This is a genomic window from Terrabacter sp. NPDC080008, assembly GCF_040702505.1.
GTDB lineage: Bacteria > Actinomycetota > Actinomycetes > Actinomycetales > Dermatophilaceae > Terrabacter.
Map to the genome: position 1 here is coordinate 850557 of NZ_JBFBLC010000001.1, position 56270 is coordinate 906826.

55 protein-coding genes and 1 riboswitch (1 of these 56 only partly in view) are annotated in these 56270 nt (G+C 73.0%); of the genes, 32 read left to right on the forward strand and 23 right to left on the reverse strand.

Features of this window, described 5'->3' with window-relative positions; translation table 11 throughout:
- Window positions 1-13: 13 nt before the first annotated feature.
- Both AB0316_RS03945 and AB0316_RS03950 read right to left on the reverse strand, forming a co-directional pair.
- Window positions 14-391, reverse strand: coding sequence for a DUF2256 and DUF3253 domain-containing protein (locus tag AB0316_RS03945; RefSeq protein WP_366270633.1), 378 nt, complete (start codon window positions 389-391; stop codon window positions 14-16).
- Between the two features lie 154 nt (window positions 392-545).
- A complete protein-coding gene (locus AB0316_RS03950) occupies window positions 546-1034 on the reverse strand; it encodes a YbaK/EbsC family protein (RefSeq protein WP_366270634.1) in 489 nt (162 codons plus the stop codon).
- Between the two features lie 56 nt (window positions 1035-1090).
- On the opposite strand from AB0316_RS03950, the gene AB0316_RS03955 reads away from it, so the two are divergent.
- From AB0316_RS03955 to hutI, 3 genes are read left to right on the forward strand one after another with little or no spacing between them, the layout of a single operon-like run.
- The gene (locus AB0316_RS03955; protein WP_366270635.1) at window positions 1091-2353 is read left to right on the forward strand and encodes an allantoate amidohydrolase; all 1263 of its coding nucleotides are present in this window, start codon (window positions 1091-1093) and stop codon (window positions 2351-2353) included.
- A complete protein-coding gene (locus AB0316_RS03960; RefSeq protein ID WP_366270637.1) occupies window positions 2350-3684 on the forward strand; it encodes a formimidoylglutamate deiminase in 1335 nt (444 codons plus the stop codon). Before AB0316_RS03955 ends, AB0316_RS03960 begins: the two co-directional genes overlap by 4 nt.
- Window positions 3681-4886 carry an imidazolonepropionase gene (hutI, locus tag AB0316_RS03965; protein ID WP_366270638.1) on the forward strand — a complete coding sequence of 402 codons (1206 nt, stop codon included), beginning with the start codon at window positions 3681-3683 and terminating at the stop codon, window positions 4884-4886. Before AB0316_RS03960 ends, hutI begins: the two co-directional genes overlap by 4 nt.
- 22 nt (window positions 4887-4908) lie before the next feature.
- Here the strand turns inward: hutI and AB0316_RS03970 are convergent, their stop codons facing one another.
- The 3 genes from AB0316_RS03970 to AB0316_RS03980 form a co-directional block, all read right to left on the reverse strand.
- Window positions 4909-5115: a DUF1918 domain-containing protein gene (locus AB0316_RS03970; RefSeq protein ID WP_366270640.1), complete on the reverse strand. Its 207-nt coding sequence runs from the start codon at window positions 5113-5115 to the stop codon at window positions 4909-4911.
- Window positions 5116-5189: 74 nt separating this feature from the next.
- The gene (locus AB0316_RS03975) at window positions 5190-6569 is read right to left on the reverse strand and encodes an MBL fold metallo-hydrolase (protein ID WP_366270641.1); all 1380 of its coding nucleotides are present in this window, start codon (window positions 6567-6569) and stop codon (window positions 5190-5192) included.
- Entirely contained in the window at window positions 6569-7105 is a 537-nt protein-coding gene (locus tag AB0316_RS03980) for a DUF1918 domain-containing protein (protein ID WP_366270643.1), read from the reverse strand. Before AB0316_RS03980 ends, AB0316_RS03975 begins: the two co-directional genes overlap by 1 nt.
- Before the next feature lie 158 nt (window positions 7106-7263).
- On the opposite strand from AB0316_RS03980, the gene AB0316_RS03985 reads away from it, so the two are divergent.
- Window positions 7264-8283 carry a zinc-dependent alcohol dehydrogenase family protein gene (locus AB0316_RS03985; protein WP_366270645.1) on the forward strand — a complete coding sequence of 340 codons (1020 nt, stop codon included), beginning with the start codon at window positions 7264-7266 and terminating at the stop codon, window positions 8281-8283.
- A gap of 223 nt (window positions 8284-8506) precedes the next feature.
- Here AB0316_RS03985 and ppdK read toward each other — a convergent pair whose 3' ends face one another.
- Both ppdK and AB0316_RS03995 read right to left on the reverse strand, forming a co-directional pair.
- Entirely contained in the window at window positions 8507-11221 is a 2715-nt protein-coding gene (gene ppdK, locus AB0316_RS03990) for a pyruvate, phosphate dikinase (RefSeq protein WP_366270647.1), read from the reverse strand.
- Between the two features lie 161 nt (window positions 11222-11382).
- Complete coding sequence (locus AB0316_RS03995; RefSeq protein WP_366270649.1) at window positions 11383-11859, reverse strand: DUF4235 domain-containing protein; 477 nt, start codon at window positions 11857-11859, stop codon at window positions 11383-11385.
- A 73-nt stretch (window positions 11860-11932) separates the two neighbouring features.
- A riboswitch (TPP riboswitch) is annotated at window positions 11933-12049 on the forward strand.
- Window positions 12050-12137: 88 nt separating this feature from the next.
- On the opposite strand from AB0316_RS03995, the gene AB0316_RS04000 reads away from it, so the two are divergent.
- The 7 genes from AB0316_RS04000 to AB0316_RS04030 all read left to right on the forward strand — a co-directional run bounded on the left by AB0316_RS04000 (window position 12138) and on the right by AB0316_RS04030 (window position 19960).
- Window positions 12138-12752: an ECF transporter S component gene (locus AB0316_RS04000; RefSeq protein ID WP_366270651.1), complete on the forward strand. Its 615-nt coding sequence runs from the start codon at window positions 12138-12140 to the stop codon at window positions 12750-12752.
- The gene (locus tag AB0316_RS04005) at window positions 12733-15072 is read left to right on the forward strand and encodes an ATP-binding cassette domain-containing protein (RefSeq protein ID WP_366270652.1); all 2340 of its coding nucleotides are present in this window, start codon (window positions 12733-12735) and stop codon (window positions 15070-15072) included. The genes AB0316_RS04000 and AB0316_RS04005 overlap by 20 nt, the downstream gene beginning before the upstream one ends.
- A gap of 56 nt (window positions 15073-15128) precedes the next feature.
- A complete protein-coding gene (locus AB0316_RS04010) occupies window positions 15129-15668 on the forward strand; it encodes a hypothetical protein (RefSeq protein ID WP_366270654.1) in 540 nt (179 codons plus the stop codon).
- Between the two features lies 1 nt (window position 15669).
- Window positions 15670-16266 (forward strand): histidine phosphatase family protein, encoded by a 597-nt coding sequence (locus tag AB0316_RS04015; RefSeq protein WP_366270656.1) that lies wholly within the window; start codon window positions 15670-15672, stop codon window positions 16264-16266.
- Entirely contained in the window at window positions 16259-17881 is a 1623-nt protein-coding gene (mptB, locus tag AB0316_RS04020; RefSeq protein WP_366270657.1) for a polyprenol phosphomannose-dependent alpha 1,6 mannosyltransferase MptB, read from the forward strand. Before AB0316_RS04015 ends, mptB begins: the two co-directional genes overlap by 8 nt.
- 132 nt (window positions 17882-18013) lie before the next feature.
- Window positions 18014-18631 carry a hypothetical protein gene (locus AB0316_RS04025; RefSeq protein ID WP_366270658.1) on the forward strand — a complete coding sequence of 206 codons (618 nt, stop codon included), beginning with the start codon at window positions 18014-18016 and terminating at the stop codon, window positions 18629-18631.
- Between the two features lie 114 nt (window positions 18632-18745).
- On the forward strand, window positions 18746-19960 hold the full coding sequence (locus AB0316_RS04030; protein ID WP_366271291.1) for a pyridoxal phosphate-dependent aminotransferase: 1215 nt from the start codon (window positions 18746-18748) through the stop codon (window positions 19958-19960).
- A gap of 111 nt (window positions 19961-20071) precedes the next feature.
- On the opposite strand, the gene AB0316_RS04035 is transcribed toward AB0316_RS04030, so the two are convergent.
- Window positions 20072-21163, reverse strand: coding sequence for a PP2C family protein-serine/threonine phosphatase (locus tag AB0316_RS04035; protein WP_366270660.1), 1092 nt, complete (start codon window positions 21161-21163; stop codon window positions 20072-20074).
- Window positions 21164-21300: 137 nt separating this feature from the next.
- A complete protein-coding gene (locus AB0316_RS04040) occupies window positions 21301-21582 on the reverse strand; it encodes a hypothetical protein (RefSeq protein WP_366270661.1) in 282 nt (93 codons plus the stop codon).
- A gap of 15 nt (window positions 21583-21597) precedes the next feature.
- Between AB0316_RS04040 and AB0316_RS04045 the strand changes: the two genes are divergently transcribed.
- Window positions 21598-22056, forward strand: coding sequence for a hypothetical protein (locus tag AB0316_RS04045; RefSeq protein WP_366270662.1), 459 nt, complete (start codon window positions 21598-21600; stop codon window positions 22054-22056).
- A 228-nt stretch (window positions 22057-22284) separates the two neighbouring features.
- A complete protein-coding gene (locus AB0316_RS04050) occupies window positions 22285-22737 on the forward strand; it encodes a hypothetical protein (RefSeq protein ID WP_366270664.1) in 453 nt (150 codons plus the stop codon).
- Window positions 22738-22750: 13 nt separating this feature from the next.
- Here the strand turns inward: AB0316_RS04050 and AB0316_RS04055 are convergent, their stop codons facing one another.
- Window positions 22751-22969, reverse strand: coding sequence for a hypothetical protein (locus tag AB0316_RS04055; protein ID WP_366270666.1), 219 nt, complete (start codon window positions 22967-22969; stop codon window positions 22751-22753).
- A gap of 111 nt (window positions 22970-23080) precedes the next feature.
- Between AB0316_RS04055 and AB0316_RS04060 the strand changes: the two genes are divergently transcribed.
- The gene (locus AB0316_RS04060) at window positions 23081-24094 is read left to right on the forward strand and encodes an LLM class flavin-dependent oxidoreductase (protein WP_366270667.1); all 1014 of its coding nucleotides are present in this window, start codon (window positions 23081-23083) and stop codon (window positions 24092-24094) included.
- Between the two features lie 31 nt (window positions 24095-24125).
- On the forward strand, window positions 24126-24554 hold the full coding sequence (locus AB0316_RS04065; protein ID WP_366270669.1) for an OsmC family protein: 429 nt from the start codon (window positions 24126-24128) through the stop codon (window positions 24552-24554).
- Window positions 24555-24615: 61 nt separating this feature from the next.
- On the opposite strand, the gene AB0316_RS04070 is transcribed toward AB0316_RS04065, so the two are convergent.
- The 5 genes from AB0316_RS04070 to AB0316_RS04090 all read right to left on the reverse strand — a co-directional run bounded on the left by AB0316_RS04070 (window position 24616) and on the right by AB0316_RS04090 (window position 30246).
- Window positions 24616-25986, reverse strand: coding sequence for a peptidoglycan-binding protein (locus AB0316_RS04070; protein ID WP_366270671.1), 1371 nt, complete (start codon window positions 25984-25986; stop codon window positions 24616-24618).
- Window positions 25987-26193: 207 nt separating this feature from the next.
- Window positions 26194-27018, reverse strand: a complete 825-nt coding sequence (locus AB0316_RS04075; RefSeq protein WP_366270672.1) for a thioesterase family protein — start codon at window positions 27016-27018, stop codon at window positions 26194-26196.
- Window positions 27019-27068: 50 nt separating this feature from the next.
- Window positions 27069-27788, reverse strand: coding sequence for a TetR/AcrR family transcriptional regulator (locus AB0316_RS04080; RefSeq protein ID WP_366270674.1), 720 nt, complete (start codon window positions 27786-27788; stop codon window positions 27069-27071).
- A gap of 43 nt (window positions 27789-27831) precedes the next feature.
- Window positions 27832-28815, reverse strand: coding sequence for an L-lactate dehydrogenase (locus tag AB0316_RS04085; protein WP_366270675.1), 984 nt, complete (start codon window positions 28813-28815; stop codon window positions 27832-27834).
- Window positions 28816-28881: 66 nt separating this feature from the next.
- On the reverse strand, window positions 28882-30246 hold the full coding sequence (locus AB0316_RS04090; RefSeq protein ID WP_366270677.1) for an aspartate aminotransferase family protein: 1365 nt from the start codon (window positions 30244-30246) through the stop codon (window positions 28882-28884).
- A gap of 149 nt (window positions 30247-30395) precedes the next feature.
- Between AB0316_RS04090 and AB0316_RS04095 the strand changes: the two genes are divergently transcribed.
- Window positions 30396-31778, forward strand: a complete 1383-nt coding sequence (locus AB0316_RS04095; RefSeq protein WP_366270678.1) for an FAD-dependent oxidoreductase — start codon at window positions 30396-30398, stop codon at window positions 31776-31778.
- A gap of 55 nt (window positions 31779-31833) precedes the next feature.
- Here AB0316_RS04095 and AB0316_RS04100 read toward each other — a convergent pair whose 3' ends face one another.
- Complete coding sequence (locus tag AB0316_RS04100) at window positions 31834-32646, reverse strand: 2-phosphosulfolactate phosphatase (RefSeq protein ID WP_366270679.1); 813 nt, start codon at window positions 32644-32646, stop codon at window positions 31834-31836.
- A 9-nt stretch (window positions 32647-32655) separates the two neighbouring features.
- Window positions 32656-32847: a hypothetical protein gene (locus AB0316_RS04105; RefSeq protein ID WP_366270680.1), complete on the reverse strand. Its 192-nt coding sequence runs from the start codon at window positions 32845-32847 to the stop codon at window positions 32656-32658.
- 131 nt (window positions 32848-32978) lie between these two features.
- Between AB0316_RS04105 and AB0316_RS04110 the strand changes: the two genes are divergently transcribed.
- On the forward strand, window positions 32979-33824 hold the full coding sequence (locus tag AB0316_RS04110; RefSeq protein ID WP_366270681.1) for a phosphotransferase: 846 nt from the start codon (window positions 32979-32981) through the stop codon (window positions 33822-33824).
- Between the two features lie 84 nt (window positions 33825-33908).
- On the opposite strand, the gene AB0316_RS04115 is transcribed toward AB0316_RS04110, so the two are convergent.
- The 3 genes from AB0316_RS04115 to AB0316_RS04125 form a co-directional block, all read right to left on the reverse strand.
- Window positions 33909-34340 carry an MmcQ/YjbR family DNA-binding protein gene (locus AB0316_RS04115; protein WP_366270682.1) on the reverse strand — a complete coding sequence of 144 codons (432 nt, stop codon included), beginning with the start codon at window positions 34338-34340 and terminating at the stop codon, window positions 33909-33911.
- A gap of 39 nt (window positions 34341-34379) precedes the next feature.
- Window positions 34380-35099 (reverse strand): DsbA family oxidoreductase, encoded by a 720-nt coding sequence (locus AB0316_RS04120; RefSeq protein WP_366270684.1) that lies wholly within the window; start codon window positions 35097-35099, stop codon window positions 34380-34382.
- Window positions 35100-35183: 84 nt separating this feature from the next.
- A complete protein-coding gene (locus tag AB0316_RS04125; protein ID WP_366270685.1) occupies window positions 35184-36023 on the reverse strand; it encodes an alpha/beta fold hydrolase in 840 nt (279 codons plus the stop codon).
- A 73-nt stretch (window positions 36024-36096) separates the two neighbouring features.
- On the opposite strand from AB0316_RS04125, the gene AB0316_RS04130 reads away from it, so the two are divergent.
- Window positions 36097-37812: an alpha/beta-hydrolase family protein gene (locus tag AB0316_RS04130; RefSeq protein WP_366270686.1), complete on the forward strand. Its 1716-nt coding sequence runs from the start codon at window positions 36097-36099 to the stop codon at window positions 37810-37812.
- Here the strand turns inward: AB0316_RS04130 and AB0316_RS04135 are convergent.
- Window positions 37796-39331 (reverse strand): nuclear transport factor 2 family protein, encoded by a 1536-nt coding sequence (locus AB0316_RS04135; RefSeq protein WP_366270687.1) that lies wholly within the window; start codon window positions 39329-39331, stop codon window positions 37796-37798. The two genes, AB0316_RS04130 and AB0316_RS04135, sit on opposite strands and share 17 nt — an antisense overlap.
- A 95-nt stretch (window positions 39332-39426) precedes the next feature.
- Here AB0316_RS04135 and AB0316_RS04140 point away from each other — a divergent pair, with 95 nt between their 5' ends.
- Window positions 39427-40083 (forward strand): hypothetical protein, encoded by a 657-nt coding sequence (locus tag AB0316_RS04140; protein ID WP_366270688.1) that lies wholly within the window; start codon window positions 39427-39429, stop codon window positions 40081-40083.
- On the opposite strand, the gene AB0316_RS04145 is transcribed toward AB0316_RS04140, so the two are convergent.
- Window positions 40050-40898, reverse strand: coding sequence for a DUF3626 domain-containing protein (locus AB0316_RS04145; protein ID WP_366270689.1), 849 nt, complete (start codon window positions 40896-40898; stop codon window positions 40050-40052). The genes AB0316_RS04140 and AB0316_RS04145 overlap by 34 nt on opposite strands.
- Window positions 40899-40965: 67 nt before the next feature.
- Between AB0316_RS04145 and AB0316_RS04150 the strand changes: the two genes are divergently transcribed.
- From AB0316_RS04150 to AB0316_RS04165, 4 genes are all read left to right on the forward strand, one after another.
- Window positions 40966-41718, forward strand: coding sequence for a dienelactone hydrolase family protein (locus AB0316_RS04150; protein WP_366270690.1), 753 nt, complete (start codon window positions 40966-40968; stop codon window positions 41716-41718).
- A 9-nt stretch (window positions 41719-41727) separates the two neighbouring features.
- Window positions 41728-43443 (forward strand): alkaline phosphatase D family protein, encoded by a 1716-nt coding sequence (locus tag AB0316_RS04155; RefSeq protein WP_366270691.1) that lies wholly within the window; start codon window positions 41728-41730, stop codon window positions 43441-43443.
- A gap of 21 nt (window positions 43444-43464) precedes the next feature.
- On the forward strand, window positions 43465-43797 hold the full coding sequence (locus AB0316_RS04160) for a hypothetical protein (protein ID WP_366270693.1): 333 nt from the start codon (window positions 43465-43467) through the stop codon (window positions 43795-43797).
- A gap of 141 nt (window positions 43798-43938) precedes the next feature.
- On the forward strand, window positions 43939-45585 hold the full coding sequence (locus AB0316_RS04165) for a sulfatase-like hydrolase/transferase (protein ID WP_366270694.1): 1647 nt from the start codon (window positions 43939-43941) through the stop codon (window positions 45583-45585).
- Here the strand turns inward: AB0316_RS04165 and AB0316_RS04170 are convergent.
- Window positions 45582-46673 (reverse strand): LacI family DNA-binding transcriptional regulator, encoded by a 1092-nt coding sequence (locus AB0316_RS04170; RefSeq protein ID WP_366270695.1) that lies wholly within the window; start codon window positions 46671-46673, stop codon window positions 45582-45584. The two genes, AB0316_RS04165 and AB0316_RS04170, sit on opposite strands and share 4 nt — an antisense overlap.
- A 140-nt stretch (window positions 46674-46813) precedes the next feature.
- On the opposite strand from AB0316_RS04170, the gene AB0316_RS04175 reads away from it, so the two are divergent.
- From AB0316_RS04175 to AB0316_RS04215, 9 genes are all read left to right on the forward strand, one after another.
- Entirely contained in the window at window positions 46814-47683 is an 870-nt protein-coding gene (locus AB0316_RS04175) for an ABC transporter permease (protein WP_366270696.1), read from the forward strand.
- A gap of 165 nt (window positions 47684-47848) precedes the next feature.
- On the forward strand, window positions 47849-48883 hold the full coding sequence (locus AB0316_RS04180; RefSeq protein WP_366270697.1) for an ABC transporter substrate-binding protein: 1035 nt from the start codon (window positions 47849-47851) through the stop codon (window positions 48881-48883).
- Window positions 48884-48885: 2 nt separating this feature from the next.
- A complete protein-coding gene (locus tag AB0316_RS04185; protein ID WP_366270698.1) occupies window positions 48886-49707 on the forward strand; it encodes an ABC transporter ATP-binding protein in 822 nt (273 codons plus the stop codon).
- Between the two features lie 99 nt (window positions 49708-49806).
- Window positions 49807-50964, forward strand: coding sequence for a Gfo/Idh/MocA family oxidoreductase (locus AB0316_RS04190; RefSeq protein ID WP_366270699.1), 1158 nt, complete (start codon window positions 49807-49809; stop codon window positions 50962-50964).
- Window positions 50961-52142 (forward strand): dihydrodipicolinate synthase family protein, encoded by a 1182-nt coding sequence (locus tag AB0316_RS04195; protein WP_366270701.1) that lies wholly within the window; start codon window positions 50961-50963, stop codon window positions 52140-52142. Before AB0316_RS04190 ends, AB0316_RS04195 begins: the two co-directional genes overlap by 4 nt.
- A gap of 68 nt (window positions 52143-52210) precedes the next feature.
- Window positions 52211-53017 carry a sugar phosphate isomerase/epimerase family protein gene (locus tag AB0316_RS04200; protein ID WP_366271293.1) on the forward strand — a complete coding sequence of 269 codons (807 nt, stop codon included), beginning with the start codon at window positions 52211-52213 and terminating at the stop codon, window positions 53015-53017.
- 25 nt (window positions 53018-53042) lie between these two features.
- Window positions 53043-54152: a glycerate kinase gene (locus tag AB0316_RS04205; protein ID WP_366270703.1), complete on the forward strand. Its 1110-nt coding sequence runs from the start codon at window positions 53043-53045 to the stop codon at window positions 54150-54152.
- A 149-nt stretch (window positions 54153-54301) separates the two neighbouring features.
- The gene (dnaK, locus tag AB0316_RS04210) at window positions 54302-56209 is read left to right on the forward strand and encodes a molecular chaperone DnaK (RefSeq protein WP_366270704.1); all 1908 of its coding nucleotides are present in this window, start codon (window positions 54302-54304) and stop codon (window positions 56207-56209) included.
- On the forward strand, window positions 56206-56270 hold the 5' end (the start) of the coding sequence (locus tag AB0316_RS04215) for a nucleotide exchange factor GrpE (RefSeq protein WP_366270706.1). 652 nt of this gene lie beyond the right edge of the window; 65 of the gene's 717 nt are visible here — the first part of the coding sequence; its start codon is at window positions 56206-56208; its stop codon lies beyond the right edge, outside the window. The genes dnaK and AB0316_RS04215 overlap by 4 nt, the downstream gene beginning before the upstream one ends.

Genomic DNA, 56270 nt, shown 5'->3' on the forward strand with positions numbered 1-56270 from the left:
CTGGTCACCAGGGTCAGCGGGGGCGGCGCACCCTGATCGGTCCCTTGGCGTGGTCCGGGTCGACGACCTGCCCGCCCTGGGTGATCTCGGCGCGCCCCGCGGCCACGAGCCGCCGCGCGGCGGAGCGGGCCGGCTCCATGAGCTCGCGCCAGTCATCGCCGCCGACCGCACGCGCGGCCTCGCTGGGGCACGCCGACGCGTCCCGGGCGCGGGCGTCGAGGAGCGCCTCGAGGGAGTCCTGGAGCTGGAGGTCGACGGGCCGCAGGCCGTGCTTGCGGCAGCTGTCGGAGCACCAGCGCACCGAGTCCCAGTCGCGCGCCCACGCCTTGCGCCAGGTGATGGTGCGGCCGCAGCGGGCGCAGGGCTTGGTGGGCAGCGGGGTGCGGGACATGGCACCCAGTCTGGGCCACCGTGGCCTCTGGACCGTCGACGGAGGGCCACACGTGGCCTCTCGACGGTCGCAGGGGGGCCAGACGTGGCCTCTCGACGGTTGGAGAGGGGCCACACGTGGCCTTTCGACGGTTGAGGGGAGTGGGGCGGCGGGACTAGGGCTTGCGGGTCTCCTCGTCGGAGATGTCGGCGACCGTCGCGTCGAAGACGCGGATGACGTCGTCGCCCTCGAGCGTCAGCCCGACACCGTGCGCGCCCCCGCCGAGGGAGATGCGGCGACCGACGAGGTGGCTGTCGGCGATGACCGGCAGCCGGGTGCGCGACCCGAAGGGCGTGATCGTGCCGCGCTCGTAGCCGGTCACCGCCAGGGCCGTGTCGGCGTCGGGCATGGAGATCCGGTTGGTGCCGAGCAGCGCCCGCACCTTGGCCCAGGAGAACGTGCGGTCGCCGGGCACGAGGACGAACACGTGGTCGCCCTCGGCGCGCCGCACGACGAGCGTCTTGATGAGGTCGCGCGGTTCGATGCCGCGGGCGGCGGCGGCCTCCGCGAGGCTGCCGACGCGTCCGTGACGGGTGGCCGTGAACGGGATCCCGGCGGCGCGTGCCGCCTCGACCGCCGGGGTGCTGATCTCGTCGGAGGACATGGGCGACAGCCTAGTTTCGGAACAGGCCCCCGGGCCCGGCAGAGCGAGGAGCGGACGTGACGACGACCTTCGAGAGCTTCGACCGCATGTGGGCCGAGCTCGAACCCGTCGGCAGAAACGGCGGGACCGGTGGCTACCGCCGTTTTGCCTGGACCCGCACCGACCACGACCTGCGCGAGTGGTTCGCCGGGCAGTGCGCCGCTCGCGGCCTCGACCTCGTGGAGGACCGCGCCGGCAACCAGTGGGGCTGGTGGGGCGACCCCGACACGACTCCCGGCGTCGTCATCGGCTCGCACCTCGACTCCGTGCCCGACGGCGGAGCCTTCGACGGCCCCCTCGGCGTCGTCAGTGCCCTCGCGACCGTCGACGCCCTGCGTGCCGCCGGCACCGACCCCGCCGTTCCGCTCGGCGTCGTCAACTTCGTCGACGAGGAGGGGGCCCGCTTCGGCGTCGCCTGCGCCGGCTCCCGCATCATCACCGGTGCCCTCGACGCCGACCGTGCCCGCGGCCTCACCGACGCCGACGGCGTCTCCCTGGCCGAGGCCTGGCGCCGCGCCGGGCGCGACCCCGACTCTCTCGGCCGAGACGACGAGGCCCTGGGCCGCGTCGCCGCCTTCGTCGAGCTGCACGTCGAGCAGGGCAAGGCCCTCGCCGTCGCCCCCGACGGTGGCGACGACCTCACCGACCCGTCCCGTGCCGTCGCGGTCGGCACCGACATCTGGCCGCACGGCCGCTGGCGCATCGACCTGCCGGGCGAGGCCAACCACGCCGGCACCACCCGCATGGAGGACCGCCGCGACGCGATGCTCGGGCTCGCCACCGTCGTGCAGTCCGCGAGGTCGTATGCCGTCGCGCTCGGCTGCGTGGCCACCGTCGGGAAGGTGCACGTCGTCCCAGGCGGCGTCAACGCCATCCCCAGCCACGTGACGGCCTGGCTCGACGCGCGCGGGCAGCGCGAGGAAGCCGTGCGCGCCGCCGTCGAGGCGGTCACCAAGGAGGCCGCCGGCTTCGGCGCGACGACTAGGGAGGAGTCGTGGACCCCGACGACGGCCTTCGACGACGGCCTCGTGGAGCGGCTGCACGGCATACTCCCCGACGCACCACTGCTCGGCACGGGCGCCGGCCACGACGCAGGGGTCCTCGCCACCCACGGGGTTCCGAGCGCCATGCTCTTCGTGCGCAACCCCACCGGCGTTTCGCACTCACCCAGCGAGTTCGCGAGCCCCGAGGACTGCCACCATGGGGTCATGGCTCTCACCGCTGTCGTGACCGAACTGAGCGCGGAGCGGGCCGCCGACTCGACAGGGGACACCGCATGACGACCTTCTGGTGCGAAAGTGCCTGGCTTACAGGAGGATTCGCCAACCGTGTTCGGCTCGTGACGCAGGACGGGATCTTCAAGGACGTCCTCGTCGACGCTGACCCCGAGCCCGGCGACGTCCGGCTCGCCGGCGTCACGCTCCCGGGCATGGCCAACGCGCACAGCCACGCCTTCCACCGCGCCCTGCGCGGGCGCGCCAACGGCGGCGGCGGGAACTTCTGGAGCTGGCGTGAGCAGATGTATGCCGCCGCGGAGCAGCTCAACCCCGACACCTACCTTGCGCTCGCGCGGGCCGTCTTCGCCGAGATGGTGCTCGCCGGGATCACCGTGGTGGGGGAGTTCCACTACGTCCACCACCGCCCCGGGGGCCACCCCTACGGCGACCCGAACGCGATGGGGCTCGCGGTCCGCCAGGCCGCCGACGAGGCCGGCATCCGGCTGACCCTGCTCGACACCTGCTACCTCGAGGGCGGCCTCAACGGCGGCGGTCACGTCGAGCTGCACCCCGGCCAGCGCCGGTTCAGCGACGGCACCGTCGAGGCGTGGGCCGCGCGGATGTCGGCACGCCGCCCGGCGACCGAGCGGGTGCGCCTCGGCGCCGCCATCCACTCGGTGCGGGCCGTCCGGCGCGAGGACCTGCCGAGGGTCGTCGAGGCGGCCGGAGACCTGCCGCTGCACGTGCACCTGTCGGAGCAGCACGGCGAGAACCTCGCGTGCCAGATGTACTACGGCGCGACCCCGACCCAGCTGCTCGACGAGGCCGGCGCCCTCGGCGCGCACTCGACCGCCGTGCACGCCACGCACCTCGAGGACCACGACATCGAACTGCTCGGCGGGACGGGCACCGGCGCGTGCTTCTGCCCGACGACCGAGCGCGACCTCGCCGACGGCATCGGCCCGGCACGGGCCCTGCACGACGCCGGCAGCCCGCTCTCGCTGGGCTCCGACCAGCACGTCGTCATCGACCCGTTCGAGGAGCTGCGCGGCATGGAGATGCACGAGCGGCTCGTGACCAACGAGCGCGACCGCTTCTCGGCCAACGACCTGCTCCTCGCGGCCTCCTTCAACGGCTACCGCTCACTGGGCTGGTCCGACGGCGGCCACCTGAGCAAGGGGGCGCTGGCCGACTTCGTCACCGTGCGCACCGACACCGTCAACACCGCCGGTGCCGCGCGCGACCAGATCATCTACGCCTGTGTCGCCTCCGACGTCTCCACCGTGGTCGTCGGGGGAGACGTCGTCGTCAGCGACGGCCAGCACCGGATGGGCGACGTCGGCCGGATGCTCGTCGGGGCCATCGAGCGGCTCACGGTGGGTGCCCTCACGTGAGCCTGCTCCTCAGCGGCATCGCGGAGCTGACCACCAACGACCCCGTCCACGCGCACAATCACGCCGACCCCGGGGACGCGCTGCTCGGCGTCGTCCGTGACGCCGCGCTCGTCATCTCGGACGACGGCCTCGTCGAGTGGGTGGGCCCGGCCGACAGGGCCCCCGACGCCGACGAGCGGCGCGACCTCGGCGGCCGCGCCGTCATCCCCGGCTTCGTCGACTCCCACTCGCACCTCGTCTTCGCCGGCGACCGCTCCGCGGAGTTCGCGGCGCGCATGACCGGCACGCCCTACGACGGCGGTGGCATCGCCGTCTCCGTCGCGGCCACCCGCGCGGCGAGCGACGACGAGCTGCGTGCCCTCGTCGCCGCCCGGGTCGCCGAGATGCGCGCCCAGGGCACGACGACCGTCGAGATCAAGAGCGGCTACGGCCTGACGCTCGAGGACGAGCTGCGCAGCCTCCGCATCGCCCGCGAGCTCACCCCGCACACGACCTTCCTCGGGGCGCACGTCGTGCCACGGGAGTACGCCTCGGACCGGGCGGCCTACGTCGACCTCGTCACCGGTCCGATGCTGGCCGCGGTCGTCGCCGACGGCCCCACGGCGCTCGCCGAGAGCATCGACGTCTTCTGCGAGCCGCACTCGGCCCACGCCTTCGACGGCGACGAGGCGCGCACGGTCCTGGAGGCCGGGCGCGCAGCCGGTCTCGCGCTGCGGGTCCACGGCAACCAGCTCGGCCACGGTCCCGGCGTCCAGCTCGCCTGCGAGCTCGGCGCCCGCAGCGTCGACCACTGCACCTACCTGAGCGACGCCGACGTCGAGGCCCTCGCCGCAGCCCGCGGCACGACCGTCGCGACCCTGCTGCCCGGCGTCGAGTTCTCGACCCGCTCGCCCTATCCGGACGCGCGGCGGCTGATCGACGCCGGGGTCGACGTCGCGCTCGCCAGCGACTGCAACCCCGGCACCTGCTACTCGTCGTCGATCCCGTTCGCGATCGCGCTCGCGGTGCGCGAGATGGGACTGACCCCCGCCGAGGCGCTGCACGCCGCCACGGCCGTCTCGGGCCGCTCGCTCGGCCTCGACCGCCGCGTGGCGCCGGGTCAGCCGGCCGAGCTGGCCGTGATCGACGCGCCGACCCACCTGCACCTCGCGTACCGCGCCGGGGTGCCGATCGTCCGCGCCCTCGACCTGCCGCGGGCGTGACCCACCGCGGGTGCCCGGTGGGCTACGAGCCCGCCGTCTCCGCCGCGCGCTCGCACCGCAGCACCGACCCGGGCCCGGGATGGATGATCCCCGTGTGCCCGTCGGCCCATTCGACGACGTAGGGCGGGCCGCCGTCCGCGCCCTTGACCTCGCGGATGGTGCCCTCGCGGGTCCGCTGGCCCACGTGCTCGGCCGCCATCGTGATGCGGTCACCGACCCGTGCCTCCATGGCACACCTCCTCGCGCCGGGGTCTCCTCCTAGGACACCACCTCGGCGGCGCCCTGACGAGGGTTTGCCGGCCTTCAGTCGAGCAGCACCCGCTCGCCGTGGCGCGGCACCGAGACGGCACAGTCCAACCGCGTGCGTATGCCGTCCGCCAGCGCCCGCGCGGCCGCCGGCTCCCCGTGGACGACGTGGACGCTCTCCGGTGGGCGTGGCAGCTCGTCGAGCCAGGCGAGCAGCTCGCCGGCGTCGGCGTGGACCGAGAACTCGTCGAGCGTGACGACCTCGGCGCGCACCGGCACGTAGCGCCCGGCCATCTTCAGCTCGCGCGCGCCCTCCTGCAGGTCCCGGCCGCGCGTGCCGACCGCCTGGTAGCCGGTCAGCAGCACCGTGTTGCGCGCCTGCGGCAGCAGGTGGCGCAGATGGTGCACGACCCGGCCGCCGGTCGCCATGCCCGAGGCCGACACGATGATGCACGGGGTGCCGGGCGTGTTGAGCCGGATCGACTCCTCGGCGGTGTGGGCGGTCCGCAGCCCGGGGAGGCGGCGGATCCGGTCCAGGGCCTCGGGGCGCACCTCGGCGGCGTGGGCGGGATCCCGGTAGATGTCGAGCGCGGCGAGCGCCATCGGGCTGTCCACCCACACCGGCACGTCCGGCACGGCACCGCTCTCGACGAGGTCGGCGATCGCGAGCAGGACCACCTCGGTGCGGTCGACGGCGAAGGCGGGGACGACGACGCTGCCCCCGCGCCGGATCGTGCGCCTGATCGCGTCCGCCATGACCCGGTGCTCGGGGTCGACGCCGGCGTGGGCCCGGTCGCCGTAGGTCGACTCGATGACGACGGTGCGGGCCGCCGGTGGACGCGCCCGCGGCAGCAGCACCGGGTGGTCCGGGCGGCCGAGGTCGCCCGAGAAGAGCACGGAGGAGCCACCCGTCTCGACGAGGACGCTCGAGGCGCCGAGGATGTGGCCGGCGGGCACGAACGTCACGGTGGCCCCGGGAGCGCCGTTGACGCATACGGCAGGGTCGTCGCCCAGCGGTCGCAGCGCTGCGATCGCTTTCTCGGCGTCGGCGACGGTGTAGAGCGGCAGGGGCGGGTCGTGCTTGGACCAGCCGCCGCGCCGGGCGCCCTCGGCCTCCTCCTCCTGCAGGTGGGCGCTGTCGCGCAGGACCACGGCCGCGAGCGCGGCGGTGCCGGAGGTCGCGTGCACCGGTCCGGCGAAGCCGCCCCGGACGAGGGCCGGCAGGTAGCCGCAGTGGTCGAGGTGGGCGTGGGTCAGGGCGATGCCGTCGACGGTCGCCGGGTCCACCGGGGGCGGCTCCCAGTTGAGGGAGCGCCAGCGCCGCTCGCCCTGATAGAGGCCGCAGTCCACGAGGAGCCGGGTCTGACCGCTCTCGACGAGGAACTTGCTGCCCGTGACGGTGCCGGCTGCCCCGAGGAACGTCAGCGCCGGTCTCATCACGTCACCCGGACGTGCGCCTCCTCGCCCGTGCGCCTCTCGATGGTGTGCTCGGCGTGCTCGATGAGCTCGTCGGCGAGGTGGCGCAGTGCCCGGGCCACCGCGACCTCGTCACCGATCCCGTGCTCGGCCGTGTCGTCGGCGGAGCGGTGGCTCGCGCCGCGGGCGCGCAGGCGGTCGGGGGAGTCCGCGACGAGGACCACCGTGGCGGTGGTGTCGTCCCCGGCCTCCACGAGCGAGACGCGGATCTGCCACTCGCGGAAGTGGACCGGCTCGGCCTGCTTCGGCTCGTCGGCGTGCTGGGCCTCACCGGGCGGTGAGGACGGCACCGTCACCAGCTCCTCCTGCCCCGGTGCGCCGACGCGCAGCACCGATCCCGGCCCCGGATAGATCAACCCGGTGTGGCCGTCTCCCCACCTGACGACGTAGGGCGGCCCGCCGTCGGTCCCACGGACCTCGAGCACCTCGCCGTCGCGGGTGGGCTCGTCGATGTGCTCTGCCGCCAGGATGATGCGGTCTCCCACGTGCGCTCTCACGGTGGCCTCCTCGGACCGGTCGGGTGGCTGTGTCACCAGCACAGCACCGGGCGGCCCGCGTGCGAAGGGCCGGAGGTCGGGCCGCCGGAGGACCTTGGACCCTTGCCGGGAACGGGACGGAGCGGGTCCAATCGGGGCAGTGCGCGAGGAGGCGAGCCATGAGGTCGATGCAGGCGTGGGTGGTCGAGGAGCCCGGTCCGCTGCGGCGGCACCCGCTCGTGCGGGCCGAGCTGCCCGTGCCCGAGCCCGGCCCCGGCGAGGTGCTCGTCCGCGTCCGGGCGTGCGGGGTGTGCCGCACCGACCTGCACGTCGTCACCGGGGACCTGCCTCGGCACCGGCACCGGGTCGTGCCCGGGCACGAGGTCGTGGGGGAGGTGGCCGTCCTCGGTGAGGGCGCGCACCGTTTCACCCCCGGCGACCGGGTCGGGGTCGCCTGGCTGCGCACGACGTGCGGCGCCTGCCGCTGGTGCCGCTCGGGCCGGGAGAACCTGTGCCCGTCCTCGCGCTACACCGGCTGGGACGCCGACGGCGGCTACGCCCCGTGGACCGTCGTCCCGGAGGCGTACGCCTACCGCGTCCCCGCGTCGTTCTCCGACGCCGACGCGGCGCCCCTGCTGTGTGCCGGGATCATCGGCTACCGCTCGCTGCGCCGGGCCGAGCTGCCACCGGGCGGTCGGCTCGGCATCTACGGCTTCGGCGCGAGCGCCCACCTCACCGCGCAGGTCGCGATCGCCCAGGGTGCCGAGGTGCACGTGCTGACCCGCGGCGCCGCGGCGCGGGCGCTGGCCGAGGACCTCGGCGCGGCCTCCGTCGGGGAGGCGCACGACGCCCCGCCGGTCCCACTGGATGCCGCCATCCTCTTCGCGCCCGCCGGCGAGCTCGTCCCGACCGCGTTGGAGGCGCTCGGGCCGGGCGGCACATTGGCCCTGGCCGGGATCCACCTCAGCGACGTGCCGGTGCTCGACTACCAGCGCCATCTCTTCCGCGAGCGGAGCCTGCGCAGTGTCACGAGCAACACCCGGCAGGACGGCGAGGAGTTCCTGCTGCTCGCCGAGCGCCTGCACCTGCAGGTGACGACGACGCCGATGCCACTCGACCGGGCCGACCGGGCGCTCGAGGACCTCGAGACCGGCCGGATCCACGGCGCGGCGGTCCTCCTGCCCGACCACACCGCCTGACCCACCCCCGTCGAGAGCGCGTGTCGTCCCACTCGAGAGCGCGCTCGGTCACAGTCAAGAGCGCGTGTCGTCCCGTCTGTCACACGAACGCGTGGGACGGGTGGGGCTGAGTGCGCTCTCGAGTTGTAGGAGATGGCGTATGCCGCCCTCTTGAGTCACGAGAGCGCGCTCGGTCACCGTCGAGAGCGCGCTCGGTCACGGTCGAGAGCGCGCTGAGTCCCAGTCAGCGGGTGTCGGACGTGCCGCGCGACGCGCCCGACAGCAGCACGGCCTGGCGCCCGGCCTCGAGACGCACGACGGGGATCCGCGGCGGCGAGCACGACAGGTAGTCGACGCCGACGCGGGCGAAGAAGGCGATCGAGGCCGGGTCGCCGGCGTGCTCGCCACACGCCCCGAGCCCCAGACCGGGACAGGCGCGACGGCCGTCCCGCGCGGCGAGCTCCACGAGCGCTCCCACTCCGGACTCGTCGATGGTCTTGAACGGGTCGGTCGCAAGGATGTTGGCGTCGCGGTAGGCCGCGAGGAAGTTGGCCTCGGCGTCGTCGCGGGAGATGCCCCACGTGGTCTGGGTGAGGTCGTTCGTGCCGAAGGAGAAGCCGGCGTGCTGGGCCAGCTCGGCCGCCGTGAGGGCCGCGCGCGGCAGCTCGACCATCACCCCGATCGGCAGGTGCAGCGCGGCGCCGTGCGTGCGGGCGACGTCGGCGACGATGCCCTCCATCCGGGTCCGGGCCGCCACCAGCTCGGCGACGTCCGCGACGAGCGGCACCATGAGCTCGGGCCGCACGTCGTGACCCCGGTCGCGCAGCTCGACGGTGGCCTCGGCGAGCGCCCGCACCTGCGCGTCGATGATCTGCGGCAGGACCGTCAGCAGCCGCACCCCGCGCAGGCCCAGCATGGGGTTGGACTCGTGCCACCGGCGGGTCGTCGCGAGCCGCCGCTCCAGGTCCGGGGCCACGCCGCCACGCTCCTCCGCCCGTGCGACCTCGACCGAGAGCTCCACCAGGTCGGGGAGGAACTCGTGCAGCGGCGGGTCGAGGAGGCGTACGACGACCGGCAGGCCCTCCATCGTCTCGAGCAGGGCGCTGAACTCGGCGTGCGCGAGCGCCTCGATCTCGGCGAGGGCGCCTTCGCGGTCCTCGTCGGTGACGAGGCGCTCGACGAGGATCCGGCGCTCGCCGAGGAGCATGTGCTCGGTGCGGCACAGGCCGATCCCCTCGGCGCCGAAGCGCCGTGCCGCGACCGCCTCGTCCGGCGTCTCGGCGTTGGCCATGACTCCGAGCCGACGCCGCCCGTCGGCGTGGGCGAGCAGCGCCAGCACGGCGCGTACGGTCGGGTCGTCGCTGTGCGTCTCACCCCGCTCGATCGCCGTGGCGACGGGGCTGGGCTCGATCTCGCGCTGCCCGGCATAGATCTCGCCGGCAGTCCCGTCGACCGAGACGACCGTGCCCTCGGGAAGGGTGACCCCGCCGGGCAGCGACGCGACCCGTTCGACGGGGTCGACGACCAGGCCCTCGACGCCCGTGACGCAGGTGCGCCCGAGGCCCCGGGCCACCACGGCCGCGTGCGAGGTGAGCCCGCCCCGCGAGGTGATGACGGCGCGAGCCGCCAGCAGCCCGCCGAAGTCGTCTGGGCTCGTCTCGGGGCGGGCGAGCACGACCTGCCGGCCCAGTGCCGTCCACGCCATGGCCGTCGCCGAGTCGAAGACGAGCTGGCCGTATGCCGCCCCGGGGCTCGCCGGCAGGCCGGTGGCCAGCGGGGTCAGGTCCTCGCGGACGGCGAAGGTCGGGTGCAGCAGGGTCTGCAGCTGCGTGCCGTCGACCCGGGTCAGGGCCTCGTCGAGGTCGATGACGCCCTCGTCGGCGAGCTCGACGGCGATCCGGTAGGCCGCGGCGGGGCTGCGCTTGCCCAGGCGGGTCTGCAGGATCCACAGCCGTCCCCGCTCCACGGTGAACTCGACGTCGCACAGGTCGCGGTAGTGCTTCTCGAGGGTGCGCAGGTGCTCGCTCAGCTCCCGGAGCAGCTGCGGCTCGCGGCGGCCGAGCTCGGAGAGGTCCATCGGGCTGCGGCTGCCGCTCACGACGTCCTCGCCCTGGGCGTCGGGCAGGTAGTCGCCGAAGGCGCCGGGCGCCCCGCTCACCGGGTCACGGGTGAAGCAGACGCCACTGCCCGAGCGCTCGCCGCGGTTGCCGAACACCATCTGCACGATGTTGACGGCCGTGCCCAGGTCGTCCGGGATGCCCTCGTGCGCCCGGTAGAGCCGGGCCCGCTCACCGTTCCACGACGCGAAGACGGCCACGACGGCGTGGCGCAGCTGCTCGCGCGGCTCCTGCGGCACGTCAGCCCCGGCGTGCTCGACGACGATCCCGCGGAACTCTCCGGTCAGGCGCTCGAGCGCCGCCGCGTCCAGGTCGGCGTCAGTCGCCGCCCCGAGCTCGGCGCGCAGGTCCATCAGCCGGGCGTCGAACAGGCCGCCGTCGATCCCGAGCACCGTCCGGCCGTACATCTGCACGAGCCGGCGGTAGCTGTCCCAGGCGAAGCGGGCCTCGCCACGGGCGACGAGCGCGGCCGCGACGGCGTCGGTCATCCCGACGTCGAGGACCGTCTCCATCATCCCCGGCATCGAGAAGCGGGCGCCCGAGCGCACCGACACGAGCAGCGGCGCGCCCGGGTCGCCGAACCGCAGCCGCGACCGGCGCTCGAGGTCGCCCAGGGCCGACTCGACCTGGTCCCAGAGGCCGTCCGGCTCCCCGCCGCCCGAGAGCCAGGCCCGGCAGGCCTCGGTCGTGATGATGAAGCCGGGAGGCACCGGCAGCCCCAGCCGCGACATCTCGGCGAGTCCGGCCCCCTTGCCACCCAGCAGGGCCGCCATCGTCCGGTCGCCCTCGTGCAGCTCGAGCACGAGAGGCCCTCGTGCGGTTCGCTCGGATGTCGTCGTCATCGCCCCTCCAGTGCTCGCGACCAGCCGACGACAGGGCTGCGGGTTGGGGCACCGCAACCCTGTCGACGAGTCGAGCGTGCTGCGGGGCGCCCCGTACAGGACAGGGGCTTTGGTCCCGACGGGAGGGCGGGCCGGCTGACCGGCCCGGGCCGGCAGACGGGCTAGCGGCGGCCGGTGGCCTTGTCGATGGCCTTCTGCAGCTTGTGCTCAGACTTGGCCGTGGCCTTCGCCTTCGCCTTGGCCATCTTGCGCGCGGCCTTCTCGTCCTTCGGCGACACCTTGTCCTCCTCGAGCGCCTTGGGCAGGTGGCCGGTCGAACGGCGGTAGTACGTCGCGGCCCCGCGCTCGGCGGCGACCCGGGCCGCGGCGACCGCCATCGAGGACAGCGCCGTGAAGAGGATGACGTCGCGGGTGCGCTCGCGCTCGAAGTCGCCCTTGACCGGCACGTTGCGGCCGGTGGCGAGCTTCCACCCCTTCTGCGCGGCGTCGGTCGCGAGCTTCGTCGCGATGATGGTGGTGCCCACGCTCAGGAGCTTCCAGACGGGACCGCCGACCGGCGTGTGCTGCGTGGCCTCGGCCTTGGCAGCAGCCTTGTCGGACGCCTTCGAGAGCGCCTTCTTCGTGTCCTTGGAAGCCATGCGCTGACTGTACCCACGCCGCGCCCAGCCCTCACGGGTAGAGTGCGCTGCACAACTGAAGAGCACCACCCACCCATCACGACAGGGGAGCGCGAGACGCGCTGAGAGTGCGGCAGCCCGACGGGCCGAGCCGCAGACCCTCGAACCTGCTCCGGTTAGCACCGGCGAAGGAAGTCGGTATTTCTCAGGCCACCGCACGGCATACGTCATCGACGTGTCCGGGCGGGCGGCTTCCCCCAGGTATCCACTCGTCATCACTGGAACCCGGGAGACACACCATGCCCACCACCATCACCGCGAGCGGGCCGCTGACCCGCTGGCGCACCATCGACCTGCTCACCTGCGCCTTCCTCGGGGTCGCCTTCGGCGTCGCCTACTGGGCCTGGGGGCTCGTCTACGCCGCCCCGTCCGGCGCCGTCTCGGCCGGCTTCCCGCCGCTCGGGGCGCTCTTCAACTGGCCCTGGCTCGTGGCCGGCATCGTCGGGATCCTCATCATCCGGCGCCCCGGCGCGGCCGTCTTCACCGAGCTGATCGCGGCCATCGTGTCCGCGCTCATCGGCACCCAGTGGGGCCTGACCACGCTCGTCTCGGGCCTCGTGCAGGGGCTCGGCGTCGAGCTCGGCTTCGCCGCCTTCGGGTATGCCGTCTACCGCTGGGCGCCGCTGCTGCTCGGCGGCTTCCTCGGCGGCGCGTTCGAGGCCGTCTACGAGTGGTACTCGTACTGGACCGACTGGGGCTGGGGCTACAAGATCGCCTACCTCTTCCTGCTCGGCGGCTGCGTCGCGGTCTTCGGCTCGCTGCTCGCGGTGGGCCTGACGCGCCTGCTCGCCACGGCCGGCGCCCTGGGCCCCTTCCCGCCGGGACAGGAGGTCCGTGAGCAGCGCGCCGTCTGAGCACGCTGAGCTGGGCCACCCGCGGGACTCCCGGGCGGTGGGCGTCGACATACGCGTGCAGGGCCTGACGTGCCGGCCGTTCGGTCGCTCACGTCCGGTCCTCGACGCCCTCGACCTCGTCATCGAGCCGGGCCAGCGGGTGCTGCTCGCCGGACCCAGCGGCTCGGGCAAGTCCACCCTGCTGCGTGCCGTCGCCGGGCTGCTCCTGACGGCGGACTCCGGTGACCTGTCGGGCAGCGTCACTGTGGGCGGCCGTGCGCCGCAACAGGTTCCGGGCGCGGTGGGGCTCGTGCTCCAGGACCCGGGTGCCGGCGTCGTGGCCTCGAGCATCGGCCGGGACGTGGCCTTCGGGCTGGAGAACGTGTCGCTGCCCCGGGAGCAGATGCAGGGCCGCGTCGACGCGGCGCTGCGCGAGGTGGGGCTGACCATGCCGCCCGACAGCCCGCCCACGACGCTGAGCGGCGGCGAGTCGCAGCGCCTCGCCCTCGCCGGTGCGCTCGTCATGGAGCCCTCGGTCCTGCTGCTCGACGAGCCGACGGCGATGCTCGATGCCGCCACGGCGACAGAAGTCCGCACCCTCGTGGCCGACGTCGTCGGGCGTCGCGGGCTCACCCTCGTCGTCGTCGAGCACCGGCTGGAGGGCTGGCTCGACCTCGTCGACCGACTCGTCGTGCTCGACGCGGCCGGCGCGGTCGTGGCCGACGGCGAGCCGCGCACGGTCCTCGCCGAGCGGGGGAGCGCCCTTGCGGCGCAGGGCATCTGGGTCCCGGGAGTGCCCGACCCCGAGCCGCTCACCGTCGCGCTCGAAGGTATGCCGGGTGCCGCGGCGGGCACGGTCACGCCGGGCCGTGTCGTGGCCGGCGCCACCGACGTCCGGGTCGAGCACCGCAGCCGACGACTCGGCGAACGCTCTCGCACCACGCTCGCCGCCGAGGGGGCCGACCTCGACGCGCGCGCCGGCCAGTCGGTGGCCCTCGTGGGGCCGAGCGGCGCCGGCAAGTCCTCACTCATGGCGGCGCTCGGCGGCCTGCTCGCGCCCGCCGGCGGTGCGGTCGACGTCGCGCCGGTACTGACACCGCCCGGGACGGTCGACGACCGTCGCGGCTCCCAGCCCCCCACGCCACTGCACGAGTGGCCCTCGCGCGACCTGGCGCGCGTCGTGGCGTGGGTGCCGCAGCGGGCCGCGACCGCTCTCGTGGGCCGCACCGTCCGTGACGACGTGCTGACGACGCCGCGGGCTCTCGGCCAGGACCCGGAGGTGGCCGGGCGCCGGGCCGACGCCCTGCTCGAGGCGCTCGGTCTCGCCCACCTCGCCGACGCAGACCCGCGCCAGCTCTCGGGCGGGGAGCAGCGTCGCCTGGCCATGGCCTCGGCGGTGTCCCACGCCCCGGCCCTCGTGCTCGCCGACGAGCCGACCGTCGGGCAGGACCGCCTCACCTGGGCGGCCGTCTCGGGAGTGCTGGCGGCGGCGCGCGAGGAGGGGGCCGCCGTCGTGGTCACCACCCACGACCCCGGCGTGGTGGACGACGCCGACCGGGTCGTCCGCGTCACGGCCCCCACCCAGCCCCCACCCGACCCGGAGCCCGAGCGGCGACCGCTGCTCGCCCGCGTCGGCCCGCTCGCCCTGCTCGCCGCCGCATTGTGCGTGCTGCCCCTGCCGGCCCTGCTCGACTCCTGGCGCCAGGGACTGGTCGTGCTCGCCGCCGAGATCGTCCTGGGACTCCTCGGCCTGCTCGCACCAGGGGTCGGGCGCGCGCCGGAGGGGCGCCTGCGCGGGGTGCTCGCCCGCCTCGCCCCGGCAGCTCTCGCCGTCGCCGGGGTGGCGTGGTCGGCATGGCTGCTCGGCGGCCGGGACCTGGAGGTGGCCTCCGGCGCTGCGCTGCGGGTGCTGTGCCTGCTCGTGCCCTCGGCCGTCGTCGTCGGCTACCTCGAGCCGGAGGGCCTCGGCGACCACCTGGCGCAGCGGCTGCGGCTCCCGGCCCGTCCCGTGGTGGCGGCCACGGCCGCGCTCCAGCGGCTCCAGGTCTTCGACGCGCTGTGGGCCGAGCTGATGGCCACCCGGCGGGTGCGGGGCATCCACGCCGACCACGGCCCGGCCGGCCGGGCCCGCGAGGCGGTCGTCGTCACCGGCGGCCTGCTCATCGGCGCGCTCGGCCAGGCCTCGGCCCTCGCCCTGGCCATGGACGCCCGGGGCTTCGCCGAGGCGCGGCGGCGCACCTGGGCCGGCCCCGCCCCGTGGCGTCTGCCCGACTCGCTCGCGCTCGGCGCGGGACTGCTCGTCGTCGCCGTGGCCGTCGCGGCCCGGCTGCTGCTGCCCTGAGCACCGCGCGAGGCACAATGGGCGGCGCACACCTCGCGACAGGAAGGGGCCCGCACGTGCCCAAGCCAGGCCGACTGCCGGAGCGACCCACACGCCGCCCTCGCCCACGGGCGTATGCCGTGCCGTCGCTCGCCCTCGGCGGCTCCGTCGCGCTCGTGCTGGCGCTGTCCGCGTGCGGGCAGCCGGCGCCCGCACAGTCCCCGGACGACACCATGCTCCCCACGGTCAGCGTGCCGGTGCAGCCGACCATCACGCTCGACACCCCGGGCGCCGACGTGCCCGACCCGACCGACTCCACGGCGGCGAGCGACGGCGGCCTCTTCGACGCGTCCTCGAGCCTGAGCGACGCGAAGTGCGTGCCCACCGGGAACTCGTGGAGCTTCACCGGCACCCTGAAGAACTCCGACACGCAGGAGCACACGTTCACCGTCGCCGTCTTCCTCGTCAAGGCCTCCGACAGCTCGAATGTCGCCAGCAAGGAGGTCGACGTGAAGCTCGCGGCCGGAGCCACCGCCCCGGTCTCGATCCCCGACTTCCACACCGGCCCCAAGACCGGCCTCGAGTGCCTGAGCGGCGTCACCGTGAAGGGTCTGTGACGTGCGGCTCTTCCTCGTGCGCCACGGGCAGACCCACGCCAACGTCGCGCGCCAGCTCGACACGGCGGTGCCCGGGCTCGACCTGACCGACGAGGGGCAGGCCCAGGCGCAAGCGCTCGCCGAGCGTCTCGGCGGCGAGGACCTCGGCGCCATCTACACCTCCGACCTGGTGCGCACGCAGCAGACCGCGCGGCCGCTGGCGCAGCTGCTGGGCCTCGAGATGGTGGTGCTCCCGGGTCTGCGCGAGATCCAGGCCGGCGACTACGAGATGTCCACCGACTGGCAGCCCTACATCGACGCGGTCGCCCGCTGGCGCGACGACCCCACCCACGCCATCCCCGGCGGCGACACCGGCGCCGGCTTCCTGCTGCGCTACGAGGAGGCGATCGCCCGGATCGCTTCCGACGGGCACGAGTCCGCGGTCGCCGTCAGCCACGGTGCAGCCATGCGGGTGTGGTGCTCGGTCGCGCTCGGCCTGCCGCCGGAGTGGTTCGACACCCGCCGTCTCGACAACACGCACGTCGTGACGATGGAGGGCGACCCCGAGGAGGGGTGGCGCCTGCTCGCGTGGGGGGACGAGCCGGTCACCCATGGCTGAGCCCGCCGACGCGACCGGCGCAGAAGCCGCGGCTCGGCGCCGGCCCACCGGCCCCGGCACGTGGCGCTGGGTGGGCTGCGCCGGCGGGGTGGCGCTCGCGGCTGCCTCCTGGGGCGCCGGGGCGCTCCCGCGACCCAACCGGCACGTGCTCTGGCCGGGCCTCGCCTGGTGGTCGCCCAGCGGCGGCTCGCCGCTGCTCGCCACCGCCTCGGTGGTCGCGATGGCCCTGCTCGTGCTCGCCTGGTGGAGGCTGCGCGACGCGGACGTCTCGGTGCCGTGGTGGTGGCGCACGGTCGCGTTGTGGTTCGCCCCGCTCGTCGTGGCGCTGCCGCTCTACAGCCGCGACGTCTACTCGTATGCCGCGCAGGGCCTGCTCTGGGACCAGGGCCTCAGCCCCTACGACCACGTGGTCCGCGAGCTCGACTCCCCGTGGCGCGCCGCGACCGCACCGACCTGGCTCGACAGCGCCACGCCGTACGGACCGGTGTGGCTGCTGCTCGCCCGCGGCATCGCCTCGGTCTCGGGGGAGCTGTGGGTGGCGCTCCTGCTGCTGCGGCTGCTCGCCGTCGTCGGCGTCGTCGTCCTGGCGTGGGCGGTGCCCGACGTCGCGGGACGCCTGGGCTGGTCCCCGGTGCGGGCGACCTGGCTGGGCGTCGCCGTGCCGCTCGTCGGGGCGCACTTCGTCGGCGGAGCGCACAACGACGCCGTCATGGTCGGAGTGGTCCTCGCGGGACTGGCCCTGGCGCTGCGAGGCCGGTTCGTGCCCGCCTGCGTGCTCATCGCGGTAGCGGCCATGGTGAAGGTCACCGCCGTCATCGCCCTGCCCTTCGTGGCGCTGCTCTGGGCTCGCCACGCCCGGACCGCGCGCGAAGGCGACACGGGCGGGCCGGCATACGTCCGCTGGGCTGCGGTGCTGCGGACCGGCGTGCTGACCGCCGTGTGCGCCGGCGTGCCGATGGCGCTCGGTGGGCTGGTGACCGGCCTGGGGTTCTCGTGGCTCAACCCGACCGGGACGCCCGGCAAGAACGAGCAGTGGACCTCGCTGCCCACCGCGATCGGCATCGCCGTCGGCGCGGTCGGGCACGTCCTCGGACACGACGCCTGGCGCGAGCAGGGCATCGCCACCGCGCGGGCCGTCGCCCTCGTCGTGCTCGCGGTGCTCCTCCTCCTCGTGTGGCTTGCGGCGGCCAAGCCGGCCGACCTGCCCGACGCGGGACTGGACGACGACGTGGCAGCCGAGGAGGCGCGGCTGCGGCCGGTGCGCGGCATCGCGTGGGCCCTGCTCGCCGTGGTGGTGCTCGCCCCCGTCTTCCTCGGCTGGTACTACCTGTGGGTGCTGCCGCTCTTCGCCGTGTCGCTGGGGCGGCTGTGGCAGGGCCGGCTCGAGCGGCCCCTCGCCGTGGTGGCCTCGGTGGTGTGCTTCGCGACGCTCCCGGAGGGCTACAGCCTCGGGCTCACCACGACCGCGGTCGGGGTGCCGGTCGCCCTCGTCGCGCTCGTGCTGCTGCTGCGGCGGGGGTGGTGCACTGCGCGCCGCGTCGACTGGCGGCACCTGCTCGACCTCGAGCGTCCCCTCGTGCGCGCCGCCGAGCGCAGGGTTGCGCGGTCGGCGTAGAGGTGCACCATGCATCGCGCACCCGTGCGTCCCCGCCGCACCTCTGGTGCCACGGCGCACCTCTGGTCACGGATCGGAGACAGTTGCCGGTGTCGCTCGCGGCGGCGGCGGAGGGTGTCCCACACTGACCCGGTGAGCGACTCCGGCTTCGTCGACGAGCCCCCCGACGGCCAGGAGCCGTCGTCACGGGCCGCCCGGGACCGTATGCCGTCCGCCCCGCCCGCGCGCCGGCCCGGCGGCGCCCCTGCCGGAGACCCGGACGTCCAATCGAGCGCAGGCTCGGACGCGGCCCCGACTCGCGCCTCCCACCGGCGTCCGACGGTGGCCGGCGCGGTCTTCGCCCTCGTCGTGCTGGCGCTCGCCGGTTTCGGTCTGTTCGCCTGGTCCTCGCGTGTGCACGCCGACGACGAGGCGGCGTACTCCGAGCTCGTCCGGCAGGTCGAGGTCATGGACCGCACCCTGACGCCACAGGGCCACGGCGAGATGCCGCCGTGCCGGGAGGCGGGCGACGGGGTCGTCACGCGGACGTACCCGCAGTCCACCGGGCCGCAGGCCGCCGAGCTGGTCGGCTTCCTCACCGGCAACGGGTGGACGCGCCAGACCTCGGGGTCGCCGGCCCTCGCCCACCTGGTGCGCACCGTCGGGGACCACACCCTGACGATCGACGTCGAGGCACCGAGCGAGAACGCGCTGGTCGAGTCGCTGACGGCGCACAGCCCCGCCAGCTCCTTCGGCTGCCTGCTGCGCTGACCCTGTCCCCTGGTGGCACCGAGGCTGCTCGGTGGGTGGGACGAGACCCACGACACGGGCCACATCGTGGGAATGGCTCTGCCCACGGCATACGTGGGTGGGACGCTGGGCGGCATGCGCGCGGTCACCCAGAGCCAGAAGCTGCAGAACGTCTGCTACGAGATCCGGGGTCCCGTGCTCGCCGAGGCCAAGCGGCTCGAGGACGAGGGGCACCGCATCCTCAAGCTCAACATCGGCAACCCGGCCCCGTTCGGGTTCGAGGCTCCCGAGGACATCCTCGTCGACGTCATCCAGGAGCTGCCGACCGCGCAGGGCTACAGCGACAGCAAGGGCATCCTCTCGGCCCGGCGCGCCGTCAAGCAGCACTACGAGGTGCGCGACTTCCCGCCGCTCGGCGTCGAGGACATCTACCTCGGCAACGGCGTCAGCGAGCTCATCGTCATGGCGATGCAGGGGCTGCTCGACAACGGCGACGAGGTGCTGATCCCGGCCCCCGACTACCCGCTGTGGACCGCGGCCGCGAGCCTGGCCGGCGGCACCGCCGTGCACTACGTCTGTGACGAGCAGGCCGGCTGGGCGCCCGACTTGGGCGACATCCGCAGCAAGATCACCGACCGCACCCGCGCCATCGTCGTCATCAACCCGAACAACCCGACCGGCGCCGTCTACCCGCGGGAGGTCCTCGAGGAGATCGCCCAGCTCGCCCGGGAGCACGAGCTGATCGTCATGTCCGACGAGATCTACGACAAGATCCTCTACGACGGCGCGTCGCACACGTCGATCGCCTCGCTCGCGCCCGACCTGCTGTGCCTGACGTTCAACGGGCTCTCCAAGGCGTACCGGGTCGCCGGCTTCCGCTCCGGCTGGCTCGTCATCACCGGCCCCAAGGAGCACGCCCGCAGCTACCTCGAGGGCCTCGACATCCTCGCCAACATGCGCCTGTGCGCCAACGTGCCGGCGCAGCACGCGATCCAGGTGGCCCTCGGCGGCTACCAGTCGATCAACGAGCTGATCCTGCCCGGGGGCCGGCTGCTCGAGCAGCGCAACGTCGCCTGGGAGATGCTCAACGCGATCCCCGGGGTGTCGGTGACCAGGCCCGAGGGGGCGCTCTACCTCTTCCCGCGTCTCGACCCCAAGGTCCACGACATCCGCGACGACGAGCGCTTCGCCTTCGACCTGCTGCGCGAGCAGAAGCTGCTCGTGGTGCACGGCACCGGCTTCAACTGGGCGACGCCGGACCACTTCCGGCTCGTCTTCCTCCCGCGGGTCGAGGACCTCGAGGACGCCGTCGGCCGCCTCGAGAAGTTCCTCTCGACGTACTCGCAGTAGGCACCGGACCCATGGACGCGTAGGTGGTGCGAGGCGTCAGGAGCGCAAGCGGGAGCCGCCCTCGGCGCTCGGGACCTGCCGGACGTCGCGCGGTGGCGGTGCACCGGCCTGTTACAGCGCGGCGCCCGAGGTGTCCGGGAGCTGGGCGCCGGAGGTGCTTGCGGCGTTCGTCAGCAGGAGCAGCGCGAGGTCGTCACTGAACCGTCCGGCGTGTGCCTGCACTCGGTTCAGGAGCTCGTCCAGGCAGGCGTTCGGGTCCTCGTGGCGCAGAGCTGCCTCGATGGAGCCACGGGGCAGGAAGGCGCCCGACGCGTTGCGGGCCTCGATGAGTCCGTCGGTGTAGGCCAGGAGCCGGTCGCCGGGCTCCCACCCATGCAGCGTCACCCGGTCCGCCGGCCCGAGCCCCAAGGGCAGGCAGTGGCGAACGGCGAGCTCCCGGACGCCCGTGGCCGACACGTGCAGTGGGGCCGGATGACCGGCCGCGACGACCGCCACGCCCTCGGTTCCGGTGATCTCGACGAAGAGCGCCGTGGCGTACCGCTCCGCGTCCCAGAAGTTCGTGACGTACTCATGGACGCGGCGTGCCACGGCGACCAGGTCGTCTTCGCTCGCCCCGTACTGGCGGAAGGCGCGGATCACGCGCGCCGCCTCGGTGACCGCGCCGACACCCTTGCCGCTGACATCACCCAGGATGAGGCGGAGCCGTCCACCGTCCGCGACGAAGTCGAAGAAGTCGCCCCCGACCTGCGCGGTGCGCGTGGCCGAGTGGTAGCGGGTCGCGATCCCGACGGCTCCCACTTGCTCGGGCAGCACGGGAAGCAGCGCCTCCTGCGCGGCCCCGGCGATGTGGCGCGAGTCGCGCAGATCGGCCTCGCGGCGTGCCCTCACCGCAGCCACCAACACGGACAACGCGCCGACGAGCGCGACGTCGACGACGTGCACCGCGTACTGGACGCCGAAGGTGTTCCAGAGCCCTGACGCGGCCGCGAGCACGACCGCCGCCACGGCGATCCACGCGGTCGAGCGCGGCGTCAGAGCGGACGCCGCCAGCAGCGGTGCCAGCCCGAGAAGGGCGGTCAGGACGGCAACTCGCGGGCTGATGAGCACGTCGGACGCCAGAGTGAGGGCCAGCAGTGCGACGCTGACCCAGCCGATGGCCCAGGCCGATCGCCAGCCGGCAGAGCGCTCACGCTCTGCAGCCATGAAGATCGCGCGACGATGCACCCCTCGGCCCCAGCCCTTCACACCAGGGCCCAGGCCCGCGTATCCGACGTCGCATTCTTACCCCGCGGCGTACAGAATCGACGTGGATCCGGGAAACCGGGCGCCCCGGTCCGAGCTCAGCGGGAGGTGGCCCACCACTTGAGCAGCAGCGCGAGCACGATGCCCCAGACGACAGTGAGGACCAGACTGATGCCGATCGCGAGCAGCGCGGGCGCCCGACCGGCGCGCTCGCGGCGGGCGAGGCTGAGCCCGGCGAGCGCGAGCCCGAGCAGCTGCGGTAGGAAGACGAACCCGAAGACCACCGCCGACAGCGAGGCGACGACCGCACCGCGCGCCAGCGGCGCCTCGGTGGCCAGCCGCGGCAGCGTCGCGTCGTGGGGACGATCGGGCTCGCTCACGCGTTCAGCCTAACGATGAACCCGACGAATCCGACCCTCGCGACGCGGCCGTATGCCGTCCGCCGGGCTTCGCGGCCAGCGCTCGCCGGGGGCGCCGGCCTCCTTGTCGCCCTGGCGCTCACCACGCTCGGCGCCTGCAGCAGCGCCGACCCCACGCTGTCCGACCTGCCGTCCGACGTGGCGAGCGCACGTCCGACCATCTCGGCGGAGGAGGCGAGGTTCGTCCTCGCGGCCGAGAAGCTCGGGGCCAAGGTCACCGGGTCCTCGGTGGATGACGACATCGAGACCGGGACGACCACCTGCTGGGCCTTGAAGAACGGCGGCGTGAGCCTCGGCCAGATCGCCGTCGACGGCGACGACCGGCCGCTGCCCAACACCGGCGACGGGCTGCGGACCAAGCAGCTCATGGCCGCGGGCGTGCAGGCGTTCTGTCCCGACTACGATAAGCAGGTCTCGCAGCTGAAGCTGCCCTGACGCGTCGAGGCGTCCCAGCGGCGCCACCGGCCTAGGGTGTGCGCATGACGACAGGGGTCACGACGGCGCAGGCTCCGGTCGTCGCTCCCTCCCGCTGGCGAAGGCTGCGCTTCGGACTTCTCGCCGGGGTCCTCGCGCTCTTGGGAGTCGGCGTGCTCGTCGCCGACTGGCCCTCGACGCTGAGCGACCTCGAGGCCGCTCTCGACGCGGGCCGGGTGGATGCTGTCCGTGTACGCCTCCGTCGTGCAGGTCAGTGCGGCATCCGGCCGGGCGCAGGGTGCTCACCCGGGCAGCGAGCAGGTCGTCGGCAGTGTCGAGGTGCTGCTGCGTACGGTCAACCAGTCGGTCACGGTCACCCGGGTCGACCGTGGGATCGCGGACACAGGGATCGGTGGATGGCGCTTCCCCGGCTGGTACGCCGCTGGGCTCCTCCTGGCGTGGGCTGCCGCTCTCGTGCTCGTGGCCTACGGGCCCGAGCCGTGGTGGGCCACTCGGGCCGCCTGGACGTGGGGGCTGCTGTCGCCCGCCGCCGTCGCGGTCGTCCCGCTTCTCCTGCTGCTCTCGGGTCCGCCGCCGGGCGTGACCTCGGCCGGAGTCGCCGGGCGCCGCGTGTGCGGTGGCCTGGCCTTCGTGCTGCTGTGGCTCCTCGGCCCCGCCGTCGTGCGCGCGTGGTCGGGCTGAGCCGACCCTGCGTCTAGCTGACCTTCGGGCGGGTCGTCCACTCGCCGAACCGGCCGCGCCGGTACTCGAGCGTCGCCTCCTTGACCACGGCCTCGGCGTTCTCCTCGAGGGTCTGGCAGCCCGGGCAGCAGACCTCGACGAGCAGTCCGTCCCGGAAGATGCCGTTCCAGTCGCCTCGGTGCGTTCCGGTGGTGTTGCAGCGGGTGCAGGTGTACGTGGGTGCTTTGCCCATGTCGGCCGACGATAGTCCGAAACCCTGGAGCAGCCCCGCGCGGGTCACACCTCGGGACGAACGTGTCCGCACGTCGGAATAGCCAGGTCCGTCGCGCCCGTTGGCACCCACGTGAGTCCTGCCCCGAAAGCCCAGCTGAACATCCTCGACCTCGTGCCCGTCCTCGACGGCGGCACCGCCGGAGAGGCGATCGCCTCGACCGTCGAGGTCGCCCGCCACGCGGAGAAGTGGGGCTACCAGCGCTACTGGATGGCCGAGCACCACAACATGCGCGGCGTCGCGTCCAGCTCGACCGCGGTGCTCATCGGCCACGTCGCCGACCACACCGAGTCGATCCGGGTCGGTGCCGGCGGCATCATGCTCCCGAACCACGCGCCCTACGTCGTCGCCGAGCAGTTCGGCACTCTCGCCACGATGCACCCCGGCCGCATCGACCTCGGCCTCGGCCGGGCCCCCGGCACCGACCCGTTCACGACACGGGCGCTGCGCCGCAACGAGGCCGCCGCGATGAACTTCGCCGGTGAGGTCGAGGAGCTCATCGGCTACCTCGGGGACCCCGAACCCGACGCCAAGGTGCGCGCGATCCCGGGCGAGGGCACGCACGTGCCGATCTGGATCCTCGGCTCGAGCCACGGCGGCGCCCAGGTCGCCGCCGCCCTCGGCCTGCCGTACTCGTTCGCCTCGCACTTCGCCCCCGCCGCCCTGATGAGCGCGCTCGAGGTCTACCGCTCGCGCTTCACGCCGTCCACCGAGCCCGGCGGTCTCGACGCTCCACGCACCATGGCCGGGATGAACGTCATGGTCGCCGACACCCAGGCCGAGGCGGAGCGCCTCTACACCAGCGTCCTCGCCCGCTTCCACAGCATCGTGACCGGCCGTCGTGGTGGCGTGACGAAGCCCGAGGGTGACATCGACAGCCTCCTCTCGACGTGGAGCCCGGCCGAGCGGCAGGCGGTCGCCGACATGACCCGGGTGTCGCTCGTCGGTACGCCCGACACGGTGCGCGAGGGACTCGCCGGCTTCGTCGAGGCGACCGGCGTCGACGAGGTCATCGTCACCTGCGGCGCGTACGACACCGCCGACCGGCTGCGCACCTACGAGCTGCTCGCGGACGCCTGGCTCTGACCCTCCCGTCACCTCTGAGAGGCTGCACCACATGAGCGAGAGAGACCCCCACGACCTGCGCCGCGTCACCCTGACCCGCGACAGCGTCGGCCGCTACACGGTCCGCAACGACCGCGGCGGCTCCATCACCACGAGCTCCGGCACCGACGAGCTCTCCCCGGTCGAGCTGCTGCTCGCCGGGATCGCCGGCTGCACGGCTGTCGACGTCGACACGGTGACGACCCGCCGGGCCGAGCCCGAGCAGTTCGAGGTCGAGGTGACCGCCGACAAGGTGCGCGACGAGCACGGCAACCACCTGCAGGACATCGAGGTGCGCTTCCGCGTGCGCTTCCCCGACGGCGAGGGCGGCGATGCCGCCCGCGAGATGCTGCCCAAGCTCGTCCAGCGCTCGCACGACGAGTGGTGCACGGTCAGCCGCACCGTCGAGCTGGGCCAGAAGGTCACGACCACCATCGAGTGACGCCCCGAGCACGTATGCCGTCCGCCGCGGTCCGCGGCGGACGGCATCCGCGCGTCCTGGCTCAGTGACGCACGACGACCTTGTCGCCGACCCGCACCTTGAAGAAGAGTGACTTGACCTGGGCGCGGTCGGCGATGTTGACGCAGCCGTGGCTGCTGCTGGCGTAGCCGAGCCGGGCGAAGTTGGACGAGTAGTGCACGGCCTGCCCGCCGGAGAAGAACATCGAGTAGGGCATCGGCGTGAAGTACAGGTTCGAGATGACGTACTCGTACTTGCGCGACACCCGGAACGTGCCCTCGCGCGTCTCACGACCGGGTCCACCGAAGCGTGCCCACATCACCATCAGCGGCTTGCCGTTCACGACCCACGTCAGGGTGCGGGTGGGCTTGTCGACGCACATGACCCGGCCGACGCGGCACCGCTTGTCGAGCGACGCGGCCGACGGCATGAGGGGGCGCAGTCCGGCGTAGTAGCGGTGCTTGTCGAAGGTGCCGGGCGTGTAGGTCACGGCCCGCAGCCGCGCCCACGTGCGGGAGTCCACCACGCCCGACTGCGGGAGGTGGTACGCACGCTGGAAGGCGAGCACCTGCTGGGCCAGCCCCCAGCCGTAGCCGCCGTTGGCCGCATACGGCCAGAGCCCCTTGGCCGAGAGGCGGCGCTGCAGCTCCTTGATGTTGGCCGCCGGCGAGGTGCGCGTGATCACGACCGGGGTCGCGGTGCGGGCGACGAGCCGCGACCACGTGCGGGAGTCGACGACACCCGACTGCGGGAGCGCCTGACTGCGCTGGAAGGCGAGCACCTGCTGGCCGAGACCCGTCCCGTAGGCGCCGTCGACGGCATGGGTCCACAACGGCGGCTTGAGGGCCGCGAGCCGTGACTGCAGGTCGGTGACCTTCGTGCCCCGGCTGCCGGCGGCGATGACGACCGGGGTCGCCGTCTGCTTGACGAGCAGGGTGCGGGCAGCAGCCGTCAGCTCGGTGCCGTTGCCGGGCAGCCGGTTTGCGGACAGGAAGCGGGCGAGGGCAGTGGCCACCCCGGCATCGAAGACACCGTCGACCGTGCCCGACGGGCGGCCCAGCACCGCGAGCCGGGCCTGCAGGTCCTTGACGGCCCAGCCGGTGTTTCCCATGCGCAGGACGACGGGGCTGGCCGGGACGGTCTGCGTGGGCGTGGGCGTGGGCGCCGTACTCGAAGGACTGCTCGAGGTACTGCTCGAGGTGGGAGACGGTGCGGTCGAGGTCGGCGCCGTGCCCGAGGCCGATGCCGTGGTCGTCGACTTTGTCGAGGTGGGCGCCGACGCGGTTGCCGTCGTCGTGGTGGTGGACGGTGTCGGTGTGCCCGTCTGGTCGTCGGCGTGTGCGGCCGGCGCCATCGCGGTGAGCGCGACGAGCACGAGCCCGACCGTGACGCCACCGACTGCCTTGCTGTCCATGCGGATCGTCCTCATGGTGCTTCCCCTGGGTCCGGCCGCACGACGGCGGCGGTGGATCGCGCGAGCGCGCGCTTCAGTGTGGCAGCGCGAGCCCTGTCCGGCGCGCCCAACCACTACCTGTGATGCGCGGGGCGGCAGGAAAGTTTTCGGGGGATCGTCGACGGGATCGTCGAGGGGAGTGAGGTGCCTCTGCTCGAGGTGGGCAGCTCAGCGGCTGGGCAGCTGCCGCACGGTCAGGATCTGCTCCGCGCGCCCCACCGGCCCCTGCTCGTCGTGCAGGGTGGTCGAGGTGATTCCGAGGCCGCTCGGGCCCATCGTCACGGACGTGTCGAAGCCGACCCAGCCGCGTACGGGCTCCCGGAAGAGGTGGACGGTCAGGTCGACGTTGGGGAACATCCACTCCCTCGGGGACACCCGCACGGCGATCCCGTTGGCGGTGTCGACGAGCCGCACGAGATCGGCTGTCGGAGAGCAGTGCTGGCCGTCGAGGAGCGGGTTGCGGGCTCGGATCCAGGCGCGTGTGCGCCCCGGTCGCCGCTCCGGGTCGACGCGGAACTCCAGGCCCTCGATGTAGCCGCCCTCCCAGGTGTCGGCCCCGCTCCACGGCTCCATCTCGTCGGGACCGGGGATCGGCGGCAGCTCCACGCCGGCCACGGCCCGCGAGTCGTGGGCCGCGAGGCGCCAGGCATGGGCGCGCACGACGGCGCGGTCGTCGACGAGCATGGTCGCCTCGACGAGCTCGATCGTGCGCCCGGGCCTGGTGGTGCGGACCTCCACGCGGCTCTCGCGGGCGGGGATCATGCCGAGGATGTCGAAGCTGAAGCGGGCCGGCTGCATGCCCTCGCGTGGCTCGTGGAGGTCGATCTCGTGGGCGAGGATGCCGCTGACCGGCGCCATGTGCTGCTCGTCGTCGCGCCAGGCCCCCTGCACGTGCACGGTCGGTGCGTAGCGACCGGGGCCGAGCCGGCGGTAGAAGGCCGCGGTGTCGCGGTCGAGTCCGAAGATGGTGCTGTTGCCGGTGTCGCTGGTCACGCGCCCACCCTAGGAGCCGCCCGGTCGGGCTCCCGACCGGGGAGGGCCGCTCACCCCTCCTGCGGGCCCGAGTCCTCCGACAGCTCGAGCCCGAGGTCGACCATGCGGACCAGGCGAGGGGCGAGCTCGTCGACGGCGCCGGGCGGCAGGTCGCGCAGCGGACCCTCCAGGGCCAGCATCGCGAGGCCGTGCACCGCCGACCAAGCGAGCAGCTCCGCGCCCGGGCGCTGCCGCTCCGAGAGGACGCCCGTCTCGAGCATCGCGTCGAGCGAGTCCGAGAGCAGCTGGAAGGGCGTGCGCCCGCTCTGTCCGGCCGCGTCCTCCGACGCGGACCTGCTGAGGTCGACGGGGACGGCGAAGGCGGTGCGGAACAGGCCCGGCTCGTCCATGGCGAAGCGCAGGTAGCCGACGCCGACCGCACGGAAGCGCGCCCGTGCCCGGGCGGCGGGGTCGAGGTCGTCGGCGACGGCGTCCATCGCCGCGCTGATGACGTCGGCGGCGCGGGCCTGCGCGCGAGACACGACCTCGCCGAGCAGGGCGTCACGGTCGGTGAAGTGCCGGTAGGCCGCATTGGCCGAGACGCCGACGCGTCGCGTGGCCTCGCGCAGGACGACCTTGTCGGGGCCACCCTCACGGGCGAGGTCGAGGCCCGCCTCGAGCAGGGCGCGTCGCAGGTCGCCGTGGTGGTAGGTGTCCCGGGCCAGGGGCGAGGCAGCCGCCGACGCGTTGTCCGACGCGGTGTCGGGCCGGCTGGCAGCGGACGGGCTCACAGCCCCATCATGCTCCGCCGTGGCGCCGACGCCAGGGGCGCCCTCAGAAGCCGAACCGTCGGGCCGTCTCGCGCACGGCCTCGGCGGAGGCCCGCAGGCCGGCGAGCTCCACAGCGGTCATCGGCACCGGGATGCGGTCGCCGACGCCGCCGGCGTGGACGATCGCAGGCACGGACAGGCAGACGTCGCGGATGCCGTGGTAGCCCTGGAGCAGCGATGAGACCGGCAGGACCCGCCGCTCGTCGTAGAGCACCGCCTCGACGATGCGGGTGGCGGCCAGGCCGATGGCGTAGTTGGTCGCACCCTTGCCCTCGATCACCCGGTAGGCCGACTGCACGACGTCCGTCGCGATGCGGTCGCGGGCCGGCTCGTCGAGCGCGCCATGGCCGTCGGCGGCGCGCCACTGCAGCAGCGGCACCGAGCCGATCGTGGCCGAGGACCACAGCGGCAGCTCGGAGTCGCCGTGCTCGCCGACGACGTACGCGTGCACGCTCTGCGCCGCGACCCCGGTGTGCTCGGCCAGCAGGAAGCGCAGCCGGGACGAGTCGAGCACCGTGCCGGAGCCGAACAGCCGCTCGGGTGGCAGACCTGAGACCTGCAGCGCCGCATACGTCACGACGTCGACCGGGTTGGTGACCATGACGTGCACGGCCTCGGGCGCGACCTCCACGAGGCGCGGCAGGAGGGCGCGCACGATGCCGATCGTCGACCCGGCGAGGTCGAGCCGCGACTGTCCCGGCTTCTGCTTGGCGCCCGCGGTGAAGACGACGACGTCGGAGTCGGCGAGCACGTCGACGTCGTCGGAACCCTCGACGTGGGCCATCGGCACGAACTGGATGCCGTGGCTCAGGTCGAGCGCCTCGGCGCGCACCTTGGCGGCGTTGACGTCGAACAGCGCGACGGACTGGGCAACGCCGCGCATCAATGCGGCATACGCCAGCGTGGCGCCGACGGCTCCCGCGCCCACGATCCCCAGCTTGGTGCGACGGCGCCGGCGCGTGTCGTCGGCGAGTGCCTCGACGGTCATGGTGCGGTGCTCCTCGTCTCGGCGGCGGGTGGGCCCCACGCTAGCGGGGGCCCATGCCGCGGCGCCTCACGCCGGCGCGGCGAAGAGCTCGCCCAGGCACTCCTTGAACATCGTGGTGTGGGCCTCGACGTCGGCGGCCGTCGTCGCCGGGCTCATCAGCGCCATGTTGTGGAACGGGGTGAGCAGGATGCCGCGGTTGAGCGCGTAGAGGTGGAGGTACTGCTGCAGCTCGAAGTCGTCGGCGTCGTGCGCCTCCTGGCCGTCGTGCGAGGGGCGGCCGGAGAAGTTGTACTCGGCCCGGGCCCCGAGCCGGGTGACGTGCCAGTCGGCACCGACCGCGTCGATGCCGGCCTGGACGCCGTCGGCCCATGCGTCGGCGAGCGGCACCATGTGCTCGAAGGCCTCGGCCGTCATGACCTGCTCCAGGGTGGCCTTCATCGCGGCCATCGACAGGCCGTTGCCGGCGAGCGTGCCGCCGATGCCGCCCACGTCGATGTCCTCGAGCTCGACCGAGCGGGCGATGCGGTCGGCGATGTCCTGGCTGAAGCCGAAGGTGCCACACGGGATGCCGCCACCGATCGACTTGCCGATGACGAGCATGTCCGGCTCGAGACCGTGGGCGGCGGTGTAGCCGCCCGGACCGGCGCAGATCGTGTGCGTCTCGTCGTTGATCAGCAGTGCCCCGTAGCGGGTGGCGAGCTCGCGCACGCCTTCGTTGTAGCCGGGGTCGGGCAGCACGATGCCGATGTTGGTCAGGGCCGGCTCGACGAGGACCGCCGCGACGTCGCCGTGCGCGAGGGCCTGCTCGAGGGCGTCGAGGTCGTTGAACTCCACGACGCGCGTCGTCTCGGAGGTGTCCACGGGTGCGCCGATGTTGCTGCGCCGGTTGACGGTCGAGCCGTCCGCGCCCAGCGTCGCGAAGGCCTCGTCGACAGAGCCGTGATAGCACCAGTTGTGCACGACGACCTTGCTGCGGCCGGTCAGGTGGCGGGCGTAGCGGATCGCATGACGGTTGGCGTCGGTGGCCGTCAGGGTGAACTGCCAGTAGGGCAGGCCGAATCGCTCGGCCAAGCCGGTCGACACGGCGATGGCGTCCTCGGTGGGCAACATGGTGGTGATGCCGCGCGAGAGCTGGCGCGTCACCGCCTCGACGGTCGGGGTGGGGGAGTGGCCCATCATCGCCCCGGTGTCGCCGAGGCACAGGTCGACGTGGTCGATGCCGTCGACGCACGTGAAGTGCGCGCCCTCGGCGTGCTCGACGAAGACGGGGAAGTCGCCCGGCCACTTGACCATCCAGCTCATCGGCACGCCGCCAGGCATGTGGGCGGCGGCCTGCTGTGCCAAGTCGCGGGACCTGGGCCGGGCGGCCGTGAAGGCGGCCCGCTCGCGGGCGTGCAGCTCGGCCAGGCGGGTGCGGTCGACGGTACTCATGCCCAGATCATGCCCTGAGCCGCGCGACAGCGGAAGTGGTTGTCTGAAGTCTGTTTGACCACTGATTCCGAAGACCGTGGAAGGTGGTTCCAGTGAAATGGCACGATCTCCGCTCGTCCAGGACAGGCGGAGATGGCATGATCCCGGCCATGCCCTCCAGCGGTTACCGCGGCCTCAGCCTCTGGCACGACACGATCGGCGACATCGCCCCGCGCCCCGGCCTGGACGGTGACGTCGAGGTCGACGTCGCCGTGGTCGGGGCCGGTTACACCGGGCTGTGGACGGCCTACCACCTCGTCTGTGCCGACCCCTCGATCCGCGTCGCCGTGGTCGACAAGGAGGTCGCCGGCTTCGGCGCCTCCGGGCGCAACGGCGGCTGGTGCTCCGCCCTCTTCCCGGCCTCGCTCAAGCGGATGGCCGCCGAGCGCGGGCGCGACGCCGCGGTCCGGATGCAGCGGGTCCTCAACGAGACGGTCGCCGACGTGGGCCGGCTCGCGACCGCGGAGGGCATCGACTGCCACTTCGACCAGGGTGGCTACCTCGCGGTCGCGCGCAACCCGGCGCAGCTCGAACGGGTCCGGGCCGAGGTCGCCGACCATCGCAGCTGGGGCTTCGGCGAGGAGGACCACCGCCTCCTAGACGCGCACGAGGTCACCGCGGTCGCGGGGGTCAGCAAAGCGCTCGGCGGCTCGTTCACGCCGCACTGCGCCGCGATCCACCCGGCGCGCCTCGTCCGCGGCCTCGCCGACGCCGTCGAGCGGCGCGGCGTGCGCATCTACGAGCAGACCACCGCCGTCGACGTGCGCAGCCGTCGCGTCGTCACGGCCTCCGGGACGATCCGCGCCGAGCACGTCGTCCTGGCCACCGAGGGCTACACGCCGACGGTCTCCGGGCGTCGCCGGGCCATCGCTCCGGTCTACTCGCTGATGACGGCGACCGAGCCGCTGCCCGAGGAGACGTGGGCCGAGATCGGCCTCGAGAACCGCACGACCTTCGCCGACAACCGGCACCTGACGATCTACGGCCAGCGCACCCGCGACGGACGGATTGCCTTCGGGGGCAGGGGCGCTCCCTATCACTATGCGTCCAAGGTCTCCCCGCGCTACGACCGCGACGAGCGCGTGCACGCCACCCTGCGTCGCATTCTCGTCGAGCTCTTCCCCGTGCTGGACGGGGTCGCGTTCACGCACGCGTGGGGCGGCAACCTCGGCGTGCCCCGCGACTGGTTCCCCTCGGTGCGGCACGACCGGCACACGGGCCTCGCCTTCGCGGGTGGCTATGTCGGCGACGGGGTCGCGACGTCGGCCCTGGCGGGTCGCACCCTGGCGGCCATGATCCGCGACGACGACCCGCACGACCTCGCCTCGCTGCCGTGGGCCGGCCGCACCTCGCGCAGCTGGGAGCCCGAGCCGCTGCGCTGGCTGGGCGTCAACGCCGTCACCGCCCTGATGACGTCGGCCGACTGGTCGGAGCGTCGCACGGGTCACCCCTCACGGGCCGCCTCGGCCTTCTGGTCGGTGCTCGGCCAGTAGCCCGGCCGCCAGCCCGGCCGGCAGCCCGGCCGGTCGGCGACGAGGGCGTATGCCGTCAGGCCGGGACCGCGGTGAAGGCGCCGTCGGTCAGCAGCGGCACCACGTCCGACCCGTCGACCTCGGCGGCGATCTCCACGTCGCTCACCCACCCCTGCTCGACCAGCTCGCGCCCGCTGGCGCACTCGCGCAGCGACTCGGCCACACGCACCTCGACCGCCGACCAGGCGGCGCCGGCGGCCTCGGCCTCCGGGCTCAGCAGGAGCGGGCCGCCGCGGTGCTCCAGCGCCGCGGCGAGCGCGGCCACGACCGCCCCGGCACCCCAGAGGTCCTCGACCGCGGGACGCAGGGAACCGTCGGGCCAGCGCTCACCGGCCGGGACGACGACGATCGCCGGTGCGGCGCCGCCTCGGGGCGTCGACTCCAGCCAGCGCACGAGCCACCGGGCCACGGCGGCGCGGTTGCGCAGCGACGCCGCCACGACGTCGGCACCCGCCCCGGCCAGCACGGCGCTCGTCGTCGACCCGTTCGGTGACGGCAGCACGAGGCTCTCGAGGCGGCCGGCCGCCCGGATCGATGCCGGCGAGAGGCTGACGCCGCCCCCGTCCCGCGTCGCCGACCGCGGCCCGGCCAACGTCGCGCCGAGCGACGCGGCATACGCCTGGGCGGACTCGTCCTTCCAGCGGTAGGGGTGCACGCGGGTGCCCGCGTCGACGGCGACCGACACGCAGGTGGTGAAGCTCAGCACGTCGACGACGACCGCGCACACGCGCGAGCCGGCCGCGACGGCATACGTCGTCAGCGCTTCGGCGGCGTCGGCTCCCCACTCGAGACGGACGACGTGACGGTCCTGCGAGTGCCACGGCTGCACGGCCCGAGCCTACGGATTCGCCGTCGTGGGCGTGGCGCTCGTCGACACCGACGTCGGGAGGGGCGTGGGCTGCGTCAGGCGGACGTGGTCGGCGAAGTGCAGCATCACGAACCCGGCGACGAGCAGGAGGGCGGATGCGACGAGAGTCAGCACCTTGGCACGCCGAGACCCGAGGTCGTCCGGGTGGGTCTGCTGTCCCATGTGCGCCTTTCGTCGACTCGGCGAGGCGTACGTTACGCGTCCGGCCGCCCTTCGGCGCGCCCAACTGGCTCTGTTCCTCAACGCAGAAATGGCACACGCCGGCCTCACCCAAGCGCCTGGTCGGCATCCTGATGTTCAAGCTGCGGCCGCTCCCAGGGCTCGGTGCTGGCCACCAGGCGCACGGTCGGACGATCGCTCTCGCCGCACGTTGTGCCTGGCTGTCGAGCGAGAATGGCGGCGTGGAAGAGGTGGAGGTCGTCGTCGCCCACCAACAGCGCGCGACCCTGCGCGTTGGAGATGTGTTCCTGAAGATCGACCCCGACCGAGACCGCACCGACGTCGAGGTCGCGGCGATGGCCATGGCCCCGGTCCCGACCCCGCAGATCCTCTGGCGCAAACCGCCCGTCCTCGCGCTGGCCGCCCTCCCGGGGACGAGGCTCGGCCACCTCGGTGAGCCATCCACCGCATCCCCAGCCGCGTGGGCTGCGGCAGGTGCCGCCGTTCGGGCGCTGCACGACGCACCGCTGCCGACGTGGCCCAGCCGGAACCTGACGGAGATTGCATCGGGCCTCGCCGACGAATGCGAGTGGCTCGTCGCCCATCACGTCCTTCCCGCGAGCGTGGTGGCGCGCAACCGCCGACTCGCCGAGACGGCGCTGAGGCCGTGGACCCCGGTTTTCATTCACGGCGACCTCCAAGTCGACCACATCTTCGTCGCCGGTGACGACGTGACCGGCGTCCTCGACTGGTCCGAAGGCGGCCAGGGCGACGCGCTGTTCGACCTGGCCACCCTCACCCTCGGACATCCGGAACACCTCAGCGACCTCGTCGCCGGTTACGGCAAGGACGTCGACATGGATCTCATCCGGGCGTGGTGGTCGATGCGATGTCTGAGTAATGTCCGCTGGCTGGTCGAGCACGGCTACGGGTCGCCCGAGACATTTCCCGAGGTCGCTGTGCTGCGATCGGTGCTGTGATGCTGCCTTTGTAGGCGCGCTCCTCGAGGGCGGTAACCGACAAGGGACGTTCGCTGGCGAACGGGGTTTCTGGGGAGCTCGGGGTCAGGGCGCGCCGGTCGCCGTCCCCGGCGAGTCGTCGAGGGCCGCGACGAGCCGCGCGGGTGCCGTGCGGCGGTAGGAGGTGTCGACGAGCTCGGCCACCTCGGCCCAGTCGACACCCTCCACGCCCTTGGGGTTGCGCAGGTCGAGCATGAGCCAGCCGTAGGGGCCGTAGTAGCCGGGGACCACGAACCGGTCGTCCTCGAGCAGCGCCGGCCGGTCCACCTCGTCCGGCAGCACGATCAGCGCCTGGCGGTAGGGCTCGGGGTCGTGGTCACCCTTGACGACACCGCCGTAGATCGCGAAGACCTTGCGGGTGAAGAAGTTCGGTCGTCCGTGGGAGACCTTCTCCGCGGCGCCGGGCAAGGCGAGGCAGATGGACCGGACCCGCTCCAGGTAGGGGTCGGAGCCGTCGAACATCGTCGGGTGCGCCACCGGTCCACGGTAGGCGAGAGCGCCCCCGCTGCGGTGGGATCAGGCCCCGCAGGCGCCCCCGCAGCCACCGGCGCCGCAGCCGCCGCCACAGCCCCCGCCGGCGGCGACGGGCTCGGGCACCTCGTGGCGGTGCTCCCAGGCGGTCTCGAGCGCCTGGGTGAAGACCTCGGGCGGCTGGGCCCCGGACACGCCGTACTTGCGGTCGAAGACGAAGAAGGGCACCGACTCGATCCCGAGCATCTTGGCCGTGGCCTCGTCGCTGCGCACGTGGTTGCCGTAGTCGTCGGAGTCGAGCATCTCGCGCACCTGCTCGCCGTCGAGACCGATCTCGGTGGCGAGCTGCACGAGCACGTCCCGGTCACCGACCGCGAGCCCGTCGGTGAAGTAGGCTCGCATCAGCCGCTCATGGGCGGCGTCCGCCAGCCCGTGCTCCGCGGCGAGGTGCACGACTCGGTGGGCGTCGAAGGTGTTGCCGTAACGGGCCTGCTCCCAGTTGAACTCGAGCCCGAGCTCGGCGGCCGCGGCGGCCATCGAGCGGTGCTGGGCGACCGCTTGATCGCGGCTGGTGCCGTACTTGGTCGCAATGAGCTCGACGAGCGAGTGAGGCGACACCGCTTCGGCGCCGCGGTCCAGCTCGAAGCTGTGCCACGTCACCTCGACCTCGTCGGCGTGCTCGAAGCTCGCGAGCGCGGTCTCGAGCCGCCGCTTGCCGAGGTAGCAGAACGGGCAGACGATGTCGGACCAGATGTCGATCTTCACGGTCGTGCAACCTACCCGTGCCCGCGCGTGTTCCCCGCATCGCGCGAGGCGTCCGTCACGCTCCGGGGAGGGGGGCGTATGCCGTCAGCCGGCGCGGGCGACCCGCCGCAGGATCGCTGCGGCTGACTCCGCGTCGCGGGTCTCGGGCAGCCAGTGCCCGGCGCCGAGCTCGACGAACTCGTAGTCGGAGCCAACGTGCTCGCGGGTCAGCTCGGCGGCGGTGCGGCCGAGGAAGGGGTCGAGGGAGCCCCAGACGTACGTGGCGGGCACCTCCACCCGGCGGGCGCCGACGTGCGAGCTGCGCGCGGCCCGGTACCAGTTGATCGGCCCGGTGAGCGCGTCGGCGCGAGCCAGCCGGGCGGCATACCTGCTCTGGTCCTCGGCCGGGAGGCCCGAACGGGTCAGCAGGGAGTGGAAGCCCGCCGCGAAGCTGTGCTCGGGCAGCCAGGGGAGCTGGAAGGCGGCCATGTACCAGGACTTCCGCTTCTGCTCGAGCGTCGCCGTGAGGGCCCGCGACATGGCGGCCGGGTGCGGTGTCGACAGGACGGTGACGGTCGCGACGCGGTCGGGGTGGTTGCCGGCGACCAGCCACGCGATGGCCCCGCCCCAGTCGTGGCCGACGACGTGCACCCGCTCGCGGCCGGAGGCGTCGATGAGCCCGAGCACGTCGGCGACGAGCTCCTCGAGGCGGTAGGCCGCCTGGGCGCTCGGGACGGCGCCGGGGGAGTAGCCGCGCTGGTCGGGGGCGAGGGTGCGCAGGCCGGCTTCGTGCAACCGGGGCGCGACGCGGTCCCAGCTCGTGCGGTCCGTCGGGAAGCCGTGCAGCAGGACGACAACCTCGCCGTCGACCGGCCCCCCGTCCGTGACGTCGAAGCGCAGCCCGTCACGGCTGAAGGTCGTGATCCGCTGGTCCAGGTCTCGCATGGGCTCCATCCTGCCCCGCCGCGGCCAGGGAAACCCGGAGCGGCCGGGCGAGGCCGCGACCTAGGGTTGGGCCATGCCCGACGTGCCGCAGCCGGAGGTCTCACCCTCCCGCACGACCCTCCGGGTGCCCCGCCCGTGGTGGCACCTCTCGCGCACGGGGCTGCTCTTCGGCGCCGCCTTCTTCCTCACCTCCATGGCGCCGAGCCTGCTGCCGCGCACGTGGTACTACCAGGGCATCATCAGCGGGCTGTGTGCCGCGGTGGGCTATGCGCTCGGCGCGCTCGTCGCCTGGGTCGTGCGGCGCGTGTCGCGGCTCGTCGACCTGCGGGTCACCGTCAGCGGCGAGGCGCGGCACTGGCTCCTCGTGGCCGCTCCCGTCTTCGGCGCCGTCGCCGTGCTCGGGCTGACGGTGGCCAACGTGCGCTCGCAGGCCCGCACGGCCGCGGTCGTGAACCTCGACCCGCTGAGTCCGCTCGACTGGGCGCTGGCCCTGGGGCTGGCGGCCGCCATCGCCGTGCTCTTCCTCCTCGTCGCGCGGGGGCTGCGTGGAGCGACGCACCAGCTGGCCGAGGCCGTCGGCCACGTGCTGCCAGGCACCATCGCCACCGTCGTCGCCGTCGTCGTGGTCGCCCTCGGGGCCGCGTGGGTCACCGACAGCGTGCTCTTCCACCGCACCATGCAGGCGTTCGCCGGGGTCGCGGCGCAGGGCAACTCCGAGCCGACGGGCCGGCCCGCCCCCTCCTCGCCGCTGCGCTCGGGCGGACCGGGGTCGCTCGAGTCCTATGCCAGCCTGGGCTACCAGGGGCAGATGTTCGTCACGAGCGCCCCGACGCCGGCGCAGATCACGGCAGCGACCGGTCGCGGGGCGACCGAGCCGATCCGGGTGTACGCCGGGCGCACCGGCGACCGCACCGTCTCCGACGTCGCCGACGCGGTGGTGGCCGAGCTGCGGCGCACCGGTGGCTTCGAGCGGCACGTGCTGGCGGTCATCACCACGACGGGCACCGGGTGGGTGGACGACTGGTCGGCGCAGTCCATCGAGTACCTCAGCGACGGCAACAGCGCGATCGCCGCCATGCAGTACTCCTACCTGCCGAGCGCCATGTCGATGATGACCGACCGCGACACCCCTCGCGAGGCCGGCAAGGCCCTCTTCGACAAGGTGTATGCCGTGTGGCGCACCCTGCCCGAGGGGCGCCGTCCGCAGCTCGTCGTCGGCGGGGAGTCGCTCGGCTCCTACGGCGGTCAGGCCGCGTTCGCGGACGCCCGCGACATGCTCGCCCGCGCGCAGGGCGGCGTCTGGGTGGGCACGCCGAGCTTCACCGACATCGTGGCGCAGCTGACCGCGTCCCGCACGCCGGGGTCCCCCGAGATCGTCCCGGTCGTCGACGACGGCCTGCACATCCGGTTCGCCGCCAGCGGCGACCAGCTGACCCACGACTACTACGGCCGTGACTACGGCGTCTGGGACTTCCCGCGGTTCGTCTATGCGCAGCACCCGTCCGACCCCGTGGTCTGGTGGAACCCCGCGCTCCTCGGCGCGGAGCCCGACTGGCTGCGAGAGCCGCGCGGCCGCGACGTCAACCCCGACGTCACGTGGATCCCGTTCGTGACGTTCTGGCAGCTGACCACCGACATGGCGGTGGGGCACGACCCGTCCGACGGCTACGGCCACCGCTACGGTCCCGAGCTGGTGCCCGCGTGGGGCTCGGTCCTCGGCGGCTCGCCGACCGAGGACTACTCGAAGGTCATCGCCGGCATCGAGAAGACGGTCAACCGGGTCGCCTGACCGGTGGGCACGCCGGCTGCAGCGGCGCCGTGCCGGTCAGCAGCCGGAACATGGCGGTCAGATCGGCGCAGCCGTGTCCGGCAAGCTCCTCCGCGGGCGGCGCGTCGCCGGACAGGCCCCAGGCCAGCACATCGGCCGCCTGCTCGATGCCGCGCCGGCTCCAGGGCACCGCGCCGCCGTCCCAGGCCGGAAGACGCATCCGAGCCACGAACTGCTGCCGGAGCGAGGTGTCGATGTTCTGCCAGGTCCAGGCGTGGGCCAGCTCGTGCAGCAGCACCGAGCGCTGGAACGTCGTGGCGGCCTGCTCGACGGTGAGGCACAGGAAGACGTGCGCGCTCGCGTCGGACTGGGTGGCCAGCCCCCACGTGCCGCCCGTGCACTCCTGCGGATGGGCCTCCGCGCCGAACGCGACGAAGGCGACCTGAGGCGCCTCGAGGCCGGCGTCCGGGAACCGCGCCATCGCCCACCGGACGAGCTCCTCGGCCTGCGGCGTCCCGTTGTGCAGCTCGACCAGCCGACCGGCCGTGGCCACCGACCCGGTGACCTGGTCCTGTGGCGGCGCGGGGATGCGGGCGTGGGCCCACCACCCGTCTGGCAGTCGGTCCGTGTCGACGCAGCGCCGCAGCGACGCCACGTCGTGGTAGCGGCGCTCGGACACGATGCGGCCGTCCTCGATCCGCAGCCGCGCGAGCACGCCCCCGGGGCAACCGGCCCCCTCGTCACCGGCATACGCGACGTACGCGTGCAGGTGGCTCTCGTAGTCGCCCCAGTAGCCGTAGAGCGCGGGGCCGCCGCCACCCGGGACGGAGTCCAGCCGCAGTGGTGCCCCGCCGTGCCCGGCGGCCCAGGACGCGATGGCCGCGCGGCCCCGGAGCCGCACCCCCAGGACCGAGTCGAGCACCGTCGCGTCGTCGGCGTAGAGGGCGCCGACCGCGGCGGGGTCCCGGCCGGACCACGCCGCGAGGTAGCGGTCGACGAGGGGCCGGGCGGAGAGCAGGTCGTCGCCGTACCAGAGACGTCCGTCGTAGACGCGGGAGCGCAGGTACTGCAGCGAGGCGGCGTGGACGGTCTGCGTCACGTCGCCGTCGCCGTCGACCTCCGACGCCTGCGCCTCGTCCCGGCGCGCCGGCGGGCCCCCGCCGGAGGGCCGGTCCAGCTCGTCGCCGGGGAAGCGGTACTCCACGACGACGCCGGAGACGTCGACGAACGAGCGGCCCATCGTGCCCTCCTCGAGGGTGTCCCCGAAGCTCGCGGTGAGGAAGTCGTCGACCGCGGTGCGCCCCCGGATCGGGCCGCGCTGGTTGCAGCACAGCAGGAGCACCGAGCGCGGCGAGTCGAAGCGGACAAGCTCGGCCACGGACCGGTGTGCCGCGCCGTCCCGGGCCGCGACCCACTGCAGGGCCTGCTCGGCCCACGGCGGGTGCTGGCTCGAGCCGGTCAGCAGGAGCAGGACCGACGCGGCCACAGCCGCGAGCACCATCGCTGCCCACCGTCGACGTCGCGCTGCACCCCCGCGCATGTCCCGACCGTGCCCCGGCGGCCGGTCGCCGTCCTAGGGCCGAACGTCCCCGCGGGCGCGTGCGCTGTGTCTCACGGCTCACCTAGGCTCGGCGGGTGCCAGCGCAACGTTTCCACGGACGCATCGCCGGGGCGGGCTCGACCTCCGGCGTGCGCGTCGTCGTCGGGTCGTGGCAGCACAGCCCGCTCGGGTCCTTCGGCGACGCGATGGTCGAGACGCCCTCCGGGCACCGGGTGCTGCTGGCCCCCAGCGCCCCCGTCGCGGAGTTCATCGAGGCGACCTACCGCTTCGACGAGGTGCGCCTCGAGCCGATCACCGTGACCTCCGGCCCCCGAAACTGGCACGTCACCTCCCCGTCGCTGGCGCTCGACCTCACGGTCGGAGGGCGTATGCCGCTCGGCCGGCTCCTGCACGCCGTGCCCCGCCGGCTCGCCGCGAGTCCCGCCTGGGCGACGCTCGTCGACCCGCTCGCCCACCTGGTCCTGCGCGGCGTGCGCACCCGCGGCACGGCGCTCGCCGGCCGCCGCGAGTACTACGGGGCCACCGACCTGCACGCGGTGACCGTCCTCGAGGGCAGCTTCGACGGGCGGCCGCTCGGGAGGCTGGCGCCGGTCGACCCGCCCTGCCACTTCGGGTTCTCCTCGACCCCGCGGCGCCCGTCGGTGACCACGGTCGTGACGACGGTCGTCACCAGCGCCCACCCGGCAGGCGGGGCGGCTCAGCCGGGGAGAGCCCCGAAGCGGGCGACGTAGTGCCACACCCGCTTGAGCGACTGCCCGTCGTGCCCACCGGCGCGTGACGCGGCGCCGATCAGCTGCGGCGTGAGGACACCGTCGACCGCGAGCGCCTCGCCGAGGGCGACGAACTCCGCGCCGCGGTAGTCGGGGTGGGCGCGCAGCGTCTCGACGCCGAGCCGGTAGCCCGGGTGCCACTCCACGAGGACGCCCATCCGGGCTGCGTCCGCCTCGACGTCGGTGCCGCGGTAGCCGGGATCGAGGACGAGCGCCTCGACGTCGGCGGCGAGGTCGAGCACGCCGTGCACGTGCGCCTCGACGTAGTCGTCGAGCGGGTCGTCGGGCAGGACGTCCAGCGGGTGGTCCGCCTCGAGCGGCGGAAGCGCGAATGCCGCCGCCGTGCCGAAGTGCTCGGGCTCGAAGACGCTGTCCGGGAAGCAGAACGTCGTGCGCTCGAGCGTGTGGGCGGCGAGCCGCAGGTGGGCCGAGCCGAAGCGGGGAGCCCCGCCGTGCGGCCGCCGGTGCAGGTCGAGTGCGCCGTACTTCGGCCGCAGCGCCGGCTCCGCGGCGTCGTAGGCGCGGCCGAAGAGTCTGCTCTCCCACCGCCAGCGGCTGCCGCCGGGGTGCGCGGTGAGGCCGCCGTTGCTCGTGCCCGTCTCGAACTGGGAGCGGTAGACGCCGTCCTGGGCCATCACCGCGAGGATCGGCTCGCCCCGCACCAGCCGGTCGGGGTGGAAGTTGAGCGTCACCCGCAGCGCGGGGTCGAGGGGCGCCCCCGACGCGAGCCCGCGGACATGCGCGAGCGCCCGGCGGACGGCATACGGCTGGGTCACGGGAGGATCCTCACACGGAGGCTGCCGCGATCCGCGCAGGAGCGGGTACGTCTGGGCAATGGGCACGATGATCGAGTTTCCCGAGCACGACCTTCACGCATACCGCGCCGACCCCGACGGGCAGCCCCGCGGCGCGGTCGTCGTCATCCAGGAGATCTGGGGGCTCGTCGACCACGTCAAGGACATCGCCGACCGCTTCTCTGCCCAGGGCTATCTCGCCGTCGCACCCGACCTGCTCGGCCACGTCGGCCTGACCCCGGAGGTCGGTGAGCGCATCTTCGAGCTGATGTTCAGCTCCTCCGAGGAGGACCGGCTGGCCGCCCAGCCGCAGATGCGGGCGGCGACGACGCCCGCGCGCCAGCCGGAGTTCGCGGCGTGGGCGGTGCCCGCCCTGCGCCACGTCGTCGACTCGCTCGTCGACGAGCCCGGGGTCGAGGGCCGGGTCGGCGTGGTCGGCTTCTGCTTCGGGGGGACGTACGCGTTCGCCCTCGCCGCCGCCGACGACCGGGTCCGCGCGGCGGTGCCCTTCTACGGCAGCTTCCCCGAGAACGCCGACCCGGCCACGATCGCGTGCCCGGTCCTCGCGTTCTACGGCGAGGAGGACCACGGGATCACCGACGGCGTCCCCGACCTCGAGTCGCGGATGCAGGAGGCCGGTGTCGACTTCACGGCGCGGGTCTACCACGGGGTCGGGCACGCCTTCTTCAACGACACGTCGCCGACGAAGTACGACGCCGAGGTGGCCGGCGACGCCTGGACGCGCACCCTGGCTTTCCTCGGCGAGCACCTTTCGTCCACCTCGTCGTCCGACGTGCACTAGACCTGTCGCATGACCGACCCAGCCCCGGCGCAGGATCCTGCCGGCCCCGCCCCGCTCGTGCTCGGCCCCATGCTGCGCTACGTCGGCGAGACCGACGCGACGGTCTGGGTCGAGACGGCGAGCCGCGCCGTCGTCACCGTCAACGCGGGCGGGCGGGAGTGGAGTGCGCCGACCTTCAAGGCCAAGGGCCACCACTACGCGCTCGTCGTCGTCGACGGGCTGGAGCCCGGCGGGGAGTGGGAGTACGCCGTCGGCATCGACGGCGCCCAGGTCTGGCCCGAGCCGGGGAGCGCCTTCCCGGCGCCCCGCATCCGCACCATCGACCGCCGCCGCCCGACCCGCCTGCTCTTCGGCTCGTGCCGCACCACGGTGCCGCACGACCGGGAGGGCAACCGGAGCAACGGGGTGGACGCCCTGCGCACGCTGGCGCTCGCCCTCGCGCTCGGGGAGCAGGAGTGGCCAGACCTCGTGGCCTTCCTCGGCGACCAGGTCTATGCCGACGAGACGCCCGAGGCGATGCGCGAGTTCATCGCGTCTCGGCGCTCCCTCGACGAGCCGCCCGGCACCGAGATCAAGAACTACGAGGAGTACGCCCACCTCTACCACCTCGCGTGGGGCGACGAGGCGAACCGCTGGCTGCTCTCGACCCTGCCGAGCTGCATGATCTTCGACGACCACGACATCCGTGACGACTGGAACACGTCGTGGTCCTGGCACGAGGAGATCAACCGCACCCCGTGGTGGCACGAGCGGCTGATGGGCGGCCTCTCTTCCTACTGGGTCTACCAGCACATCGGCAACCTCTCGCCCCGGGAGCTGGCCGCGGACAAGGTCTACGCGCGGGTGCTCGAGGGCGGTCGTGACGACGACACAGAGTCGGCGGAGGTCGACCTGACGGAGGCGGTGTTCGAGCTGTCGCGCCGCGTCGACCGGCACCCGGACGTCTACCGCTGGAGCTACCGGCGCGACCTCGGCGACAGCCGCCTCGTCGTCGTGGACTCGCGGGCCGCGCGGGTGCTCCAGCCCGACCACCGCTCGATGCTCGACCCGGCCGAGCTGCGCTGGCTGGACGAGCAGCTCACGGGCGACGTCGACCACCTGCTCATCGGGACCTCGTTGCCGTTCCTGCTGCCGCCGGGCCTGCACGACCTCGAGGCCATCGACGAGGTGCTCGCCCGCGGGACGCGCGGACGGCTCGTCGCCAAGGCAGCGGAGAAGGCGCGCCAGTCGATCGACCTGGAGCACTGGGCGGCCTTCAACGACGGCTTCGCCGAGGTCTTCGACATGGTGCTGCAGGTGGCGCGCGGCGCGCGCGGCGCCGCCCCCGCCACTGTCGTCTTCCTGTCCGGGGACGTGCACAACTCCTACCTCGCCGAGGTCGTCGACGCCGGGGCCCGTCACGGGGCCCGGTCCCGGATCGTGCAGGCCGTGTGCTCGCCGATCCGCAACCCGATGCCGAGGATGGTCCGCGTCATGATGTCCGCCTTCGCCCGAGGACTCGTGCGCCCGATGCGGTTCGTGGCCGAGCGTTCGCAGCACGTGCCCGAGCCGCCCTGCTCGTGGACGGTGACGGACGGGCCGTGGTTCGACAACTGCCTGGCCCAGCTGACGGTGCAGGATCGCGACCTGTCGATCGTCTGGCGCGGCGGCGAGGTGCGCGGCGGCGACGACGAGCACCCGGTCCTCACGACGGTCGCGAGCGTCCGGCTCCCGGCCGGCAGCTGACCGCCGTGTCGAGCGACCGCCTTGCGGGACGGCATACCGCTGCACGGGCACGAGCGCATCGACGCCTGGCGGGCGCGCGTCGCCGACTACCCCGAGGCGCCGGCCGTGGCCTTGGTCGAGGAGGGGCTCGACCTGCGCTCGCAGGAGCGGCTCGAGATGCTCGCGGCCCGGGACGACCTCTTCCTGCTCCACCGCGACCTCGTCGACGTGGCCCCGCCGCACGAGGCGGTCCGCATCCTCTCCGGGCCCGTCGACGACACGTACCGACTGGCCTCCCGGCACGTCCCCGCGGCGGACCTCGAGCCGCTGCGCGCCGCCTTCGAGCTGCGCCGCGTCACAGAACAGGCCGTCTGAGGCAGGGACCAAACGGAGGTATCCGACGCCTTCCCGCGTCCGGGCTCGCGGGTGCCGGTTCCGGCCTATGGTCGGGCCATCCGCGGTGGCGCCACGACCGCCCCGTCGACCCTCCACGCTGTGCCCTCCGAAGGAGTCGTCGTGTCCGAGTCCACCCAGCAGTCCACCCCACGCCTGGGAGGGCCCGCGGGCCGCCCCAACGTCCTGCTGATCACCACCGACGAGCAGCGCTGGTCGCTGCCGACACCGCCCGGCTGGAGCCTTCCCGCGCGGGACTGGCTCGCCGAGCGCGGCACGACCTTCGACCGCTACTACGTCGCGTCCACGCAGTGCAGCTCGTCGCGCTCCGTGATGTACACCGGCCGGCACGTGCCGATCACCCAGATCTACGACAACGACAACATGCCCTACATCCGGCCGCTCGACCCCGGCCTCGGGACCATCGGGACGATGATGCGGGCGGCCGGCTACTACACGTCCTACCAGGGCAAGTGGCACCTCTCGAACGCCTACCTCTCGCCGACGAAGCAGACGTCCACCGTCGACGAGCTCGAGCCCTACGGCTTCTCCGAGTTCAACGACTGGGGTGACATCGACGGCGGCGCCTGGGCCGGTCTCAAGATCGATCCCGTCATCGCCGGGCAGGCAGTCAAGTGGCTGCGCAACCGCGCCCCGGTCGTCGCGCAGAGCCAGCCCTGGTTCATGGCGGTCAACTTCGTCAACCCGCACGACGTCATGAGCTACGACTACGGCAGCCGGCGCTCGATCACGCCACCGCCCAACCTCGCCGACGCCGTCAAGGTGCGGCCGCCGGCCGGCACCCCCCTCTACGACAGGGTCTGGGACCTCGAGCTGCCGGCCACGGCCGGCGACGACCTCTCGAGCGCTCCGCAGGCCGTGCGAGAGTATGCCGGCGCCACCGACGCGATGTTCGGCGAGATCAGCTCCGCGGAGCAGTGGCGGCTCGGCGTGAACTTCTACCTCAACTGCATCCGGGACGTGGACCGGAGCATCGCCCTCGTGCTCGACGCGCTCGCGGCCTCGGGCCAGGCCGACCGCACCGTGGTGGTCTTCACCTCCGACCACGGCGAGATGGCCGGCTCGCACGGGCTGCGCCAGAAGGGCAACCTCGTCTACGACGAGAACTTCCACGTGCCGCTCGTCGTCGTGCACCCCGACGTGCCCGGCGGTGCGCGCAGCCACGCGCTCGGCTCGGCCGTCGACCTCGCACCGACCATCCTCGAGCTGGCGGGGGTGGAGGCCGGGCGGCTGCGGTCGGAGTTCGCGGGCCTGCACGGCCGGTCGCTGGCGCCTGCGCTCTTCGACCCCTCGGCCCGGGTGCGGGACGGCGTGCTCACGGCCGTGGAGTCGGTGCTCACGCTCGACGCCGACTTCTGGCGTGCCTTCGGCGTCGGGGACGCGCCGACCCGGGTGCAGTCGGGGGAGCTGCGTCCCGACTGGCGCAAGCGGGGCTTCCTGCGGGGCTGGACCGACGAGCGCTACACCTTCGGCCGCTACTTCTCGCCCCTCGAGCCCAACCGGCCGCGCACGGTGGCCGACCTGGTCCGGGACAACGACGTCGTGCTCTACGACCGCGAGAGCGACCCGGGCGAGACCCGAAACCTCGCCTCCGACCCCGAGCAGGCGGGACTGCTCGAGTCGCTGTCGACCCGGCTCGAGGCCCTCATCGACGAGGAGATCGGCGCCGACGACCACGCCTGGGTGGCGGAGCGTCCGGTCCTGCTCGGGCCGCCACGCTGGCGTGGCGACTCCGTGGGCGCCGCCTAGGAGGTGGCTGCGATCTCGTGACCGACGCCTGGGCCCCCGTCCAGGCGGGTGCTGTTGCGCAGCACCACCGTGGCGGGGAAGGAGACGGAACGAGGGTCCTCAGCGGTCGGGGCGAGCGCGAGACGAGCGGCCTCCGCGCCCATGTCCTGGAGGTCGAGGTGCACCGTCGTCAGTGACGGCGCGGTGTCGCGAAGCGTCTTGATGTCGTCGAAGCCGGCCACACCGACGGCCTCGGGCACCGGGAAGCCTCGGTCGCGGCATGCGGCGAGCACGCCGAGGGCCATGACGTCGGACACCGCGAGGACGCACAGCGGAAGGGCTTCACCGTGGTCGTTGCCCACGCTCTCGAGGAGCGCGGCGACGCCGGCGTAGGCGCCGTCCCGGGTGAAGTCGGTGACGACGCGAGGGAGTAGCACCACGCCCTCGTACGGCCCGCCCACCGCGGCATGTCGGCGCACCTCCGCCTCGAAGGCGTCGGCGCGGTCCGTGGACGTCCGCAACCATTTCGGCCCGGCGACGACCACGAAGCGTCGATGTCCCACTCGCAACAGCTCCCGGACCAGCTGCCTTGCGCCGGAGCGGTTCTCGGGGACGACGGAGGAGAACCCGGGCAGCGGCTGACCGATCAGCGCGACGCGTCCGCCGTTGTGCTCGTAGGCCGTGCACAGCGAGATGAGGCGGTCGGTGGCCGAAGCCGGGCTGCTGCGTCGTGAGCCAGCGAGGACGATCGCCTCCGTACGGTGTGACGCGAACGACTCGACGGCCGCGCACTCGAGGTCGGGATCGCGATAGGTGCATGCCAGGAGGGTCTGCTTGCCGGCGGCCTGTGCGGTGGCCTGGAGGCCGGCGGCGATGGTGGCGAAGTAGGGGTCGTCGATGTCGTGCACGACCAGGCCGACGAGCGCAGTCGTCGAGCGGGCCAGCGCCTGGGCCTGGGCGTTGGGCACGTAGCCGAGCTGGGCGGCGGCGGCACGGACGCGTTCGGTGATGTCCTCGCGGGGGTGGCGTGACGACCTGTTGAGCACCCGCGACGCGGTGGCGAGGGACACCCCCGCGAGGGTGGCCACCTGCTGAAGCGTGACTGCCACGTCGTCGACCTCCTTGTCCTCGTGGGGAATCTAGGGCATCGAGACAAACCGTTGACACCCTTCGACCCCAGACCTACAGTAGCGGAAAGCGCTTTCCGCAGCATTTCGGGCCGGGCGGCGCAGCAAGAGAGAGGACAACGATGTCTCCGCAAGCCGCACTCGACGAGCGGCCCCGGGCCACGACCCGGTCACCGGCGCCCGCCCCGCCGCGCACCGAGGGAGTCCTCGGCCGCTGGGTGGAACGCTCCTGGCGTCCGCTCGCCTTCGCGGTCGTCGCCTTCGTCCTCTGGTGGGTCACCACGGCCAGCGGCCTGCTTCCGGCCTACCTCGTCCCCTCGCCGGGCGCGACGTGGTCAGCCTTCGCCGACAACCTCGGCTACTTCGGCTCCAACACGTGGGTGACGGTGATCGAGACGCTGATCGGCTTCGCCATCGCCGTGCTGGTGGGCGAGGCGGTCGCCATCGCGATGGTCTACTCGCCCAGCCTGGAACGCACGATCTACCCGGTCGTCCTCTTCGCCCAGGTCATCCCCAAGATCGCGATCGCGCCGCTCTTCGTGGTGTGGCTCGGATTCGGTGTCGGTCCCAAGATCATCGTCGCCGTGCTGATGGCCTTCTTCCCGATCGTCATCTCCGGCCTCGCCGGCCTTCGGGACGTCGACCCGGAGGTGCTCGAGCTGACCTCGACGATGGGTGCAGGTCGAGCCAAGGTCTTCCGCAAGATCCAGTTCCCGGCCTCGCTCCCGCAGCTCTTCTCGGGGCTCAAGGTCGCTGCCACCCTCGCCGTGACCGGTGCCGTCGTGGGCGAGTTCGTCGGTGCCAACTCCGGTCTCGGCTACGTCATCCTCCAGGCCAACGGCAATGTCGACACGGCCAGCCTCTTCGTGGCCCTGATCATCATGTCCCTGGTCGGCGTGCTCATGTTCGCCGCCATCCAGCTCATCGAGCGACTCGTCATCCCGTGGCACGCCTCTCAGCGTGGAGTCGGGAGCAACACCGTCCAGCTCTAGACCACCGCCCGCTCGCCCGTCCGGGCCGCGGCGCCGACGGACAGCACCACATCAGCATCACAACAGCACCACAACGCGACGAGACCCGCAGCGCTCGGCCGGTCATGCCGGGCTGCCGCGTCCCGTACACCCGACAACGAAGTCAGCAGACTAGGAGTGGTTCCCATGCAGCTCACCCGACGACGCGCCGTGGCCTTCGTGGCCGCGACCGCCACCGCCTTCGCCCTCGGCGCCTGCGGCAACGCCGAGGCCGGCACCTCCGGAAACGCCGGCGGCTCAGGCGGCACCGACGTCACCCTGATGCTCAACTGGTATCCCTACGGCGAGCACGCCCCGTTCTACTACGGGGTCGAGAAGGGCATCTTCGCCAAGCACGGCATCAACCTCACGATCAAGCCCGGGCAGGGCTCGACGAAGACGGCGCAGGCGGTCGGCGCCAACCAGGTCGACTTCGGCTGGGCCGACACGCCCGCCGTCCTGTCCAACATCGGCAAGGGCGTCAAGATCAAGAGCGTCGGTGTCTTCCTGCAGACGACCCCCTCGGCCGTCCAGGTCTTCGCCGACAGCGGCATCAACACGGTGGCAGACCTCAAGGGCAAGACCATCGCCGTGTCCGCCGGCGACGCCCCCACGACGACGTTCCCGATCTTCCTGCAGAAGGCTGGGCTGCAGCCGACCGACGTCAAGCAGCAGAACCTCGACGCGGCGGGCAAGATCGCGGCCGTCATCAGCGGTCGTGTGGACGGCCTCATCGGCTTCGCCCACGACCAGGGCCCGACGATCGCGGCCAAGAGCGGCAAGCAGATGCGCTACTTCCGCTACTCCGACGTCGGCCTCAACTTCTACAGCAACGGGCTCATCGCCGCGGACTCGACCATCTCCTCGAAGGCGAATCTCGTCAAGGAGATGGTCGCGGCCACCAGCGAGTCCTTCACCGCAGCGGAGAAGGACCCGCAGGCAGCGGTCGACGCCATGGCCGGCAAGGACCCGCAGATGCCGAAGAAGGAGGTCCTGCTCGACCAGTGGCAGCAGACCATCAAGGTGCTGCACACGAAGAACACCGAGGGGAAGGCGCCCGGCGCCGACTCGGACGCCGACTGGGACGCCACGATCCAGGTGCTCTCCTCAGCGGGCCTGCTCGGCTCGGCCAAGGACCGCTCGGCCTACTACGACAACAGCTTCCAGCCGACGGGCAAGTGAGCATGGCCTCCGCAACGCTCCACGACACCCACCGGAGCGGGCCGACGCCCGCCGCACACGCCCTCGAGGTGCACGACGTGCACATCCGGTTCTCGTCCAAGCGGGGCGAGGTGACCGCACTCGAAGGCATCGACCTCACGGTCGAGCGCGGTGAGTTCGTCAGCATCGCCGGGCCCTCGGGCTGCGGGAAGTCCACGCTGCTCAAGGCGGTCGCCGGCCTGACCCGGCCCTCGCGCGGCGAGGTCGTCCTCAACGGGTCCACCGTCACGGGCCCGCGACCCGACATCGGCTACGTCTTCCAGCGTGCGGCCCTGCTCGAGTGGCGCACGGTCGAGGGCAACATCCTGCTCCAGGGCGAGATGCGAGGCATGCCGAAGGACCGGGCGCGAGCACGCGCCCGCGACCTCATCGCGATGACCGGTCTCGAGGGGTTCGAGGGCGCACTGCCCCACGAGCTGTCGGGTGGGATGCAGCAGCGCGTGTCGCTCTGCCGGGCGCTGCTGCACGAGCCCGAGGTGCTGCTCATGGACGAGCCTTTCGGCGCCCTCGACGCCCTCACCCGGGAACGGATGAACGTCGAGCTGCACCGGATCTGGGAGGAGACCGGCACCACCGTGCTGCTCGTCACCCACTCGGTGCCCGAGGCGGTCTACCTCGCGAACCGCGTCGTCGTCATGAGCCCGCGCCCCGGCCGTGTGCTCCGCGAGCTCGACGTGGCCCTGCCCCGCCACCGCGTCTACGCCGAGACGATGGCCGACCCGGTCTTCCAGGACCTCACCACGACCGTGCGCGACCTGCTCGGCACGTCGGGCGAGGTGGACTGAACCGCCCTCGCGTCCTCCCCTCCGTCCACTCCCTCTCCTCGCGGCCTGCCGCGTGCGCCGGTCCGGTCCACCCGGCCGGCCCCGACCGAAGGATCTGTCATGCCCGAAACCCCCAAGTCCCTGAGGATCGCGCTCAACGGCGTGACCGGCCGCATGGGATACCGCCAGCACCTCGTCCGATCGATACTCGCCATCCGTGACGAGGGAGGCCTGGAGCTGCCCGACGGCTCCCGAGTCGCGCTCGAGCCGATCCTGCTCGGCCGCAACGCCGAGAAGCTCGGCGAGCTGGCGGCGCGACACGGCGTCGACGAGTGGTCGACCGATGTCGACGCCGTCCTCGCCGACGAGAGTGTCGACATCTACTTCGACGCCCAGGTCACCTCGCGCCGCGTCGACGCGCTGACCCGGGCCATGCGCGCGGGCAAGCACATCTACACGGAGAAGCCCACGGCCGAGACGGTCGAGGAGGCGCTGTCGCTGGCCACGGTGGCCCGTGAGACGGGTGTCATCGCCGGAGTCGTGCACGACAAGCTCTACCTGCCCGGGCTGGTCAAGCTGCGGCGCCTGGTCGACGAGGGCTTCTTCGGGCGCATCCTGTCGCTCCGGGGGGAGTTCGGCTACTGGGTCTTCGAGGGTGACACCCAGCCGGCGCAGCGCCCCAGCTGGAACTACCGGGCCGAGGACGGGGGCGGCATCGCCGTCGACATGTTCTGCCACTGGAACTATGTCCTCGAGGGCATCCTCGGGCCCGTCCGCGCCGTCACCGCCCGGACCGCCACCCACATCCCGCAGCGGTGGGACGAGCAGGGCCAGGCGTACGCGGCGACGGCCGACGACGCGGCATACGGCATCTTCGAGGTGGGCGACGGCGTCATCGCGCAGATCAACTCGTCCTGGACCGTGCGTGTCTACCGCGACGAGCTCGTCGAGTTCCAGGTCGACGGCACCCACGGCTCGGCCGTCGCCGGGCTGCACAAGTGCGTCGCCCAGCCGCGCAGCGCCACCCCCAAGCCGGTGTGGAACCCCGACCTGCCCGAGACGCAGAGCTTCCGGCAGCAGTGGATCGAGATCCCGGACAACGCGGCGCCCGTCAACGGCTTCCGGGCGCAGTGGGAGGAGTTCCTCCGTGACGTCGTCGCCGGCCGGCCGCACCGCTACGACTTCCTGTCCGGTGCCCGCGGCGTGCAGCTGGCCGCGCTCGGACTCGAGTCCTCCGCGACGGGCCGTCGCCTCGAGGTGCCGGAGCTCAGGGCATGACCCACGTCGTCCTGCCCACCGAGTCCGGCGGGAGCCGGGTCCTGGAGCTGGCGGGGCCGCGCGACTGGGTGCGCCCCGACCGTCCGATCACCTCGCGCGTGGCGTATGCCGCCGCGCACGTCGTGCCACGGGTGCTCGCCGACAGCACGCCGGGCTCGCCTGCCGACGTCGACTGGGACGCCACCCTCGAGCTGCGTCGCGACCTCTGGTCGTGGGGCCTGGGGGTGGCGGAGGCGATGGACACCGCTCAACGTGGGATGGGTCTGGACTGGACGGCCACCCGCGAGCTCATCGAGCGCTCGGCCGCGGAGGCTCGGCGGCTCGGCGGACGGATCGCCTCGGGCGCCGGCACCGACCAGCTCGACCCCGGGCGTGCGACGCCTGACGCCGACGGGCTCCGCGCCGTCGCAGCCGCCTACACCGAGCAGGTCAAGGTCGTCGAGGCGGCCGGGAGCGGAGTCATCGTCATGGCCTCCCGCGCGCTCGCCCGCGCGGCCACCTCGCCCACCGACTACGTGCGGGTCTACGAGGAGGTGCTCGACGTCGCGTCCGCGCCGGTCATCCTGCACTGGCTCGGCGAGATGTTCGACCCCGAGCTGGCCGGCTACTGGGGCAGTCGCGACCTCGACGCCGCGACCGACGCGTTCCTCGACCTCGTCACCCGCAACGCCGAGCGCGTCGACGGCGTCAAGGTCTCCCTGCTCGACGCGGACCACGAGCGACGCCTGCGACGGGCGCTGCCCGACGGCGTGCGCCTCTACACCGGGGACGACTTCAACTACCCGGAGCTGGTCTGCGACGACGAGCACGGAGTGCACTCCGACGCCCTGCTCGGCATCTTTGCGGCGATCGCCCCGGCGGCCTCGACGGCGCTGCAGGCCCTCGACCGTGGCGACGAGGCCACGGCGCGCGAGGTGCTCGAGTCGACCCGCGCCCTCGGCCGGCACGTGTTCGCCGCCCCGACGCGGTTCTACAAGACGGGCATCGCCTTCCTGGCCTGGCTCAACGGCAGGCAGCCTGGCTTCCAGATGGTGGGTGGGCTCTCCACCGGTCGCTCGGTCCTGCACCTCGTGCGGGCCCTCGAGCTGGCCGAGCAGGCCGGCCTCGTGGCCGAGCCCGACCTGGCTGCGCGCCGCGTCACGGCCTGGCTGGCAGCCAACGGGTGGGAGGCGCCGTGAGCCAGGCGACGACGGTGGCGGTCGGACGGCCCGCGCCGGGGGCGCAGGCCCGGCTCTCGCTCAACACCATGACGACGCAACGGCTCTCGCTCGACGAGGCGGTCGAGCTCGCCCTGCGCCTCGACGTGCCGGCGCTCGGCCTCTGGCGCGACAAGGTGGAGGAGGCCGGGCTCGAGGCGGCGTCGCGGCGCCTGCGCGATGCGGGGCTGCGGGCCTCGTCCCTGTGCCGTGGTGGCTTCTTCACCGCGGCGGACCCGGAGGGCATCGCGGCAGCGGTGGCCGACAACCGGCGCGCGATCGACGAGGCGGCGGCGCTGGGCGCTCCCGAGCTGGTGATCGTCGCCGGCGGCCTCCCGGACGGTGACCGCGACCTCCTCGGGGCGCGCCAGCGGGTCGCGGACCGGATCGGCGAGCTGGCGCCGTATGCCGCCGACCGGGGTGTGCGCCTCGCGCTCGAGCCGTTGCACCCGATGTTCGTCGCGGACCGGGCCGTGATCTCGACCCTGGCGCAGGCACTCGACCTCGCGGCCGACCACGACCCTGCAGTGGTCGGTGTCGTGGTGGACACGTTCCACGTCTTCTGGGACCCGGCTGCCGAGGAGATGGTGGCGCGAGCCGGACTCGAGCACCGGATCAGCTCTTACCAGGTCTGCGACTTCAACTTGCCCATCCCCGAGGGGGCGTTGCTGGCCCGCGGCATGATGGGCGACGGCCACATCGACTTCGAACGGTGGACGCGGGCAGTCACGGCGGCCGGCTACACCGGGGACGTCGAGGTCGAGATCTTCAACGCCGACATCTGGTCCCGCGACCCCGTAGAGGTCGTGACCCAGATGCGGGGCCGCTACGAGGAGCTCGTCGCGCCGTGGCTCTGAGGTCGCAGGGCCGTGAGGTCTCACAGTGACGCCGGACCGCCCCCTGCGTGTCGTCGTCGCGCCGGACTCCTTCAAGGGCACCGCGGCGGCGCCGGAGGTCGCGGCGGCCCTCGCTCGCGGCTGGCGCCGAGCCCGTCCCTCCGACGTCGTCGTCGAGGTTCCGATGGCCGATGGGGGTGAGGGCACGCTCGGCGCCGTCCTCGCTTCCGAGGGCGCCTCTCTGCGCACCGAGACCGTCGAGCTGCCCGGACGCGGTCGACACCGGGCCAGGTGGGGGATGGTCGGCGACCGGGCCGTCGTGGAGCTGGCCGAGTGCTGTGGGCTGCCACTGGTGGGCACGGCCGACCCGGGTGGTGCGGACACCGAGGCGTTGGGTCGAGTGCTCGCGGCGGCCCTCGACGCGGGCGCTGAAGAGCTGACGCTCGCCGTCGGGGGCTCGGCATCGACGGACGGCGGCAGCGGCGCCCTCAGGGCCCTCGGGGCGAGGGTTCTCGACGTCGTGGGCCAGGAGGTCGCTCGCGGTGGTCTGGGGCTGGCCTCGGCGGTGCGCGTGGACCTGGCCGGCCTACGGCCTCCCCCGACGCGTGGTGTGACGATCCTCTGCGACGTGACGGCACCGCTGGTCGGGCCGACGGGGGCAGCACGCGTCTTCGGGCCGCAGAAGGGCGCGAACCCGGAGCAGGTGGAGGCGCTGGACCGGGCCTTGTCGCGGTGGGACTGCCTGCTGGGTGGAGACGCCGAGGCGCCCGGTGCCGGTGCTGCCGGCGGCACGGCATACGGCTTCGCCACCGTGTGGGGCGCGACGCTTCGGCCGGGCGCGGCTGCGGTCGCGGACCTGGTCGGGCTGGACCGTGCGATGGCCGGGGCGGACGTCGTGGTCACGGGCGAGGGGAGGTGGGACGAGCAGTCGCTGACCGGCAAGGTCACGGGACACGTGCTCCAACGCGCCGCGTCAGCCGGGATCCGGGGGCTCGTGGTGGCCGGTGACCTTGCGGCGCCCCTTCCCGAAGGAGTGGGCGGCTGGTCCCTCGTCGAGGCCGCCGGCGGGTCGCACGCCGCCGCCCGTGCCGACGCGCCGCGGTGGCTGGAGCGGGTGGGCGAGCACGCCGCACGTGGTTTGACGAGAAAGTCCTGAGGACGGCGGAACAATCCGCGAGGCTCCGAAGTTGAGTCTGGTGAACGCAAGATTTGCGAGTCCGGTTTTGACAATCACGTCCCGGCCGGAGCAGATTGAGCGAAGGACCTGTTCCAGAACCACCAGCAACACACCACAAGGAGCTACCCATGGCACGTGCGGTCGGAATCGACCTCGGCACCACCAACTCGGCCGTCTCCGTCCTCGAGGGCGGCGAGCCGAGCATCATTGCGAACGCCGAGGGCGGGCGTACGACCCCGTCCGTCGTCGCGTTCTCCAAGAACGGCGAGGTGCTCGTCGGCGAGGTCGCCAAGCGCCAGGCCGTCACCAACGTCGACCGGACGATCCGCTCCGTGAAGCGCCACATGGGCACCGACTGGAAGACGCCCGAGATCGACGGCAAGCGCTACACCGCGCAGGAGATCAGCGCCCGCATCCTCCAGAAGCTCAAGCGCGACGCCGAGTCCTACCTCGGCGAGTCGGTGACCGACGCCGTCATCACCGTCCCCGCGTACTTCGACGACGCCGAGCGCCAGGCCACCAAGGAGGCCGGCGAGATCGCGGGCCTCAACGTCCTGCGCATCGTCAACGAGCCCACCGCAGCGGCCCTCGCGTACGGCCTCGACAAGGGCAAGGAGGACGAGCTCATCCTCGTCTTCGACCTCGGTGGCGGCACGTTCGACGTGTCCCTCCTCGAGGTCGGCAAGGACGCCGAGGACGGCTTCGCCACGATCCAGGTGCGCGCCACCAACGGCGACAACCACCTCGGTGGCGACGACTGGGACGACGTCATCGTCCAGCACCTCATCACCCAGGTGAAGAACAAGACCGGCCAGGACCTGTCCAAGGACAAGATCGCCATGCAGCGCCTGCGTGACGAGGCCGAGCGCGCCAAGAAGGAGCTGTCCACCGCGACGAGCACCAACATCTCGGCGCAGTACATCTCGATGACGCCCGAGGGCCCGATCCACCTCGACGAGAACCTCAGCCGCGCGCAGTTCGAGCAGATGACCAAGTCGCTCCTCGACCGCACCAAGGCCCCGTTCCACAAGGTGATCGAGGACGCCGGCATCAAGGTCTCCGACATCGACCACGTCGTGCTCGTCGGTGGCTCCACGCGCATGCCCGCCGTCACGGCGCTCGTCAAGGAGCTGACCGGCGGCAAGGAGCCCAACAAGGGCGTCAACCCCGACGAGGTCGTCGCCATGGGCGCCAGCCTGCAGGCCGGTGTCCTCAAGGGCGAGCGCAAGGACGTCCTGCTCATCGACGTCACGCCGCTCTCGCTCGGCATCGAGACCAAGGGTGGCCTGTTCACCAAGCTCATCGAGCGCAACACCGCCATCCCGACGAAGCGCTCGGAGATCTTCAGCACGGCCGACGACAACCAGCCCTCGGTCCTCATCCAGGTCTTCCAGGGTGAGCGCGAGATCGCCCAGCACAACAAGTCGCTCGGCACCTTCGAGCTGACCGGCATCGCGCCGGCCCCGCGCGGCGTGCCGAAGATCGAGGTCACCTTCGACATCGACGCCAACGGCATCGTCAACGTCAGTGCCAAGGACCAGGGCACCGGCAAGGAGCAGAAGATGACGATCACCGGCGGCTCGGCCCTGTCCAAGGACGAGATCGACCGTATGGTCAAGGACGCCGAGGCCCACGCCGACGAGGACCGCAAGCGCCGCGAGGAGGCCGAGGTCAGGAACCAGGCCGAGCAGCTCGTCTTCTCGACCGAGTCCTTCCTCAAGGAGTCCGGCGACAAGGTCCCGGCCGACGTCAAGACGCCGGTCGAGGAGTCGCTCGCCGACCTCAAGGCCGCCATCGCCGAGGGCTCCGAGGCCAGCGCCGACGACATCAAGGCCAAGGTCGAGGACCTCAACACGAAGTCCCAGGCCATGGGCCAGGCCGTCTACGCCTCCGAGCAGGCCTCGGCCAACGCCTCCTCCGCCGGCGCGCAGGACGGCCAGACGGCCGACGCGGGTGCCGGGGCCGGCCACGCGTCCGACGACGACGTCGTCGACGCCGAGGTTGTCGACGAGGACGAGGCCAAGGAAGCCAAGTGACCGAGCCCGCACACGGCACCTCGGGCGAGCAGCCCGACGTGACCGCCACGAGCGCGGAGGG

Coding starts and splice junctions, on each gene's coding strand:
- AB0316_RS04085 (WP_366270675.1), bottom strand. CDS start 28,815: ATGACCGTCGAGGCACTCGCCGACGACACGCGCCGGCGCCGTCGCACC.
- AB0316_RS04135 (WP_366270687.1), bottom strand. CDS start 39,331: ATGCGCGGGGGTGCAGCGCGACGTCGACGGTGGGCAGCGATGGTGCTC.
- AB0316_RS03960 (WP_366270637.1), top strand. CDS start 2,350: ATGACGACCTTCTGGTGCGAAAGTGCCTGGCTTACAGGAGGATTCGCC.
- AB0316_RS04155 (WP_366270691.1), top strand. CDS start 41,728: ATGACCGACCCAGCCCCGGCGCAGGATCCTGCCGGCCCCGCCCCGCTC.
- AB0316_RS04125 (WP_366270685.1), bottom strand. CDS start 36,023: ATGCGAGACCTGGACCAGCGGATCACGACCTTCAGCCGTGACGGGCTG.
- AB0316_RS04180 (WP_366270697.1), top strand. CDS start 47,849: ATGCAGCTCACCCGACGACGCGCCGTGGCCTTCGTGGCCGCGACCGCC.
- AB0316_RS04070 (WP_366270671.1), bottom strand. CDS start 25,986: ATGGACAGCAAGGCAGTCGGTGGCGTCACGGTCGGGCTCGTGCTCGTC.
- AB0316_RS04095 (WP_366270678.1), top strand. CDS start 30,396: ATGCCCTCCAGCGGTTACCGCGGCCTCAGCCTCTGGCACGACACGATC.
- AB0316_RS03970 (WP_366270640.1), bottom strand. CDS start 5,115: ATGGAGGCACGGGTCGGTGACCGCATCACGATGGCGGCCGAGCACGTG.
- AB0316_RS03975 (WP_366270641.1), bottom strand. CDS start 6,569: ATGAGACCGGCGCTGACGTTCCTCGGGGCAGCCGGCACCGTCACGGGC.
- ppdK (WP_366270647.1), bottom strand. CDS start 11,221: ATGACGACGACATCCGAGCGAACCGCACGAGGGCCTCTCGTGCTCGAG.
- AB0316_RS04045 (WP_366270662.1), top strand. CDS start 21,598: ATGAACCCGACGAATCCGACCCTCGCGACGCGGCCGTATGCCGTCCGC.
- AB0316_RS04105 (WP_366270680.1), bottom strand. CDS start 32,847: ATGGGACAGCAGACCCACCCGGACGACCTCGGGTCTCGGCGTGCCAAG.
- AB0316_RS04030 (WP_366271291.1), top strand. CDS start 18,746: ATGCGCGCGGTCACCCAGAGCCAGAAGCTGCAGAACGTCTGCTACGAG.
- AB0316_RS04110 (WP_366270681.1), top strand. CDS start 32,979: ATGTTCAAGCTGCGGCCGCTCCCAGGGCTCGGTGCTGGCCACCAGGCG.
- AB0316_RS04185 (WP_366270698.1), top strand. CDS start 48,886: ATGGCCTCCGCAACGCTCCACGACACCCACCGGAGCGGGCCGACGCCC.
- AB0316_RS04190 (WP_366270699.1), top strand. CDS start 49,807: ATGCCCGAAACCCCCAAGTCCCTGAGGATCGCGCTCAACGGCGTGACC.
- AB0316_RS04150 (WP_366270690.1), top strand. CDS start 40,966: ATGATCGAGTTTCCCGAGCACGACCTTCACGCATACCGCGCCGACCCC.
- AB0316_RS04130 (WP_366270686.1), top strand. CDS start 36,097: ATGCCCGACGTGCCGCAGCCGGAGGTCTCACCCTCCCGCACGACCCTC.
- AB0316_RS04055 (WP_366270666.1), bottom strand. CDS start 22,969: ATGGGCAAAGCACCCACGTACACCTGCACCCGCTGCAACACCACCGGA.
- AB0316_RS04195 (WP_366270701.1), top strand. CDS start 50,961: ATGACCCACGTCGTCCTGCCCACCGAGTCCGGCGGGAGCCGGGTCCTG.
- mptB (WP_366270657.1), top strand. CDS start 16,259: ATGGCTGAGCCCGCCGACGCGACCGGCGCAGAAGCCGCGGCTCGGCGC.
- dnaK (WP_366270704.1), top strand. CDS start 54,302: ATGGCACGTGCGGTCGGAATCGACCTCGGCACCACCAACTCGGCCGTC.
- AB0316_RS04175 (WP_366270696.1), top strand. CDS start 46,814: ATGTCTCCGCAAGCCGCACTCGACGAGCGGCCCCGGGCCACGACCCGG.
- AB0316_RS03995 (WP_366270649.1), bottom strand. CDS start 11,859: ATGGCTTCCAAGGACACGAAGAAGGCGCTCTCGAAGGCGTCCGACAAG.
- AB0316_RS04090 (WP_366270677.1), bottom strand. CDS start 30,246: ATGAGTACCGTCGACCGCACCCGCCTGGCCGAGCTGCACGCCCGCGAG.
- AB0316_RS03985 (WP_366270645.1), top strand. CDS start 7,264: ATGAGGTCGATGCAGGCGTGGGTGGTCGAGGAGCCCGGTCCGCTGCGG.
- AB0316_RS04065 (WP_366270669.1), top strand. CDS start 24,126: ATGAGCGAGAGAGACCCCCACGACCTGCGCCGCGTCACCCTGACCCGC.
- AB0316_RS04200 (WP_366271293.1), top strand. CDS start 52,211: ATGACGACGCAACGGCTCTCGCTCGACGAGGCGGTCGAGCTCGCCCTG.
- AB0316_RS04035 (WP_366270660.1), bottom strand. CDS start 21,163: ATGGCTGCAGAGCGTGAGCGCTCTGCCGGCTGGCGATCGGCCTGGGCC.
- AB0316_RS03950 (WP_366270634.1), bottom strand. CDS start 1,034: ATGTCCTCCGACGAGATCAGCACCCCGGCGGTCGAGGCGGCACGCGCC.
- AB0316_RS03945 (WP_366270633.1), bottom strand. CDS start 391: ATGTCCCGCACCCCGCTGCCCACCAAGCCCTGCGCCCGCTGCGGCCGC.
- AB0316_RS04000 (WP_366270651.1), top strand. CDS start 12,138: ATGCCCACCACCATCACCGCGAGCGGGCCGCTGACCCGCTGGCGCACC.